This window comes from Mesorhizobium sp. CNPSo 4671 (assembly GCF_057784245.1).
Genome location: NZ_JBWLUW010000004.1, coordinates 171407 through 226808, shown reverse-complemented (window position 1 = coordinate 226808; position 55402 = coordinate 171407). Strand labels below are relative to the sequence as shown.

59 protein-coding genes (2 of these 59 cut by a window edge) are annotated in these 55402 nt (G+C 63.8%); 26 read left to right on the top strand and 33 right to left on the bottom strand.

All coding sequences use genetic code 11. The features are described 5' to 3' along the window. Window positions 1–465 carry the final stretch of a substrate-binding domain-containing protein gene (locus AC04SF_RS13175; protein WP_488478151.1) on the top strand. Its footprint begins 567 nt before the window's first position, so 465 of the gene's 1032 nt are visible here — the last part of the coding sequence; its start codon lies off the left edge, out of view; it ends in the stop codon at window positions 463–465. A gap of 109 nt (window positions 466–574) precedes the next feature. Here AC04SF_RS13175 and AC04SF_RS13170 read toward each other — a convergent pair whose 3' ends face one another. Genes AC04SF_RS13170 through AC04SF_RS13155 form a run of 4 tightly spaced genes read right to left on the bottom strand, consistent with a single transcriptional unit; the run spans window position 575 to window position 4404 of the window. Then, entirely contained in the window at window positions 575–1762 is a 1188-nt protein-coding gene (locus AC04SF_RS13170) for a mandelate racemase/muconate lactonizing enzyme family protein (RefSeq protein WP_488478150.1), read from the bottom strand. A gap of 8 nt (window positions 1763–1770) precedes the next feature. Further along, the gene (locus AC04SF_RS13165; protein ID WP_488478149.1) at window positions 1771–2760 is read right to left on the bottom strand and encodes a transketolase family protein; all 990 of its coding nucleotides are present in this window, start codon (window positions 2758–2760) and stop codon (window positions 1771–1773) included. Next, window positions 2757–3605: a transketolase gene (locus tag AC04SF_RS13160; protein WP_488478148.1), complete on the bottom strand. Its 849-nt coding sequence runs from the start codon at window positions 3603–3605 to the stop codon at window positions 2757–2759. Before AC04SF_RS13160 ends, AC04SF_RS13165 begins: the two co-directional genes overlap by 4 nt. A 4-nt stretch (window positions 3606–3609) precedes the next feature. Continuing rightward, window positions 3610–4404: an SDR family NAD(P)-dependent oxidoreductase gene (locus AC04SF_RS13155; protein ID WP_488478147.1), complete on the bottom strand. Its 795-nt coding sequence runs from the start codon at window positions 4402–4404 to the stop codon at window positions 3610–3612. A gap of 121 nt (window positions 4405–4525) precedes the next feature. On the opposite strand from AC04SF_RS13155, the gene AC04SF_RS13150 reads away from it, so the two are divergent. The 11 genes from AC04SF_RS13150 (at window position 4526) to AC04SF_RS13100 (ending at window position 17936) form a co-directional block, all read left to right on the top strand. Further along, window positions 4526–5746, top strand: coding sequence for a mandelate racemase/muconate lactonizing enzyme family protein (locus tag AC04SF_RS13150; RefSeq protein WP_488478146.1), 1221 nt, complete (start codon window positions 4526–4528; stop codon window positions 5744–5746). Window positions 5747–5883: 137 nt separating this feature from the next. Then, the gene (locus AC04SF_RS13145) at window positions 5884–8277 is read left to right on the top strand and encodes a thiamine pyrophosphate-dependent enzyme (RefSeq protein ID WP_488478145.1); all 2394 of its coding nucleotides are present in this window, start codon (window positions 5884–5886) and stop codon (window positions 8275–8277) included. A gap of 33 nt (window positions 8278–8310) precedes the next feature. Continuing rightward, entirely contained in the window at window positions 8311–9321 is a 1011-nt protein-coding gene (locus AC04SF_RS13140) for a C-terminal binding protein (RefSeq protein WP_488478144.1), read from the top strand. Further along, window positions 9318–10046 carry an E3 binding domain-containing protein gene (locus AC04SF_RS13135; protein ID WP_488478143.1) on the top strand — a complete coding sequence of 243 codons (729 nt, stop codon included), beginning with the start codon at window positions 9318–9320 and terminating at the stop codon, window positions 10044–10046. The genes AC04SF_RS13140 and AC04SF_RS13135 overlap by 4 nt, the downstream gene beginning before the upstream one ends. An 82-nt stretch (window positions 10047–10128) precedes the next feature. Further along, entirely contained in the window at window positions 10129–10893 is a 765-nt protein-coding gene (locus tag AC04SF_RS13130) for a GntR family transcriptional regulator (protein WP_488478142.1), read from the top strand. A 291-nt stretch (window positions 10894–11184) separates the two neighbouring features. Continuing rightward, entirely contained in the window at window positions 11185–12249 is a 1065-nt protein-coding gene (locus tag AC04SF_RS13125) for a sugar ABC transporter substrate-binding protein (protein WP_096452633.1), read from the top strand. A gap of 163 nt (window positions 12250–12412) precedes the next feature. Beyond that, window positions 12413–13480: a substrate-binding domain-containing protein gene (locus AC04SF_RS13120; RefSeq protein WP_488478141.1), complete on the top strand. Its 1068-nt coding sequence runs from the start codon at window positions 12413–12415 to the stop codon at window positions 13478–13480. A gap of 68 nt (window positions 13481–13548) precedes the next feature. After that, entirely contained in the window at window positions 13549–15051 is a 1503-nt protein-coding gene (locus AC04SF_RS13115) for a sugar ABC transporter ATP-binding protein (RefSeq protein WP_488478140.1), read from the top strand. A 36-nt stretch (window positions 15052–15087) separates the two neighbouring features. Continuing rightward, entirely contained in the window at window positions 15088–16086 is a 999-nt protein-coding gene (locus AC04SF_RS13110; protein ID WP_488478139.1) for an ABC transporter permease, read from the top strand. Then, entirely contained in the window at window positions 16083–17051 is a 969-nt protein-coding gene (locus AC04SF_RS13105; RefSeq protein WP_488478138.1) for an ABC transporter permease, read from the top strand. The genes AC04SF_RS13110 and AC04SF_RS13105 overlap by 4 nt, the downstream gene beginning before the upstream one ends. Before the next feature lie 3 nt (window positions 17052–17054). Next, window positions 17055–17936, top strand: a complete 882-nt coding sequence (locus tag AC04SF_RS13100) for an SMP-30/gluconolactonase/LRE family protein (RefSeq protein ID WP_488478137.1) — start codon at window positions 17055–17057, stop codon at window positions 17934–17936. A 102-nt stretch (window positions 17937–18038) separates the two neighbouring features. On the opposite strand, the gene AC04SF_RS13095 is transcribed toward AC04SF_RS13100, so the two are convergent. From AC04SF_RS13095 to AC04SF_RS13045, 11 genes are all read right to left on the bottom strand, one after another. Then, on the bottom strand, window positions 18039–18254 hold the full coding sequence (locus AC04SF_RS13095; protein ID WP_488478136.1) for a hypothetical protein: 216 nt from the start codon (window positions 18252–18254) through the stop codon (window positions 18039–18041). After that, the gene (locus AC04SF_RS13090; RefSeq protein WP_488478135.1) at window positions 18251–19006 is read right to left on the bottom strand and encodes a COG4280 domain-containing protein; all 756 of its coding nucleotides are present in this window, start codon (window positions 19004–19006) and stop codon (window positions 18251–18253) included. Before AC04SF_RS13090 ends, AC04SF_RS13095 begins: the two co-directional genes overlap by 4 nt. Window positions 19007–19191: 185 nt before the next feature. Further along, window positions 19192–19821: a phosphonate metabolism protein/1,5-bisphosphokinase (PRPP-forming) PhnN gene (gene phnN, locus AC04SF_RS13085; protein ID WP_488478134.1), complete on the bottom strand. Its 630-nt coding sequence runs from the start codon at window positions 19819–19821 to the stop codon at window positions 19192–19194. After that, window positions 19818–20957, bottom strand: a complete 1140-nt coding sequence (locus tag AC04SF_RS13080; RefSeq protein ID WP_488478133.1) for an alpha-D-ribose 1-methylphosphonate 5-triphosphate diphosphatase — start codon at window positions 20955–20957, stop codon at window positions 19818–19820. Before AC04SF_RS13080 ends, phnN begins: the two co-directional genes overlap by 4 nt. Window positions 20958–20994: 37 nt before the next feature. Then, a complete protein-coding gene (locus tag AC04SF_RS13075) occupies window positions 20995–21702 on the bottom strand; it encodes a DUF1045 domain-containing protein (RefSeq protein ID WP_488478132.1) in 708 nt (235 codons plus the stop codon). A gap of 152 nt (window positions 21703–21854) precedes the next feature. Further along, window positions 21855–22667, bottom strand: a complete 813-nt coding sequence (iolB, locus tag AC04SF_RS13070; RefSeq protein ID WP_488478131.1) for a 5-deoxy-glucuronate isomerase — start codon at window positions 22665–22667, stop codon at window positions 21855–21857. Window positions 22668–22671: 4 nt separating this feature from the next. Continuing rightward, window positions 22672–22890, bottom strand: coding sequence for a DUF3329 domain-containing protein (locus AC04SF_RS13065; RefSeq protein WP_488478130.1), 219 nt, complete (start codon window positions 22888–22890; stop codon window positions 22672–22674). 61 nt (window positions 22891–22951) lie between these two features. Next, on the bottom strand, window positions 22952–23869 hold the full coding sequence (gene iolE, locus AC04SF_RS13060; protein WP_488478129.1) for a myo-inosose-2 dehydratase: 918 nt from the start codon (window positions 23867–23869) through the stop codon (window positions 22952–22954). A gap of 148 nt (window positions 23870–24017) precedes the next feature. Beyond that, on the bottom strand, window positions 24018–25868 hold the full coding sequence (iolD, locus tag AC04SF_RS13055; protein ID WP_488478128.1) for a 3D-(3,5/4)-trihydroxycyclohexane-1,2-dione acylhydrolase (decyclizing): 1851 nt from the start codon (window positions 25866–25868) through the stop codon (window positions 24018–24020). 32 nt (window positions 25869–25900) lie between these two features. Further along, on the bottom strand, window positions 25901–27835 hold the full coding sequence (locus tag AC04SF_RS13050) for a bifunctional 5-dehydro-2-deoxygluconokinase/5-dehydro-2-deoxyphosphogluconate aldolase (RefSeq protein ID WP_488478127.1): 1935 nt from the start codon (window positions 27833–27835) through the stop codon (window positions 25901–25903). 156 nt (window positions 27836–27991) lie between these two features. Continuing rightward, window positions 27992–28837, bottom strand: a complete 846-nt coding sequence (locus AC04SF_RS13045; protein ID WP_488478126.1) for a MurR/RpiR family transcriptional regulator — start codon at window positions 28835–28837, stop codon at window positions 27992–27994. A 155-nt stretch (window positions 28838–28992) separates the two neighbouring features. Here AC04SF_RS13045 and AC04SF_RS13040 point away from each other — a divergent pair, with 155 nt between their 5' ends. Continuing rightward, on the top strand, window positions 28993–30102 hold the full coding sequence (locus AC04SF_RS13040) for a Gfo/Idh/MocA family protein (RefSeq protein WP_488478125.1): 1110 nt from the start codon (window positions 28993–28995) through the stop codon (window positions 30100–30102). Between the two features lie 12 nt (window positions 30103–30114). On the opposite strand, the gene AC04SF_RS13035 is transcribed toward AC04SF_RS13040, so the two are convergent. Further along, a complete protein-coding gene (locus tag AC04SF_RS13035; protein WP_488478124.1) occupies window positions 30115–30810 on the bottom strand; it encodes a helix-turn-helix transcriptional regulator in 696 nt (231 codons plus the stop codon). Between the two features lie 128 nt (window positions 30811–30938). Between AC04SF_RS13035 and AC04SF_RS13030 the strand changes: the two genes are divergently transcribed. Then, on the top strand, window positions 30939–31574 hold the full coding sequence (locus AC04SF_RS13030; RefSeq protein WP_488478123.1) for a LysE family translocator: 636 nt from the start codon (window positions 30939–30941) through the stop codon (window positions 31572–31574). 37 nt (window positions 31575–31611) lie between these two features. On the opposite strand, the gene AC04SF_RS13025 is transcribed toward AC04SF_RS13030, so the two are convergent. The 10 genes from AC04SF_RS13025 to AC04SF_RS12980 all read right to left on the bottom strand — a co-directional run bounded on the left by AC04SF_RS13025 (window position 31612) and on the right by AC04SF_RS12980 (window position 40341). Further along, window positions 31612–32703 carry a 3-deoxy-7-phosphoheptulonate synthase gene (locus AC04SF_RS13025; protein WP_488478122.1) on the bottom strand — a complete coding sequence of 364 codons (1092 nt, stop codon included), beginning with the start codon at window positions 32701–32703 and terminating at the stop codon, window positions 31612–31614. 207 nt (window positions 32704–32910) lie between these two features. Then, window positions 32911–33222: a hypothetical protein gene (locus AC04SF_RS13020; protein ID WP_488478121.1), complete on the bottom strand. Its 312-nt coding sequence runs from the start codon at window positions 33220–33222 to the stop codon at window positions 32911–32913. Beyond that, on the bottom strand, window positions 33219–33641 hold the full coding sequence (locus AC04SF_RS13015; RefSeq protein ID WP_488478120.1) for a PIN domain-containing protein: 423 nt from the start codon (window positions 33639–33641) through the stop codon (window positions 33219–33221). Before AC04SF_RS13015 ends, AC04SF_RS13020 begins: the two co-directional genes overlap by 4 nt. After that, window positions 33638–33922: a type II toxin-antitoxin system Phd/YefM family antitoxin gene (locus tag AC04SF_RS13010; RefSeq protein WP_488478119.1), complete on the bottom strand. Its 285-nt coding sequence runs from the start codon at window positions 33920–33922 to the stop codon at window positions 33638–33640. The genes AC04SF_RS13015 and AC04SF_RS13010 overlap by 4 nt, the downstream gene beginning before the upstream one ends. A 160-nt stretch (window positions 33923–34082) precedes the next feature. Continuing rightward, window positions 34083–34877, bottom strand: a complete 795-nt coding sequence (locus AC04SF_RS13005; RefSeq protein WP_488478118.1) for an SDR family oxidoreductase — start codon at window positions 34875–34877, stop codon at window positions 34083–34085. Between the two features lie 30 nt (window positions 34878–34907). Further along, entirely contained in the window at window positions 34908–35903 is a 996-nt protein-coding gene (iolG, locus tag AC04SF_RS13000; protein WP_488478117.1) for an inositol 2-dehydrogenase, read from the bottom strand. Between the two features lie 118 nt (window positions 35904–36021). Next, window positions 36022–36789 (bottom strand): ATP-binding cassette domain-containing protein, encoded by a 768-nt coding sequence (locus AC04SF_RS12995; protein ID WP_096452679.1) that lies wholly within the window; start codon window positions 36787–36789, stop codon window positions 36022–36024. A gap of 2 nt (window positions 36790–36791) precedes the next feature. After that, window positions 36792–37868, bottom strand: a complete 1077-nt coding sequence (locus AC04SF_RS12990; RefSeq protein WP_202351881.1) for an ABC transporter permease — start codon at window positions 37866–37868, stop codon at window positions 36792–36794. 101 nt (window positions 37869–37969) lie between these two features. Further along, complete coding sequence (locus tag AC04SF_RS12985) at window positions 37970–38911, bottom strand: sugar ABC transporter substrate-binding protein (protein WP_096452683.1); 942 nt, start codon at window positions 38909–38911, stop codon at window positions 37970–37972. A gap of 398 nt (window positions 38912–39309) precedes the next feature. Beyond that, on the bottom strand, window positions 39310–40341 hold the full coding sequence (locus AC04SF_RS12980; RefSeq protein ID WP_488478116.1) for a LacI family DNA-binding transcriptional regulator: 1032 nt from the start codon (window positions 40339–40341) through the stop codon (window positions 39310–39312). Between the two features lie 166 nt (window positions 40342–40507). On the opposite strand from AC04SF_RS12980, the gene AC04SF_RS12975 reads away from it, so the two are divergent. From AC04SF_RS12975 to AC04SF_RS12965, 3 genes are all read left to right on the top strand, one after another. Continuing rightward, entirely contained in the window at window positions 40508–41599 is a 1092-nt protein-coding gene (locus AC04SF_RS12975; RefSeq protein WP_488478115.1) for a fatty acid desaturase family protein, read from the top strand. Between the two features lie 92 nt (window positions 41600–41691). After that, window positions 41692–42006 (top strand): Rieske (2Fe-2S) protein, encoded by a 315-nt coding sequence (locus tag AC04SF_RS12970; RefSeq protein ID WP_096452689.1) that lies wholly within the window; start codon window positions 41692–41694, stop codon window positions 42004–42006. Beyond that, entirely contained in the window at window positions 42006–43241 is a 1236-nt protein-coding gene (locus tag AC04SF_RS12965; protein WP_488478114.1) for an NAD(P)/FAD-dependent oxidoreductase, read from the top strand. The genes AC04SF_RS12970 and AC04SF_RS12965 overlap by 1 nt, the downstream gene beginning before the upstream one ends. Before the next feature lie 6 nt (window positions 43242–43247). Here the strand turns inward: AC04SF_RS12965 and AC04SF_RS12960 are convergent, their stop codons facing one another. From AC04SF_RS12960 to hslV, 5 genes are all read right to left on the bottom strand, one after another. After that, window positions 43248–44207 carry a DUF1402 family protein gene (locus AC04SF_RS12960; RefSeq protein WP_488478113.1) on the bottom strand — a complete coding sequence of 320 codons (960 nt, stop codon included), beginning with the start codon at window positions 44205–44207 and terminating at the stop codon, window positions 43248–43250. 173 nt (window positions 44208–44380) lie between these two features. Further along, entirely contained in the window at window positions 44381–45691 is a 1311-nt protein-coding gene (hslU, locus tag AC04SF_RS12955; RefSeq protein WP_488478112.1) for an ATP-dependent protease ATPase subunit HslU, read from the bottom strand. A 2-nt stretch (window positions 45692–45693) separates the two neighbouring features. Then, entirely contained in the window at window positions 45694–46293 is a 600-nt protein-coding gene (locus AC04SF_RS12950) for a DUF2585 domain-containing protein (RefSeq protein WP_488478111.1), read from the bottom strand. A 4-nt stretch (window positions 46294–46297) separates the two neighbouring features. Further along, entirely contained in the window at window positions 46298–46816 is a 519-nt protein-coding gene (locus AC04SF_RS12945) for a GNAT family N-acetyltransferase (protein ID WP_488478110.1), read from the bottom strand. Window positions 46817–46866: 50 nt separating this feature from the next. Beyond that, window positions 46867–47418, bottom strand: coding sequence for an ATP-dependent protease subunit HslV (hslV, locus tag AC04SF_RS12940; protein WP_115141365.1), 552 nt, complete (start codon window positions 47416–47418; stop codon window positions 46867–46869). Window positions 47419–47659: 241 nt separating this feature from the next. Between hslV and hisB the strand changes: the two genes are divergently transcribed. Genes hisB through coaA form a run of 9 tightly spaced genes read left to right on the top strand, consistent with a single transcriptional unit; the run spans window position 47660 to window position 53400 of the window. Next, window positions 47660–48259, top strand: a complete 600-nt coding sequence (hisB, locus tag AC04SF_RS12935; RefSeq protein ID WP_010912875.1) for an imidazoleglycerol-phosphate dehydratase HisB — start codon at window positions 47660–47662, stop codon at window positions 48257–48259. Between the two features lie 3 nt (window positions 48260–48262). Further along, window positions 48263–48739: a DUF2628 domain-containing protein gene (locus AC04SF_RS12930; RefSeq protein ID WP_488478109.1), complete on the top strand. Its 477-nt coding sequence runs from the start codon at window positions 48263–48265 to the stop codon at window positions 48737–48739. A 1-nt stretch (window position 48740) separates the two neighbouring features. Beyond that, entirely contained in the window at window positions 48741–49391 is a 651-nt protein-coding gene (hisH, locus tag AC04SF_RS12925; protein ID WP_488478108.1) for an imidazole glycerol phosphate synthase subunit HisH, read from the top strand. A 3-nt stretch (window positions 49392–49394) separates the two neighbouring features. Then, window positions 49395–49685, top strand: a complete 291-nt coding sequence (locus AC04SF_RS12920; protein ID WP_488478107.1) for a DUF1330 domain-containing protein — start codon at window positions 49395–49397, stop codon at window positions 49683–49685. Next, entirely contained in the window at window positions 49686–50435 is a 750-nt protein-coding gene (gene hisA, locus AC04SF_RS12915; protein WP_488478106.1) for a 1-(5-phosphoribosyl)-5-[(5-phosphoribosylamino)methylideneamino]imidazole-4-carboxamide isomerase, read from the top strand. After that, complete coding sequence (locus AC04SF_RS12910; RefSeq protein ID WP_488478105.1) at window positions 50432–51268, top strand: arginase family protein; 837 nt, start codon at window positions 50432–50434, stop codon at window positions 51266–51268. The genes hisA and AC04SF_RS12910 overlap by 4 nt, the downstream gene beginning before the upstream one ends. Beyond that, complete coding sequence (gene hisF / locus AC04SF_RS12905) at window positions 51265–52059, top strand: imidazole glycerol phosphate synthase subunit HisF (RefSeq protein ID WP_488478596.1); 795 nt, start codon at window positions 51265–51267, stop codon at window positions 52057–52059. Before AC04SF_RS12910 ends, hisF begins: the two co-directional genes overlap by 4 nt. A 33-nt stretch (window positions 52060–52092) precedes the next feature. Beyond that, window positions 52093–52416 carry a phosphoribosyl-ATP diphosphatase gene (locus AC04SF_RS12900; protein ID WP_488478104.1) on the top strand — a complete coding sequence of 108 codons (324 nt, stop codon included), beginning with the start codon at window positions 52093–52095 and terminating at the stop codon, window positions 52414–52416. Window positions 52417–52440: 24 nt separating this feature from the next. Then, window positions 52441–53400 carry a type I pantothenate kinase gene (gene coaA, locus AC04SF_RS12895; protein WP_488478103.1) on the top strand — a complete coding sequence of 320 codons (960 nt, stop codon included), beginning with the start codon at window positions 52441–52443 and terminating at the stop codon, window positions 53398–53400. A 38-nt stretch (window positions 53401–53438) separates the two neighbouring features. Here the strand turns inward: coaA and AC04SF_RS12890 are convergent, their stop codons facing one another. After that, the gene (locus AC04SF_RS12890; protein WP_488478102.1) at window positions 53439–54980 is read right to left on the bottom strand and encodes a DegQ family serine endoprotease; all 1542 of its coding nucleotides are present in this window, start codon (window positions 54978–54980) and stop codon (window positions 53439–53441) included. A 197-nt stretch (window positions 54981–55177) separates the two neighbouring features. Next, a protein-coding gene (locus AC04SF_RS12885; protein ID WP_488478595.1) for an MBL fold metallo-hydrolase crosses the window boundary here: on the bottom strand, window positions 55178–55402 show its 3' end. 495 nt of this gene lie beyond the right edge of the window; the window shows 225 of its 720 coding nt (coding positions 496–720); its start codon lies beyond the right edge, outside the window — the gene reads right to left on this strand; the stop codon is at window positions 55178–55180.

Sequence of the window (55402 nt, the reverse complement as noted above, 5' to 3'; positions counted from 1 at the left end):
AAGCGCATCGGCTTCGTCTCGACGCCGATCCACGGCAATGACCGGCTGCAGCAGCGCCGCACCGGCTATCATGCCGCACTCACCGAACTCGGCATCAAGAACCATGCCGATATGGAGGTCGAGGTGCCGATCACCGCTCAGGGCGGCGCCGAGGCGTTGATCACGCTGACCTCCCGCCACAGGGATATCGATGCCATCTTCTTTTCCAGCGACACGCTGGCCGTCGGCGCCGTCCAGGAGTGCCATCGCCGGCGCTGGGCGGTGCCGGGCAAGATCGCCATCGCCGGCTATGGCGACATGGATCTCGCCGCGCAGCTTTTTCCGCCGCTGACCACGGTCAAGGTCAACCGCTACGAAATGGGCCGGCGCGCCGTGCGGCAATTGCTGGCAAGGCTCGGCGGCGACACCAAGGTGCCGACCATTACCAGCCTCGGCTTCGAGATCGTCGACCGCGAGAGTGCTTGACAATCTCCTTGTTGGCCGCAGCCTTCCTCAGCTTCGTCATCCTAGGGTCTGCGCCGCGTCGCTTCGCTCCTTGCTCCGCCCTAGGATGACGACGAAGGGGGAGCATCGGCTAGTTTAAGGACGTCGTCTTCCCCGTCTCTTCCCGCCGCCCGAGCCGCTTTTCCCAACCCTCCGCATGGACGTTGAGATAGGCGTTGGGATCATAGGGGTGTTCCCTGATCGCCTCGATGTTGAGATCGATGCCGAGCCCCGGCGCGTCCGGCAGCGACAGATGGCCGTTGTCCGGGTTGACGGTCGGGTGCCAGGTCACGAGGTCGCGCGTCCAAGAGTCGTTGAAGGCGTCGAAATGCTCCTGGATCAGGAAGTTCGGCACCGCCGCGGCCAGTTGCAGGCACACCGCCGTCGCCACCGGTCCGCCGCTCTGGTGCGGCGCGATGTGGCTGCCATGGGCGAACGCCAGATTGGCCACCTGCATGGACGGTGCAATGCCGCCGAGCGACATCGGCTCGGGCTGGAAGATGTTGACGCCGCCGCCGGCGGCCAGCGTGTAGAACTGGCCGACCGTGTCGTACATTTCGCCGGTCGCCACCGGGATCGGTGAGCGATGCGCCACTTCGTGCACCGTCTCCTGCCGGTCGCGCGAGGTCGGCTCCTCCCACCAGTAGATGTCGAGATCGGCGAATTTTTGCGCTGCCTGCAGGGCGGCGATCTCGGTGAAGCGGGCATGCACATCGATCAGGATCCGCGTGTCCCCAGGCAGTTCATCACGCAGTTTCCGGCAGATCGCATAGGAAAGCTCCAGTTCCTCGCGCGAGATAAAACCTTGCGCCGTGCCGAATGGGTCGAGCTTGAATGCCCTAAAACCTTTGGCCAGCACCGCCTTGGCGGCTTCGAGAAAGGCTTCGGGCGTACGCTCGGTGCGGTACCATCCATTGGCGTAGCCGAGCACGCTGTCGCGCACCTGGCCACCGAGCAGCTGGTGGATCGGCACGCCGAGGCTCTTGCCCAGAATATCCCAGCAGGCGACCTCGACCGCCGCGATGACAGTGCGGTGGATATGGCCGCCATCGAGCGAGACGCTGTCCAGCATGCGCTTGGCCAGCGCATTGATGCGGCACGGATCCTGGCCGATGGCGAGATGCTTGAGCTCGTGCACGCCGGCTTCGGTGGTCTTGATGAAGCCGTTCAACGTGCCTTCGCCGATCCCATGGATGCCCTTGTCGGTATGCACTTTGACGAACAGCCAGTTCTTCCAGCCGGCGCCGACGGCAAAGGTCTCGATTTCGGTGATCTTCATGCGAAACTCTAGCTTAAACCAGTAATTGTCGCGATGACGGCCTCGGCCGTCAGGCCGTATTTCGCTTGCAAGGTCGGCACCGCGCCGCATTCGATATAGCGGTCGGGCAAGCCGATGCGGGTGACTTTCCTGGCGATGCCGGCATCGAACAAGGTCTCGACGACAAGGCTCGCCAGACCGCCCACCACGACGTGGTTTTCCGCCGTGACGATATGGCTGAAGCCGGCGGCAAATTCGGCCACCGCCTCAGCGTCGAACGGTTTTATCGTCGGCACATGCAGCACGCCGGCGGCGATGCCTTGTCTGCGCAACGCGTCCGCCGCGTCCAGCGCGCGTTCGGTCATGAAGCCGGTCGAGATGATGCCGACATCGGAGCCGTCACGAAACTGTCGCGCCTTGCCGATTTCGAAACGATAGCCGGCTTCAAATACCACCGGCACGGAACCGCGCAGCAGCCGCATGTAGACCGGCCCGCGATGCGCGGCGATTGCTTCGGTCGCGGCCTCGATCTCGGTGGCATCGCAAGGATCGATGATGGTCAGGCCGGGGATCATGCGCATCAGCGCAAGGTCCTCGATCGCCTGATGCGTGCCGCCATAGCCGGTGGTCAGGCCCGGCAGGCCGGCGACAATCTTGACGTCGAGGTTGGAGTGGGCGAGCGCGATGGCGACGAAATCATAGGCACGCCGTGTCGCGAACACGCCATAGGTGGTGGCGAACGGCACCTTGCCGATGCGCGCCAGCCCGGCGGCAACAGCGACGAGGTTCTGTTCGGCCATGCCGACATTGAAGAAGCGCTCCGGGAAAGCGTCGCGGAACGGCAATATGTCGGTGTATTTGCCGAGATCGGCGGTCAGCCCGACAATGTCGGGACGGCTCTGGCCAAGCCGCGCCAGTGCCCGGCCGAAAGGCGCCTCCACGCTCCGCCGGCTGCCGCCAACCACTTCGTCCTGGCCCATGGCCAGCGTGCGCCCGGCCTCCGTCGCCGCGCCGCTCATTGGACTGCTCCCACGGTCTTTTCGAACTCGGCGATGATGCCGTCCCACTGCGCCACGTCGATACGGAAGAAGTGCGATTTCTCAGAGGTTTCGATGCGCGGCACGCCTTTGCCCGGCAGCGTGCGCAGCACGATCGCTTTCGGCTTGCCGTTGCGTTCGCGTGCATCGGCCAGCGCATCGATCACCGCTCTCATTTCGTTGCCGTCGATCTCCGATGTCTGCCATCCGAAGGCGCGCCATTTGTCGGCCACCGGTTCCATGTCTAGCACCACCGGCCCATCGGCCTGGATGCCGTTGCAGTCGATCAGCGCCACCAGCCCGTCGAGCTTGAAGTGACTGGCCGACATCGCCGCTTCCCAGGTCGAGCCTTCCTGCATCTCGCCATCGGACAGTTCGACGAAGACGCGCGCGTCGGACTTGTCGAGGCGCAAGCCCAGCGCCTGGCCGACGCCCTGTCCCAGTCCATGGCCGAGCGAGCCGCCGATGACCTCGACGCCGGGCGTGGTGTCGAGCGTCGACATTTCCAGCCGGCTGTTGTCGGCGCCGTAGGTGATCAGTTCCTCGACCGGAACGATGCCGGCCTCGGCCAGCGCTGCCCACAGCGCAATGGAATAGTGTCCGGTCGAGAGCAGGAAGCGGTCTCGGTCGGCCCACGCCAGATTGTGCGGGTCGTAACGCAGTTCGTGGAAATAGAGCGCGGCCAGCGCATCGGCGATGCCGAGGCCTTGGCCGATATAGCCCTGGCCCTGGCCGCGCGCCATGGTCAGCATGTGGCGGCGCAGCCGTATCGCCTTGCGTTCGAGCGCGCCGATATCGGCTGTGCCGGGAGGAGAGTTTCGCAGCATCGGATCAGTCCTTGTCGAGCCCGCCCGACATGTTGAGCCGCTCGGCGGTCATGTATCTTGGCGCGTCGAGGCAGAGCCACACCACGGCCTCGGCAACCTCGGAAATCTCGGCGCGGCGGCCGAGCGGGATGCGGCGCGTGCGCTCGTCGAGGAAGGCCTGGAGGTCGCTGCGGCCATTGGCTCGGGCGAGATCGGCTTCTGTCGAACGCTGCATCTCGGTGTCCATCATGCCGGGAGCCAGGCTGTTGACCAGCACGCCATAGGGCGCCAACGCCACGGCGGCGGCGCGGGTGATGGAATCGACGCCGGCCTTGCTCGCCGTGTAGGCGGTGTAGTCGGGCAGCGCCATGCGCGAGCCGGGCGAGGTGATGTTGACGATGCGCCCCGAACGCTGCTCGCGCATCACCCGGCCGGCCGCCTTGCAGGCCATGGCAAGGGCGGTGACATTGAGCGCCAGCGTGCGTGTCCACGCCTTATAGGTGGCGTCGAGGAACGGCTCGATCACGCCATAGCCGGCATTGTTGACGAGGATGTCGATGCCGCCCCAGCGCGCGACCACTTTTCCCACCGCCGCTTCCGGTGCGCCTTCCCCAGTGAAATCGCCGATGATGCTTTCGCTTTCAGCGTCGGCTTCCCTGATCTGCCTGATGGTCTCGGCCAGTCCGTCACCATTGATATCGGTAACCGCGACGGCACAGCCTCGCCGGGCCAACTGGACCGCCACCTCGCGGCCGAGGCCGCCGGCGGCACCGGTAACCAGGGCTCTCCTTGGCGTCGCGTCTTGTTTTTCGGCAGGCAAGCGAACACCCTCCCAGTGGCCATCTTGACGCACGATTGATACCGGTACCATAAATGGCTGTCAACGGCGATGTGCTATTGTCCCGTCGACTGTGTGGTTGGTTGGAATGGGGAGGAAAAAGATGAAAGTCGTTGCGCTCGAAACGTTGCAGTTGGCGGAGTTCCCCTTCCTGGTCTGGCTGCGCGTCCACACCGATGCCGGCCTCATCGGCACCGGCGAGACATTTTGGGCGCCGGGGCCGGTCGCCGCTTACATCCACGACAATGTCGCGTCCTATCTCCTGGGCAAGGATCCGCGCGACATCGAGCTGCACGACCGCACGCTGGGCAGCGTCTATGTCGGCGCGCGCGATTCCGGCGCCGAGGTGCGCGGCAATTCCGCCGTCAATATCGCGCTGTGGGATATCTACGGCCAGGCGGTTGGCGAGCCGGTTTGGCGGCTGCTCGGCGGACGCACCCACAAGACCGTGCCGATCTACAACACCTGCGCCGGCTACAAACATGTCCGTGCGACACAGAAGAACGCGCTGTTCGAGCGCGGCGAGGACTGGTCGCTCAAGGCCGGCGATTCGAACGAAGGTCCGTATGAGGACCTGCTCGCCTGGCGCTACAATGCCGGCGATCTCGCCAGGAGCCTGAAATCGGAAGGCGTCGGCGCGATGAAGATCTGGCCCTTCGACATTGCCGCCGAGGCGTCGAACGGCACCCGCATTTCGCTCGCCGATCTCGACAAGGCGCTGGAGCCCTTCCAGAAGATCCGCGACGCCGTCGGCCGCGACATGGAGATCATGGTCGAGCTGCACGGCCTGTGGACCTTGCCGCCGGTGCTGCGCATCGCAGAAGCGTTGAAAGCTTACGACGTCGCCTGGCTTGAGGAGCCCATTCGTTACAACGAGTTCGACGCCATGGCCGAGCTGGCCCGCCACACATCGATACCGATTGCCGCCAGCGAGCGGCTGGCCTCGCGGCAGATGTTCAAGCAACTGATCGACAAGCGCGCCGCCTCGGTGATCATGATCGACCTCGCCTGGTGCGGCGGGCTTTCCGAGGCGCGCAAGATCGCCAACATGGCCGAAGCCAGCGAACTGCCGGTCACCTTGCATGACTGCACCGGGCCGATCGTCTATGCCGCCAGTTGCGCGCTGTCGGCGACCTTGCCGAACGTCAATTACCAGGAGGCCGTGCGGGCCTATTTCACCGGCTGGTACACCGAGATCGTCGCCGACATTCCGCCGGTGAGCAACGGCCACGTCGCGCCGCTCGAAGGGCCGGGGCTCGGTCTCAGCCTGCGGCCGGAGCTGTTTCAGCGGCCCGACGCGACCGTGCGGATCACCAAAATCTAGCCGTCGCCCCGCTCCATCCGAAGCCGGTAGACATTATGCTATTATAATCTATGATGCGCCGAAGCGAGTGGCCAACAAGCTCGCCGCCGGCGCCCTGCCGCCCGGCGTCGGACGCATTCAGGGAGGCTTTGGTGGCAATGTCTGCGGCGCGCGCACGCGACGATTTCAAGGGCGCTCCAAACCTGCCCGACCCAAAAATCCTGCTCGACCTGTTCGAACGCATGGTGCTGTTGCGCCGCTTCGAAAGCATCGCCCAGATCGCCTGCCGCAAGGGCGAAACCCCCGGCTTCCTGCATCTCTATATCGGCGAGGAGGCGACCGGCGTCGGCGTCTGCGCGCATCTCAGACCGACAGACTGGGTGACATCGACCCATCGCGGCCATGGCCATGCGCTGGCCAAGGGCGCCAACCCCGGCCGGGTGATGGCCGAACTGTTCGGCAAGGTTGACGGCATTTGCAGCGGCCGTGGCGGCACCATGCATCTCTACGACCGCTCGGTCGGCCTGTTCGGCACCAACGGCATCGTCGCTGCCGGCATCGGCCATGCCGTCGGCATCGGCATGGGCGCCCGCCAGCAGGGTCGTGACGACATCGGCGTCGCCTTCTTCGGCGACGGCGCCGCCAACCATGGCGGCTTCCACGAGGCGCTCAACTTCGCGGCCGTGCAGCGGGCGCCGGCGGTCTTCATCTGCGAGAACAACCTCTACGCCACCGCCACGCCGCTGAAGTCGATCACCCTGAACCCAGAGATCGCCACCAAGGCCGCCTCCTACGGCATGCCTGGGGTTGCGGTGGACGGCAATGACGTCTTCGCCGTCTGGCTGGCCATGAAGGAGGCCACCGAGCGTGCCCGCGCCGGCAAGGGCCCGACGCTGATCGAGGCCAAGACCTACCGCACCGTCGGCCACCACGAGGGCGATCCGGTCATCGGCACCTACCGCACACAGGACGAACTCGACGCCTGGATCAAGCGCGATCCGATCGACATGTTCCGCAAGAAACTGACCGAGGACTATGGCATTGCCGATGCGGAGGCGCTGGCCGCAATAGAGGCGCGGATCGAGAAGGTGGTTGAAGAGGCGCTGGCCTTCGCCCGCAATTCGCCGGAGCCCGATCCGGAGACGGTGCGCTTGCATGTCTTTGCCGATCCGATCAATCCGCCATCTGCGTTGCAGCCGCGTGCCGTCGGAGAGACGAAGACACAAGGCTGGCTCGAGGCCGTGCGCGACGGCATCGCCGAGGAGATGCGCGCCAATCCGGCGATCCTCTACTTCGGCGAGGGCACCGGTGAGCGTGGTGGCAGTTTCGCCCACACCAAGAACCTCTGGCAGGAGTTCGGCGCCGAACGCATGGTCGACACACCGATCTCCGAACAGGGATTCACGGCCGCCGCCGTCGGCGCCTCGGCCACTGGCGCCCGCACCGTGTCGGACCTGATGTTTGCCGACTTCGTCTTCGAGACCGCCGGCCAGATCTTTCTGCAGGCGGCCAAGCTGCGCTACATGACCAGTGGCCTGATGAGCGCGCCGATGGTGGTGCGTGTCGGCGCCGGCGCGCTGCGCAGTTCCGGCCCGCACCACAGCGGCATCTATCACCCGGTCTTTGCCCATATGCCGGGCCTCATCGTCTGCGTGCCTTCCACCCCGGCCGATGCTAAGGGCCTGATGAAGACTGCGCTCAGGGCCGGCGATCCCGTCATCATGCTGGAGCCCAAGGCGCTGTTCGCCTCCAAGGGCGAGGTGCCGGTCGGCGAACACTATGTGCCGTTCGGCGTCGCGCGCATTGCGCGGGCCGGCACCGACATCACCATAGTTGCCGCCGGCCAGATGGTGCAGCGCGCGCTGGAGGCTGCGGAAGCACTCGCCGCCGAAGGCATCGAGGCTGAGGTGATCGATCCGCGCACCATCATGCCGCTCGATATCGACGCGATTGTCGCCAGTGTCAGCAAAACCCATCGCCTGCTCGTCGTCGATGAGGCCTGGGCGATGTGCGGCCTTGGCGGTGAGATCGCTCAGGCCATCAACGAACTCGCCTTCGACGAACTCGATGCGCCACCCGGAAGGCTGCACACCGCGCCGACCTCGCATCCCTTCGCGCCAGTGCTGGAGCGCGCCATGCTGGTCGACACCGTCCGCATTGTCCAAGGCGCTCGCGATGTCATTGCCGGCAAGCCGCCGGTGCCGGATCACTGGTATACGGTCGGTCTGAAAAATGCCGCGCCGGCTAAGTCGGTACCTGCTCCGGTGAAGCCGCAGCCCGCCGCGCCACTAGTTGCCGCCTCGGCTACTACCGGCGACGACGAGCCGATAACGATGCCGTTCGGCGATCTCACCGTCAGCGAAGGTACGGTCATCAAATGGCTGAAGGCGGTTGGCGACGCCGTCAAGGAAGGCGAACTGATCGCCGAGATCGAGACCGACAAGGCCGTGGTCGAGATCGAGGCGCCGGTCAGCGGGACGCTCAGCGCCATCGATCAGCCGGTCGGCGCCGTGGTGCCTATGGGCGGCCGCATCGGCGGCATCAAAAAGTAACCACTTGTTACACGTGAAGTCCAAAGGATTGGCATGAAGATCCTGTGCGCCAACTGGCAAGCCGCCGACGAGGCCGAACTCGAGCGACAGCATTATCCCGACATCGAGTTCATCCTCGCCCGCTCGACCAACGACAAGGCCGCGACGCTGGATCCGGCCATCTGCGCGGCGGTCGACGCCGTCATCAACTATTCGCCCACCCACAATGTCGCCGCCGCTCCGTCGGCCTTTCCCAAGGCACGGATCGCCGTGCGCTCCGGCGTCGGCTTCGACAACATCGACACAGCAGGCTGGGGGGTGCGGAAAATTCCGGCCTGCAACGTGCCGGACTATGGCACCACCGAGGTCGCCGACCACGCCATCGGCCTGATGCTGGCGCTGACGCGCGGCACCTCGGCCTATGGCGCGGAGCTTTCCGGCCATGGCACCGAGGGCTGGCATTTCTCCAAAGCGCCGCTGGTGCGCCGGCACAAGGGCGCCACCTTCGGCATTGTCGGGCTTGGCCGCATCGGCCTCGCCACCGCCCGCCGCGCCGCCGCCTTCGACATGAAGGTGGTGTTTTATGACCCGCATCTTCTCTCCGGTGTCGATTTGTCGACCGGCTACGAACGCGTTCATTCGCTGGCCGACTTGATGGCGCGCGCGGATGTGTTGAGCATCCACACGCCGCTCAGTGAGGAGACCCGCAGGCTGCTTGGCGCCGCCGCCTTCGCCGCTGCCAAGCCGGGCCTCGTCCTGATCAACACCGCACGCGGCCCGATCGTCGATCTCGACGCGCTCGAAGCGGCGATGCGCAACGGCACCGTCGCCGGCGCTGGCCTCGACGTCTTGCCGAACGAGCCCGGCGATCTCGATCATCCGCTGCTCGCCGCATGGCGCGCCCGAGAAGCTTGGATCGCCAACCGGCTGATCGTCACCCCGCACGCCGCCTTCTACAGCCCGGCATCGATGCGCGACCTCCGGCTGAAATCGATCGAGGTGGTGCATGCCTATCTTACGGAGGGGCGGCTGACCAACTGCGTGAATTCAGAGTTCCTGAAATGAATGCCGCTGTCGCACAGGCAAGCCGTCTTGCGGTTTCCCCCTATGCCCGCCGCCTGGCGCGCGAGCGTTCGCTGCCGCTCGAAGCACTTCGCGGAAGCGGCCCTGGCGGCCGCATCCTGGCCGCCGATGTGCAGGCTTTCGTTGCGGTTGCCGCTACGGTCGTTTCGCCTGATAACGTCGTCCCTGCGGTGTCGCCCTCTCCGGCCGCGCCCCGCATCGCCGCCTTTGCCACGTCCGTCGCCCTCAATGCGCTGCAAGACCTGCTGGCGGCGCTTGAGAGCGCGGGACATGTGTTCGCTGTCGACGACGTGCTGCTGCGCGCTGCTGGTCGAGCATTTGCCGAGATGCCTGATACCGCCGCGCTCGGCGACGCTTCCGTGGCGCTGGAACTGGCGGGCCGGCAAATCGTGTTCACGGTGGTTCCCGAAATGTCCCTGACATCGCTGCGCGCAACGCGGCTTGCGGCATTGGCCGACAATCGCGACGAGGCGGGCAAACCGGCGGCGCTGTCCCTGCGGCGGCTGCCCACCACCGACATCCGGCCGGTCGTGATGCCGCTGCTGCCTGGCCGCGCGATGCGGCTGGCCGTCTCGCTCAACACGGCCGGCGATCATGCCGAATGCCTGCTGGTTGTGGATGCGTCCAGCATGGATGAGTCCGCCGCTGCCGAATGGCTGGCGACCCTGAAATCGGCGATCGAACAGCCGCTTCGGCTCTTCGTCTGAGACGGTTGATCGTCAGCAGCCTTGCCTAGCCTCTTGCGAAAGAAGCTATTATAAAAGCTTCGATACAGGCGTGACGAGGCCCATGGACCACCCCACCATCGACAGTCTTCCCAGGCGCACGCTCGGCCGCGCCAACGGCCCGCTCTATCGCCAGCTCGCCGACATATTGCGTGAGCCGATCGGCAACGGCACCTTCCCCGTCGGCGGCGAACTGCCGAAGGAAGCGACCATTGCCGAGCATTTCGGCGTCAGCCTGATCACCGTGCGCCAGGCGCTGCGCGATCTCGAGGCCGACGGGCTGATCAAAAAGCGCTCGGCCAAGCCGGCCGTGGTGGCGGCGCGCAGCCCATCGGTCAATCTGAGCTGGAAGTTCAAGAACTTTGCCGACATGGCGGCCTTCACCAAGGACGCCGAGCTGACGGTGAAATCCTACCGCAAGGAGGTTTCGCCGGTGCTCCAGCGCCATTTCGGCATGGGCAAGGACGAGGCTGGCTATTGTCTGCGCAGCGTGCTGTCGATCGGCGAACAGCGCAAGGCGCAGATCACCACCTATTTCCCGCCCGACATCGGCGCGCGTCTGAAGCGCGAGGACTTTTCCGACGTGCTGATCTTCCGCTCGGTACAGAAACATCTCGGCCTGCGGCTCGACGTGGCGCATGTCACGGTGCGCGCCGAGATTGCCGACGAGGCGGTTGCCGCCGATCTCGGCATCACGCTCGGCAGTGCGGTGCTGACGGTGGAGATGCTCTACCAGTCGGCGGACCAGCGCAGCATCGAATTCTCCGTTGCCCGCCACCCCGCCGACATTTTCAGCATCACCTACGACGCGCCCAACGACCTGTCCTGAACCCGGTCGGCGGCATTGGTGTCCGCCGATTTCCTGGTCTCGGCCATGGACAGCCTTATAAAATTATAATAGCATCATAGCTAGGATGAAAGCTGCGCGGAGGACCACGATCCAACGTGGATGCGAAGCCTCATCCGACGCTGAGCATTTGCCTGGTGCATGTCACTCAGGACGCGCTGCGGCTCCGGGGCATGCACAGGAACAAGGTCTGTCGATTGGGGGTGTGCCTGGAAGGCACTTGAAAGGCGGCGGCGTTCGCGCGGCCGACACCAAACATGGGAGGAGGAAATCATGAGAGCAGGCGCATTTTTCGCCGGGCTTGCGGTGGTCGCGGCGACTTGGCTGTCGATCGATGCCGCGCCGGCCAACGCACAGGACAAGAAGCCCTACACCATCTATCTCTCAAACAATTTCGTCGGCAACGATTGGCGCCAGCAGATGCTGCGCAGCGCCGACATCGCGGTCAAGAAACCGCCGCTTGCCGGTCGCGTCGACCTCAAGGTCGAGGTGGTCGAAACGACGGTCCAGGCGCAGATCAATTCCCTCAACAACATCATTCGCAACAAGCCCGACGCCATCGTCATCGACGCGGGCTCCGGCGAGGCCCTCAACCCGACGATCCAGAAGGCTTGCGATGCCGGCATTTTGATCATCGCCTTCGATCAGATCGTCAGCGCGCCTTGCGCTTATACGATGGAGTCCGACTGGGGCCGGGCGCCGCGGGTCGAGGCCGAGTGGCTGGTCAAGAAGCTCGGCGGCAAGGGCAAGATCCTCGTTGACCGCGGACTTGCCGGCGCGCCGATCTCCGCCCAGTTGCAAGGTGGTTTTGAGGAAGTCATCAAGAAATATCCCGGCATTGAAGTCGTCGGCTATTTCAACGGCGACTATGCGCTGGGGCCGGAACAGGCCGGCGTCGCCAGCCTGCTGGCGGCGCACCCGCAAGTCGACGCCATCTTCGTCCAGGGCTACGGCGCCGGAGCGATCAAGGCGCTGCAGGATGCCGGGCGTCCGATCGTGCCCATCACCGGCAGTCCTTTCAACCTGACGACGACGACCTGTGTTCAGACCCAGGGCGCCCAGTGCATCCTTGCACCCAACCCTGCCTATCTGTCGGCCGAAGCCTTGAAGCTCGCGGTGGAGATCCTCGACGGCAAGAAGCCGGCGGAGAAGAAGATACTGCTGCGCAATGCCTTCCTCACCACCGATCCGGTTCCGTCGGAATTGTATCCCGATGCGACCATGCAGAAGATCGAGGTCGGCAAGAATGCCTTTCCGGAGATGGCACCGGGCCTGTTTCTTCCGGTTAGCCCGGATTGGGTCGAAATCACCCCGGCCGAGGCCGCCGGCTCGAAATGACGATGCCTGCGAAGGGTGATGAAATGGTCGCTCCAGGCCTCTCCAATACGACTTGGCTCAAATTGACAAGGTTTATTGGTACCGGTATCATTTACACGCAGCACCCACCAAGATGGCAAAGTCCGTCACCGGCTGATGCAGGAAACACGAAGGAGGAGAGACCATGAAACTGAAGACAGTTTGCGCCGGATTGGCAGCGCTTGCCATCTCCGCGATCGCCGTCGGCACAGCGCCGAGCCGTGCCGAGGACAAGAAGCCCTACACCATCTATCTCTCGAACAATTTCGTCGGCAATGACTGGCGCCAGCAGATGGAGCGTGTCGCCACCGTGTCGGTCAACAAGGGGCCGCTCAAGGGCCGCGTCGACCTCAAGATCGAGAATGTCGAGAACACCGTCCAGGCGCAGATCAACTCGCTGAACAACATCATCCGCCAGAAGCCCGACGCCATCCTCGTCGATGCTGGTTCGGACTCGGCGCTCAACCCAACCATCAAGAAGGCCTGCGACGCCGGCATCGTCGTCATCTCCTTCGACCAGGTGGTGACCGAGCCTTGCGCCTTTGCCGTCGCTTCCGACTGGGATCGCATTCCTTCCGTCATGGCGGAGTGGATGGCCACGCAGCTTGGCGGCAAGGGCAACATCATCCTTGACCGCGGCCTCGCCGGTGCGCCGATCTCGGCGCAGCTGCAGGGAGGCTATGAGAAGGTGCTGGCCAAATATCCCGACATCAAGGTCGTCGGCTACTACAACGGCAACTATGCGCTCGGGCCGGAACAGTCGGGTGTCGCGGCCCTGCTTGCCGCCAATCCGAAGATCGACGGCATCATGACGCAGGGCTATGGCTCCGGCGCCATCCAGGCGCTGAAGGATGCCGGCCGGCCGATCGTCCCGGTCGTCGGCTTCTCCTACAATGTCGCCGCCGTTACCTGCGCGCAGACACAAGGCGCCAAGTGCATCCTTGGCTCCAACCCGGCCTATCTCTCTTCGGAGGCGATCAAGCTGGCGGTCGACATTCTCGACACCGGCAAGAAGCCGGCCGAGCGTTCCGTCTCGGTCAAGGGCGACTTCGTCACCACCGATCCGTTCGAGTCCAAGCTCTATCCCGGCACCAAGATGATCAAGATCGCGATTGGCGAGAATGCCTTCCCGGACCAGGCGCCCGGCCTGACGCTGCCGATCACGCCCGACTGGGTCGAGATCACCGCTGCGGAAGCTGCCGGTACCAAGTAACATCCAGTGACCACGACCCTGTCTCCCGGCATCGCAAGATGTCGGGAGAGCTTTTCGAAGGCGCAAGCATGGACCTCGTCACCGTCAAAGGCCTGTCCAAACGCTATGGCGGCATCATCGCGCTGAGCGAGGCGACATTCAGCGCCCGCGCCGGCGAGGTGCATGCGCTGCTCGGCGAGAATGGCGCGGGCAAGAGCACCTTCATCCAGATCCTCTCGGGCGCGGTACAGCACGATGGTGGCTCGATCCTGGTCGATGGCCAGGATTATCGCCCGGCCAATCCGGACGCGGCGCAGGCGCGCGGTATTGCCGCCGTCTTCCAGGAACTGTCGTTGATCCCCGACCTCAGCGTCGAACAGAACATCTGGTTCCGCCATGAGCCGCGCACGCTGTTGTGTACCGTTAATCGCGGCGAAATGCGCCGCAAGACGCTGGCGCTGCTCGAAAAATACAATTTCCCGGCGCTGCGCCCCGACCAGGAATTGCGGCGGTTGACATTGGCCGAACGGCAGATCGTCGAGATCGCCAAGGGGCTGGCCAAGGACCCGCGCATCCTGATCCTCGACGAGGCGACGTCGGCGCTGCCGGCGCGGGAAGCCGAATGGCTGCTGAAGCTCACCCGGCAACTGGCCGCCGAAGGCAGGCTGGTCATCTTCATCTCGCACCGCATGGCCGAGGTGCGCGCCATTGCCGACCGGCTGACAATTTTCCGCAATGGCAGCACCGTCGCCGCGCATGAGGCCAACGCCGTCTCCGACAACGAGATCGTCACCCAGATGATCGGCCGGCATCTCGATCGGCTCTATCCGGAGCGCGTGGCAACCGCGACCGATCGCATTGCTCTAGGGGTAAGAGGGTTTTCGAGCGGCAGTCGCCTTTCCGGTGTCGACTTCGCCTTGCGTGAGGGTGAAGTGCTGGGCGTCGGCGGCTTGCAGGGCCACGGCCAGCGTGAATTGTTTCAGGCGCTGTTCGGCGCCACCAGAGCGAGCGGCACGATGGAACTTTGGGGCAAACCTGCCACGATCGGCAATCCCCGCCAGGCGCTGACCGGCAAGGACGGCATCGCCCTGGTGCCGGAGGACCGGCGTGGGCAGGGCCTGCTGCTGACCAAGAGCGTGCGCGAGAATTTGACGCTGTCGGTGATCAAGCGTTTCACCGAAAACGGCTTGCTGAGCCGGCAAAGGGAAACTGCGCTGGTCAAGGAGATGGTCGATTTCCTGCGCATCAAGGCCGGTACACCGGAACAGCTTGCCGGCACGCTGTCGGGCGGCAACCAGCAGAAGGTGATCTTCGGCAAGATGCTGCTCACACAGGCGCGCGTGCTGCTGCTCTACGATCCGACGCGCGGCGTCGATGTCGGCACCAAGGGCGAGATTTTTCAGCTGATGCGCGATCTCGCCGCCAAGGGCTACGCGATCCTGTTCCATTCCAGCGACATGCCGGAGCTTGTCCATGTCGCTGACCGCGTGCTGGTGATGCGCAACGGCCGCATTGCCGCGACGCTGGAGGGAGATCACATTTCGGAGGAGGAAATCCTGCGTGCGGCCATGCTTGAAACCAGGGCGGCGTGAGGCATGGTGATGTCCGCTGCGGAGAGACCATTGGAGATGGTGCAAAGGCCAGCCAAAGAGAAACAAGCAAGGCCAGGCATCGATTGGCGCGGCCGCGCGCTCGACCGTGCGCCGTTCCTGGTCGCTTGCCTGATGCTGGCGTTGATCATCGGCATTTATGGCAGCCTGCAATCCGGCGTCTTCACGCTGGACGAGCTCAACCTCGACACGGCGGCGGCGATGACGCTGATGCTGGCGGCGACCGGGCAGACCATCGTGCTGCTGCGCGGCGGCATCGACCTGTCGATCGGCGGCATGATCAGCCTCGGCACGGTGATCGCCGCGACGCGTTTCACCGACGATCCGTCGGCCACGGCGTTTTGGGCGTTGATCATTCTCGCACTCGGCTTCCTCATCGGCGCGCTCAACGGCCTGCTGATCTCGCTGCTCAAGCTGCAGCCCTTCCTGGTGACGCTCGCCACCTGGTCGATCCTGAACGGCGTCGCCATGATCATCCTGCCGACCGATGGCGGCAGCGTTCCCGGCTGGTGGGTCGGCTTTGCCTCGGCGCAGCTCATCGGCCTGACCAGCCCGGTCTGGATGCTGCTGGCGCTGCTGATATTCTGGTGGTGGTTCCGCGCCACTCGGGTGGGCATCGCCATCCAGGCGACCGGCTCCAACGAAAAGTCGGCCTTCCTGTCCGGTGTTTCGATCACAAGGGTCAACCTCGTCACCTATGGCCTGTCCGGCCTGTTCGCGGCGGGTGCTGCGCTGTTCCTGGTGACGCAGACCGGCGCCGGCTCGCCGACCATCGGCAAGGATTACATCCTGCCTTCGGTCGCGGCTGCGGTCATCGGCGGCGTCAGCCTGTTCGGCGGCCGTGGCCATCTCGCTGGCACGCTGATCGGCGCCTTCGTGCTGACCCTGATCGGCAATCTGGTCTTCGTCCTGCATGTGTCGAGCTACTGGCAGCCGGTCGCGTCCGGCGTTATCTTGCTGCTCTCGGTGCTGGCCAGTTCCGTCGCCGAGAAAGCCGCAAGGAACCGCGTCCAATGAGCGCCTTCCTCGCCCGCAATCGCCTCATCGTGCTCGCCTATGCCGGCATGGTCGTGCTGCTCCTGGTCACGGCCTTGTTCTCGCCGGGCTTCCTGTCGGTCTCCAACATGCGCTCGACCGTCGTGCTCGCCGCCTTCGTCGGCATCGTCGCGCTCGGCCAGACCTTCGTTATCATCGGCGGCGGCATCGATCTGTCGGTGCCCTGGGTGCTGAATTCGGCGGCCATCATCATGGCGCTGCTGTGCGGCGGCCAGGATCTGCCGCTGGTCTGGGTCATGCCGCTGCTGCTTGCCGGCGGCGCCTTCATCGGCCTCATCAATGGCGTCGGCGTCGCCCAGTTCGGCGTGCCGCCGATCATCATGACACTAGCCACCAATGTCATCCTGCAAGGCCTGATCCTGGTGCTGACCGGCGGCTCGCCGACCCCGTCGGCGCCGGCGCTGATCCAGTTCCTGTCGGTCGGGCGGCTCAATGGCTTCCCGGTTATCGCACTGATCTGGCTGGCGCTGACCCTGGTGGCGACGCTGCTGCTCTCCAAGGCGGCGTTCGGCCGCCATCTCTACGCGCTCGGCACCAGCGCCACGGTCGCCGAATTCTCCGGCGTGCCGACGGCGCGCACCACCATCCTGACCTATGTCATCTCAGGCCTCACCGCCGCCTTCGCCGGCATGCTTTTGACCGGCTATTCCGGCCAGGCCTATCTCGGCATGGGCGACGCCTATCTGTTCACCTCAATCGCGGCGGTGGCGATCGGAGGCGCCTCTATCCTCGGCGGCAGCGGGCATTATCTCGGCACTGTCGCAGGCGCCATGGTGCTCACCATCCTCACCGGTCTTTTGCCGGCGCTGAACCTGTCGAGCGGCGCGCTGCTCATCGTCTATGGCGCGGTGATCCTGCTCACCGTGTCGATCGGCAGCGAGACCTTTGCCGGACTCGGTGGCAGGCTGCGCAGGAAGGAGAGCTGACCCATGGTCGAAATCACGTGCGTCGTCGATGCCCGGGCCGAACTCGGCGAAGGCACGCTTTGGGACCCCAAAGCCGGTGTGCTCTGGTGGATCGACATCTGGAAGAAACTGATCCACCGCTACGACCCCGCGACCGGCAAGGATGAGACCTTCGAGACACCGGAATATCTCGGCTGCCTCGGCCTGCGCGAAAAGGGCGGCTTGGTGCTGACCATGACCAACGGCTTCCATTTTTTTGACCCAGCGACCGGCACCTTCGAGGCGATCGTCGATCCGGAATCCCACATGCCGAAAACCCGCTTCAACGACGGCAAGCCGGACCGCCAGGGCCGCTTCTGGTCGGGTTCGATGTTCGAGGTGCCTGGCCAGCCGATCGAATTCATCGGCGCGCTCTACCGGCTCGACCCCGATCTGTCGGTGCATAAGATGATCGACGGCATCGGCTGCTCCAATGGTTTGGCCTGGAGCCCGGATTCGAAGACCATGTACTTCTCCGACAGCCATGCCGGCGCGGTGTGGGCCTATGATTTCGACCCCACCACCGGCGACATCGAGAACCGCCGCACCTTTATCGACATGACTATGACCGGCGGCGTTGCCGATGGCGCCACGGTCGATGCCGAGGGCTGTTACTGGGTCACCATCCCGGTGACCAGCAAGGTCTGCCGCTATGATCCTGATGGCGAATTGATGCAGACCGTGGTTCTGCCGACCGACCTGCCGACCTGCTGCGAATTCGGCGGCAAGAACCTCGACATCCTCTATGTCACCTCGGCCGTGCTCAAGCGCCCGGCCAGCCACTTCGTCCGCCAGAAAAACCCCGGCGGATTGTTCTCGCTCGACGTCGGCGTCAAGGGCCTGACCCTGCCGGCTTTCAAGGGCTGACGCGTCGCTTGGGACGCCGGCATAACGAGCCCCTTCTCGACCTTGAGAGGCGTCGTTCCGGTGACGAAACGATGCCCGCGATAGCAACTATTCCGGCTGTCTTTACCGATTGATCGCGCGTGTGGCGCGGCGAACGCTTTGCAGCAGGATGGCGAGGCAGCCGACCAGCAGCAGGGCGCCGCCGAGCAGCGGCGGCAGGGCGAGTTGCTTGACCGCCGCGGTGTCGACAGCCACCAGCACCAGCGCCAGCAGCGCCAGACTACCGTCATCGACGAACATGCCGAAGAATTCCTTGACCACAAGACGAATGGCGTTCATCGGGCGAGCCCTCCGGCGGCTGTGGGGTAGGTGCTGCGCAGCCAGCGCACCATGGCAAAGGACGCCAGCCCGACGATGGCGAAGATGGCAAGCAAAGCGAGATCGGCACCCGGCCAGTCGGCACCGATGCCTTCGCCGGTCCAGAAAATGCCGAAGCTGGTCAGCATCAGCCCGACCACGAATTTCAGCGCATTCTCCGGCACGCGCGCCAGCGGCCGGTGGACCGCCAGGCCGACGAGCATCACCAGGATAAAGGCCGCCAGCGCGCCCAGGCTGGCATACAGCGTCTGCCCGTGCGCCGCGCCGACGGCAATAACGATGAACACCACCTCGACACCCTCGAGCAGCACCGCCTTGAACGAGGCCAGCCCGGCGAGGTAATCGGCACGGCGGTCGTTGGCCTGCTGGCGCAAGACAGCGGTTTCCTCGGAGAAGGCAGCCTCCTCGTCATGCAGGGCGATGACGCCGACGCTGCGCAGGATGGCCTTTCGCAGCCAGCGCATGCCGAACAGGATCAGCAGCACGCCAACGACGAATTGCAGCGTGGTGATGGGTACGAGCGCCAGCAGCGGTCCGAATGCCAGGACCAGGGTCGCCAGCACCGCCAGCGCCAAGGCGGCACCGGTCAATGCCGGGCGCCAGCCGCGCGTCACGCCGACCGCAAGCACGATGGTGAAGGCTTCGACGACCTCGACGAACGAGGCGAGAAAGGCCGCCGTGACCGTCGAGAGGATGGGCGTCAGCGTCTGCATCGAGGTTCCTGTCTTGTCTCGTTCGACCTGGGCTTTATGAGTCCGGAAAGCGTAGCCGGAATCCCTTGTGTGGTCAGCACCACATAGCGCTCCGGAGGCAACGGGAAAGCAAATGAAGCACCAACGTGCGGCGCTTGGGGCCAAGTCGAGCCGGAGGCGACGCGGCAGCAGGATGTAGGCTTAGATCAGATCAGCCCTGACATGTCGGAGAAGGCCATCGCCTTGCGCAGCAACTCGGCAAAGCGCTCGCCGGCCACTTCGCGCGGGCCGCTATTGTCGATCGTGGTGACGCCGGGGCCGGTCAGGGTCACGTTGGCGCTGCGCGCCAGGCGCGCCAGCACTTCGCCGCGCGACTCGCGGCCGCGCATTGCCAGCCGCTCGGCCAGCACATCGGGCGAAGCGGTGATCTCGACGATGGCCAGATTGGCATAGCGCTCACGCAAGGTGGGGATGATCGCACGCGACACATTCGCAACCGCGACATGGCCATTGGCGACCGACCAGTCGACATCGGCCGGCAGGCCGTAGCGCAAGCCATGCGCTTCCCACGAAATCGCGAAGGCGCCGTCGGCCTCGGCCTCGACGAAGGCGGCATCGGCCAGCGTGTCGTGATCCTCGCTCGCGGCATCGCTCGGCCGGGTGATGACGCGGCGCACGAACTCCAGCCGGCTCTCGTCGGCGAACAGCGCGCGGGCGTAGCCGATCACCGTGTCCTTGCCGGCGCCGCTGGGCCCCACGACGGCGACAAAGACGCCATGGCGGATTGGAAACGTTTCAGCGGACAGTTCACGCTCGATCAAGGCCGACACCATCACGCGACCCGGCGTCCCTGCCGCCAGACGGTGCGCACCACCGGAACATGGTCGTCGACGCGCACGCGCACCAGATCGGCGCGGCGGCCCTGTTCGACGATGCCGCGGTCGGTCAGGCCAACGGCTTCGGCCGGGTTCTTCGACACCATGGCGACCGCCTGCGGCAGCGAAATGCCTTCGACCATATCACCGAGGAAGAAGGCCGACTGGATCAGGCTGAAGGGAATATAGTCAGAAGACAAGATGTCGAGCAGGCCGTCGCTGGCCAGCGTACGTGCCGAGACATTACCCGAATGCGAGGCGCCGCGCATGACGTTGGGCGCGCCCATCAGCACCCCGAGACCCGCGGCCTTCGAGGCCCGCGCTGCTTCCTCGGTGGTCGGGAACTCGGCGACGCGCACGCCTTGCTCGATCGCCTCGTCGACATGGCCTGATGTGGCGTCGTCATGGCTTGCAAGCACGATGCCGCGCTCATGGCAGGCGGCGGCGATCACCGCCCGGTTCGGCGCCGAATTGCGCGCCGAGTCCGCCATACGCTTCTCGCAGAACAGTTTGAAGTCGCGGTCGGTCAGCTTCAGCTTGCGCTGGTAGTAATAGGCATAGGTTTCGAGGTTGACGAACTGGCGCTGGCCCGGCGCATGGTCCATCAGCGAGGCCAGCTTGACCCGGTCGTCCCCGTCGAAATTGGCGAAGGCCTGCAGGCAGTCCGGCGCCGAAACCTCGCAGCGCAGATGCAGGAAGTGATCGGCCCGCAAACGATCCTGCGCGACGCTGTCCTCGATCGCGTCGGCCAGCTTGCGGATATCGGCCAAGGTGAGATCGGCGTCCTCGTCCATGCCGACGCGCAAGGCGTCGAGGACGGTGGTGATGCCGGCCGTTGCCACCTGCGCGTCATGGGCAAGCACGGCGGCAATCGGGTTCCAGCGCACCTTCGGCCGCGGTGCGTAATGGCCTTCGAGATGGTCGGTGTGCAGTTCGACCAGCCCGGGAATGACATAGTCGCCGCCCATGTCCTCGCCGGTCCGGCCAGAGCCTGCATCGATGCCGGCGATAAAGCCGTCACGCAGCACCAGCGACCCCTCGACGATCTCGTCGGCAAGTACGATGCGGGCGTTGGAAAGAACGGTTTCGGCGGTCATTTCAGGCAGTCCTTGATTTGTCCAGGGCAGGGCTTGTTCAGGCGATTCTTCTGGCAGGGCGGCGTCCCAGCGCGTGCTGCGAAAGCACCATGAACGGCGCGCCCGGTTCGGGTTCGACAAACAGCGTCAGCGCATCCACCAGCACCGGCTGCCGCAGCACGTCCGCGAACAGGCTGTCGATTGCTAGGCGAAGACGAGGGCTTTCCTGTGGCCCGGCCCGGCCGGACAGTGTCATGTGGAAGCGGAAGGTCTCGAAGACATAGGGGTAACCCCACTGGCAGAGATTGCGGAACTCGGCCGGCTTCAGCGAATCCGGGCTGCGCCGTTCGATCTCGGCCTCGGTCAGCGGCGCGCGAAAGCGGTCGAAATCGCGCACGACGTCGTCGGCGAAGCGGTTGAGCGGCGGGAACGGTCCCTCGGGCACCAGCGCGAAGAAGCTGTCGATCTGGCTGACGACGAGGCGCGGGATCGTCACAACAGGCGTCGCTTCGGCAAAATGGTCGATTGCGGCGCGCAGCGAGGTTTCCGTCTCGTTGGCCGCCAGGCGGAAGGGGGCTTTCAGCGTCGCGTGGAAGCCATAGCGGCGCGCCGAGGCGGTGTGGAAGGCAACTTCCGCCGCCGATAAATCGGCCACGGCCTCGACCGGCCTTGTCGCCGCGCCGAACGGGTCGCGGCCCAGCCAGTTGGCGGCGATCCGCGCCAGCGGTTCGTCCTGCCGGGGGGTGAAGTAGATGGCATAACGCATGGGAAGTCCTCGTCAGTCTCGCTGCCATAGGTGATTTCCATGACGGATTGACGAAGCTTTGACGGGTTTTCGATGGCAAATCGACCTGAGAAGTCCTTAGCCGACGATTTTTCCCAGCTGGACCAATGGCTTCACTCGAGAGACATCGGCGCTCAGGCCTTCATCAACCATTCGTGCTCGGGTGCATTGTGGAATTTCCACGTCCGCTTCGGCCCGGCCATGACGTTGAGATAGTAGAGATCGTACCCATGGCAGGCGGCGCAGGGGTGATAGCCCCTGGGCACCAGCACGACATCGCCATCCTCGATCGCCATGGCTTCGTCGAGCGCGCGATGGCCATCCGTGTCGGCGTCGGTATAGACGCGCTGGAAGGCAAAGCCCTGCGGCGGGTTGAGGCGATGGTAATAGGTCTCCTCTAGATAGGATTCGGCGGGCAGATTATCCTGGTCGTGCTTGTGCGGCGGATAGCTCGACGTGTTGCCGCCGGGCGTGATGACCTCGACCACCAGCAAGGAATCGGCCGGCTTGCCTTCCGGCAGGATGTTGGTGACGTAGCGCGTGTTGGTACCCTTGCCGCGCACTTCCTGGCCAAGATCGTCGGGTCCGATCACCCGGACCGGCAGTCCACCACCGAGGCCAGGCGCCGAGCAGACCGCGAGTTCGAGCTCGGTATCGGCCGTCACCGACCAGTCCGATCCCTCGGGAACATAGACCGACCACGGCTTGCCCTCGAAGGGCGACATACGCTCGCCGAGCAGGCCGAGGTCCTTGCCGCCGGCCTTCGCGGTGCCCTTGCCGGTCACGAACACCAGGCAGATTTCGCGATCGTCGGTCTTGCCTGAGGCGCTCTCGCCGGGCTTCAGCCGATGCAGGTCGAAACCGACATAGGTCCAGCCGGCGCTTTTCGGCGTCACATGGGCAACGCGACCATGGCCCTTGTCGGCCTTCACCAGCAGCTTGGACATCGGCTTACTCCTTCGGTTCGGCCTCGGCCGTTGCCTTGCTCTCATCGGCCGGCCTGTAGAGATAGAAAAACTGCCAGACGGCATAACCGGCAAAGCCGAGCGCGATGACGCCCCAGAACGGCGTGCCGGTGGCGAATTCGATGATCGACCAGATAATGCAGACAGCGACGACGGCGACACGCCGCCATAGCGGGCGGAAGAAGGGGTGCTCGTAATCTTTCATCGGGCCAATCTACAGCAACCTGGCTCGCCGTGAACCCATCGCATCAGGCATTCGGGAAACCCTAGGCATTGGGAAAGCCCTGGGTTTCGACCGTGTAGCCGGCGGCGGTCATCACACGCATCAATTCCTTGTGGCCGACCTGCGCCATTTTGAGCGGCGGGTTCTTCTTCGGATCCTGCTCTGCCTCGACCACGAACCAGCCTTCATAGCCATGGTCGGCGAAGCGTTGCACGATGGCGCCGAAATCCAGCGAACCATCGCCCGGCACGGTGAAGGCGCCGAGTGCCACGGCGTCGAGGAAGGATTGTTTTGTGCGGTCGAGCCCGTCGATCACGCCCATCCGCACATCCTTCACATGGACATGGCTGATGCGCTTGTGGTGGTTGTCGATGGCGCGCAGCACATCGCCGCCGGCGAAGGCCAGGTGACCGGCATCGAGCAGCAGCGGAATCCCCGCCCCGGAATGGCGCATGAAGGCATCGAGCTCCGGCTCGGTCTCGACCACGGCCGCCATATGGTGGTGGTAGGACAGCGGCATGCCTTGTTCGGCGCACCATTCGCCGAACTCGGTCAGCCGCCTTGCATAGGCCTTCATCTCGTCACCAGAAAGTTTCGGCTTGGTGGCGAGCGGCTTCGAACGGTCGCCCTGGATCGAACGGCCGACCTCGCCATAGACGATGCAAGGCGCGCTGACCGCCTTGAACAGGTCGATCATCGGCTGGATGCGATCCTTGTTCTTGCTCATCTCTTCATCGACCAGCGTGCCGGAAAACCAGCCGCCGCACAGCGTGACGTCGGCCGCCTTGAGGATCGGCAGCATGACCGCAGGATCGTTGGGAAAACGTCGGCCCATTTCCATGCCGGTGAAGCCAGCCGAACGCGATTGGCGCAGGCACTCCTCCAGCGACACGTCATCGCTGAGTTCGGCAAGATCGTCGTTCCACCACGCAATGGGGGACATGCCCAGTTTGGCTTTCAAGTCGTCACTCCGGTTTCTTGTTTACCCTCCCCCTTGTGGAGAGGGTCGCTGCGAAGCAGCGGGGTGGGGGTGCGGCGCCAGACCCCACCCGGACCTTCGGTCCGACCTCCCCACAAAGGGGGAGGTAGGGGGCGGCGCTGACTTAGCATCAATCGCCGATGGTCTGCATCTGCCGCTTCTCGTCATAGGCCTTGCGTGCCGCGTTGACCTGCGGGCGCGCCGAGACTTCCGGCACCGCCACATCCCACCAATGGCCACCGGCATCGGTGGAAACCAGCGGATCGGTGTCGATGACCAGCACGGTGGTGCGGTCGTTCTTCTTTGCCTTTTGCAGGGCGTTTTCCAGCCCGGCGATCGACGGCACCTTCTCGGCGATCGCGCCCATGCTCGCCGCATGCGCGGCAAAGTCGACATCGGGCAGGACCTCGTGGCGCGAGTCCTTCAACAGGTTGTTGAAGTTGGCGCCGCCGGTCGCCATCTGCAGCCGGTTGATGCAGCCATAGCCGCGGTTGTCGAGCAGCACGATGGTCAGCTTCAAGCCGAGCATCACCGAGGTGGCGATCTCGGAATTCAGCATCAGATAGGAACCGTCGCCGATCATCACGACGACCTCTTCGCCGGGCTTCGCCATCTTGGTGCCGAGCCCGCCGGCAATCTCGTAACCCATGGTCGAGAAGCCGTATTCGGCATGGTAGGAGCCGGGTGCACCTGCCTGCCAAAGCTTGTGCAATTCGCCCGGCAGGCCGCCTGCGGCATGCAGCAGCGTCACGCCGGAGCCCATGGCCCGCTGTACGGCACCAATCACCTGCGCGTCGGACGGGAAAGCGGCATTGGTCGAGGCGGTCACCTTGGCCGCGTCGGTCTGCCATTCCTTCTTGCCGGTGGCCGCATTGTCGGTCCAGACGGCAGGTGCCTTCCAGCCTTTCAGCGCGGCACCGAGCTCGGCGAGCCCCTCGGCCGCATCGGCGACCAGCGGCAGCGCACGGTGCTTGCCGGCATCGAAAGGCTGGACGTTGAGCCCGATGATGGTCTTGCCGGAATTCTTGAACAGCGCCCACGAGCCCGTGGTGAAATCCTGCAGGCGCGTGCCGATGGCCAGCACGACATCGGCCTCTTCCGCCAGCCGGTTGGCGGCCGAGGTTCCGGTGACGCCGACCGCCGCCATGTTGAGCGGATGATCGTCCGGCAGCGAGGATTTGCCGCCTTGCGTCTCGCAGACCGGAATGCCGGCGCTTTCGACGAATTTCGCCAGCGCATCGGAGGCCTGCGAATACAGCACGCCGCCGCCGGCGATCACCAGCGGCTTCTTCGCACCCTTGAGCGCCGCCGCAGCGGCGGCAAGTTCGTGGCGGTCCGGGCGTGGCCGGCGCTGGTGCCAGGTCCGTTCGGCGAAAAAGCTCTCGGGGTAGTCATAGGCCTCGGCCTGCACGTCCTGGCAGAGCGACAGCGTCACCGGACCGCAATCGGCTGGATCGGTCAGCACGGCCATGGCGCGGTTGAGCGCCGGGATGATCTGCTCGGGCCGCGTGATGCGGTCGAAATAGCGCGACACCGGACGGAAGCAGTCATTGACCGTCGCCGTGCCGTCGGAAAAATCCTCGGCCTGCTGCAGCACCGGGTCGGGGATGCGGTTGGCGAAGACATCGCCGGGCAGAAACAGCACAGGCAGCCGGTTTACATGCGCAAGTGCCGCCGCCGTCACCATGTTGAGCGCACCTGGTCCAATCGACGAGGTTGCCGCCATGAAGCGGCGGCGGAAATTGGCCTTGGCATAGGCGATCGCCGCATGCGCCATCGCCTGTTCGTTGTGGGCGCGGAAGGTCGGCAATTCGTCGCGCACCTGGTAGAGCGCCTCGCCGATGCCGGCGACATTGCCATGGCCGAAGATCGCCCAGACACCGCCGAAAATCGGTACTTTTGTGCCGTGCATCTCGGCCATCTGACGGGATAGGAAGCGGGTCAGCGCCTGCGCCATCGTCAGGCGGATTGTCTTGCTCATGGTGGTTTCCTCCGCAGTCTTATGCCGCGCCTTTATGCTGCTTTACGGCCACGCGCGGCAAGCCACGCCTCGGTCAACTGTTCGAAGCGCGAGGCCATGTCGGCGACGGCCTCGTCATCAGACATCCTGCCGGCCAGCCACTCTTCGGCCGCGTGGACGAAGATGGTGCGGCCGACGGCAAAACCCTTGACGATCGGCGCCTTGGCGGTGGCGGCGAAAGCCGCTTCCAACTCGTGCTGCGGCGCTTCCAGGCCAAGCAGCACGATGCCACGGCACCAGGGATCGTGTTTCAGGATGACCGCTTCAATCTTGGCCCAGGCGCCGCTCGACGCCTGCGGTTCGAGCTTCCACCAGTCGGGCTTGATGCCGAGCGCATAGAGTTCCTCCAGCGCGCGCGGAATGGTCGTGTCGTCGAGCTTGCCGTGCTTGCCGGCGATGATCTCGACGAGCAATTCGCGGCCGACCTTGCGTGCGGCCTCGAACAGCGCGCGCAGCTTCTGCTGCTGTTCTTCCTTGAGCGCTTGGGGATCGTCGGGATGGTAGAAGCACAGGCATTTGATGCAATGGTCGACCGGCCATTCGGTGAGCTGCGAGCCGATATCCTGCGAGAACTCGAAGCGCAGCGGCCGCGAGCCCGGCAGTTCGACCGGCCGTCCAAGCCAGGCGAAGGGATGCCTGGCGAATTCGAACATCGCCTCGCGGCCATGTTTCTCGTCGATCAGCATGCCGTAGCCGTCGCGGCCGGCGGCAACCTTGGCTGCCGCCTTGACCGCCAGCACCTTGAAATCGCGGATGCGCGCCGGATCGGCGCCGGCCTTCGCCGCGACATCCTCGAGCTGGATGCGATGATCACAGGCGAGCGCCATCATCGAGGGAATGTCGCGCCGGCGGGTCGTTGCCCAATGGATGTGGTTGATCGCCTCGTCCTTGCGCAAAGCGAGATGCTTGCTGCCGTTCTTGAGGAAGAATTGCAACTCCTCGAAGGTCGGATATTCCGGTGCGCAGAGCAGCCGCGACACGGCGAAGGCGCCGCAGGCGTTGGCCCAGGTCGCCGCCGTCGCATGGTCTTCACCGCCCAGCCAGCCGCGCAGGAAGCCGGACATGAAGGCGTCGCCGGCGCCCAGCACATTGTAGATCTCGATCGGAAAACCCTTGCCGACGACACCGTCCTCGAGATCGTCGCTGATCGGTCCGTCATAGACGATGCAGCCCATGGCGCCGCGCTTCAAGACGATGGTGGCCGCCGACAGCGCGCGGATCGTCTTCAGCGCGCTCAGGCAGTCGTCGGCGCCCGAGGCGATCATGATCTCTTCCTCGGTGCCGACGATGAGATCGCAATCGGGCAGCACGGTCTTCAGCTGGGACGAGACCCGGTCGGATTTGACGTAACGCTCGAAGCCCTCGGCATGGCCGGCGAGGCCCCACAGATTGGGCCGATAGTCGATGTCGAAGACCACCTTGCCGCCCTTGGCCTTCATGATGCGGATCGCCTTGCGCTGGGCGGCGTCGCTGTTGGGGCGAGAAAAATGCGTGCCGGTGACGACGATCGAACGCGCCGAAGCGATGAAGGCCTCGTCGATGTCTTCCGGCGCCAGCGCCATGTCGGCGCAGTCTGAGCGGTAAAAGATCATCGGCGAAACGCCTTCGCTTTCGACCGAAAGCAGCACCAGGGCGGTCAGTCGTTCCTTGTCGGTCTTCAGCCCGTCGGTGTTGACGCCTTCGCGCTTGAGCTGCTCGCGGATGAAGCGGCCCATCTGCTCGTCGCCGACGCGCGTCAGCAGCGCCGAGCGCAGGCCAAGCCTCGCGGTGCCGACCGAAATGTTGGCCGGGCAGCCGCCGACCGACTTGGCGAAAGACGTAATGTCCTCCAGCCGCGAGCCGATCTGCTGGCCGTAGAGGTCGACGGAAGCACGACCGATGGTGATGACGTCGAGCGGCGCCTGTTTGGCGTCCACGGCTTCGCTCATTGGAACCTCCCGTCAGTCTTGTTGTCAGGAACAACATTGTTTGGGTAACACGCGCGAGCGGCGGCGTGGTGCCGGGAATATGAAATAATAATTCCAATCCATAGTCAATATGGAATGAGCATTCCCCGATCTAAAATTGCCTTTTGGGATAGCCGATCAGGCCCTGCGCTTGCGGGTGGAGTCGCGCCGTTTCTCGCCGACGCCGACGGTCAGAGCCATGGCCAGCGCCATCGTCGCCGACAGCGAACGGAAGCCGGCGAAATCCGCCTCGGCAACCTCGAACCAGACCCTGGCGAACTGGGCAAGCGGCGAAAACGAGCTGTCGGTGATGGCGACGATCGGCACGCCCTGTTCCGAAATGGTGCGGGCTTCCTCGATGGTGGCCGGCGCATAGGGGGAGAAGGAGATGGCGATGACGGCGTCCGCCGGCGTGGCGAAGCTGACCATCTCGGCGTTCAGCCCGGCGGCCGATTCGATCAGCTGGTTGCGGATCTTCAGCTTGCCGAGCGCATAGGCAATGTAGGACGCCACTGGGTAGGAGCGCCGCTTGGCCAAGACATAGATGGTCTGCGCCTTTGCCAACAGCGAAATCGCATCTTCCAGATGCGCATCGTCCAGCGTGCGGGAAATGTCGTTGAGCGAGGTGCTGGCGGCGGCGACGAAGCCGTCGAAGATGGCACGATGACCGGCGCCGCCCTCGGCCTTGACGCGCAGCGCCTGCAACCGTTCGTCATAGGACGAGTTGCGTTCGCGCAGCCGCTCGCGAAACACCTGCTGCAGGCTGGTGAAGCCGTCGAAGCCAAGCTGCTGAGCAAAGCGGATCAGGGTCGAAGGCTGCACGCCGGCCGAGGCGGCGATGCTGGCGGCGGTGCCGAAGGCGATGTCGTCGGGATTGTCGAGTGCGTAGGCCGCGATCTGGGCGATACGCTTGGGCAGGCTTTCGCGCCGATCGAGGATTGTGGCGCGCAGCGTCTCGAAGTCGCGAGGTACCCGTTCGTCCATCGTCGGCCCGTCCAAGCTCATCCGTGAAACGCCCTCTCTGCCCCATCATAGCGAGCCTGCGCAAGAACGCCATAAAAAATGAGGCAGACATTCCATTTCAGGAAGAAATGGACTAATTCATCCACCCAGCGCTTCATGTGGTGGAGAAACGGAAAATGGTCGGCGTAGGTCTTATCGGCACGGGCTTCATGGGCAAATGCCATGCCATCGCGTGGAGTGCCGTCGGCGCCGTCTTTCCAGATGTCGCCAAGCCGAAACTCGTCCATCTCGGTGAGGTCAACGAGGAGTTGGCCCAGCGCAAGGCCGGCGAGTTCGGTTTCGCCAAGGCGTCCGGCGACTGGCGCGCCGTCGTCAACGATCCCGAGGTCGACATCGTGTCGCTGACCACGCCCAACCAGTTCCATCCCGAGATGGCCATCGCTATCCTGGAGGCCGGCAAGCATCTGTGGTGCGAAAAGCCGATGGCGCCGAGCTTTGCCGAAGCCGAGGCGATGGCGGAAGCGGCGAAGACATCCGGCAAGGTCGCGGCGCTTGGCTACAACTACATCCAGAGCCCGGCCATCCGTCACATCGGCGCGCTGCTCGACGAGAAGATCATCGGCGAGGTCAACCATCTGCGCATCGAGATGGATGAGGATTTCATGGCCGATCCCGAAGCGCTGTTCTTCTGGAAGCACGAGGCGGCTTCCGGCTATGGCGCGCTCGACGATTTCGCCGTCCATCCGCTGTCGCTGGTCTCGGCCCTGTTCGGCCGCGTCGCCAGCGTCATCTGCGACATGGCCAAGCCTTATGCCGACCGCAAGCTGGCAACAGGCGGACGCCGCGCGGTCGAGACCTATGATATCGCCAGCGTTTTGATGCATCTGGAAAACGGCATTGCCGGCACGCTTCAGGTCAACCGCTCGGCCTGGGGCCGCAAGGGCCGCATCGCCATTCAGATTTTCGGCTCGAAAGGGTCGATCCTGTTCGACCAGGAGCGGATGAACGAAATCCAGCTCTACCTCACATCGGATCGCCCGACCGAACAGGGTTACCGCACCATATTGGTGGCGCCGCATCACAAGCCCTATGACGCCTTCCTGCCGGCACCCGGGCACGGCCTCGGTTTCAACGATCTCAAGATCATCGAGTGCCATGAATTGCTGACGCGGCTCGATGGCAGACCGGCACGGCTCATCGAATTCGCCGAAGGGCTGGAGATCGAGCGCACCGTGCACGCCATGGCGCGCTCCTTCCAGGAAAAGCGCTGGGTGGAGGTGCGGTAATATCCGCTCGCCTCAACCGCCGACGGCCGGGGTCTCCCAGCCGTCCACCCAGATCTGCCGCAAGCGGTCGCCTTCTCCCTTGAAGCGCAGTCCGGTCGGTTGGCAATCCTCGATGCGGTCGCTGCGGAAATTGCGGATCGCCTGGCGCAACTCGCACCAGGCGACGATGTTGGCGGTCTCGGCGTAGTAGATGAGCGCGATCGGGCGGATGAGGCGCTCGGAGGCGCGGCCCATTTCGTCGCGATAGGAAAGGTCGAGCTTCTCCTCGTCGCGGATGGCGCGGCGCACCAGCGCCAGATCGATCGTGCCGGCCGAGGGCGCGGCGAAACCCCAGGCATGCAGTGCATTGGCTTCGAATGTCTGGCGCAGCGGCGGCGGCACCGCGCCGGCAATCTTGGCGCTGACACGTTTGGCTGCCTGCTTGAGCTCGTCGTCTCCGGTGCGCTCCAGCAGCGCCAGCGACAGGACGATCGCCTCCATCTCCTCGATCGAAAACATCAGCGGCGGCAGGTCGAATCCGGGACGCAGGATGTAGCCGATGCCGCGCCCGCCTTCGATCGGCACGCGCATCGCCTGCAGCGCCGCGATGTCGCGATAGATCGAACGTACAGTCACTTCCAGCCGCTCGGCAATCATTGCCGCCGTCACCGGCTGCCGCGCCAGCCGCAGGATCTGGATGATCTCGAACAGGCGTGACGCCTTGCGCATTTCCTCACCCGGCTCCCATCGCAACTGACACACCATTGTCAGTTGGGTCGACCTATAGAACTGCCTATCGAATTGAAAATCAACAGGTTCCGCGGCGAATTGGTGGGACGAGAGGGCAGGCAACTGACATGGGTTACGCGGAAAATCTCTGGCTGTTCTTTATCCTGCTGTTCGGCATCATCGCCGTTCCGGGTATGGACATGCTATTCGTGCTGGCCAATGCGCTGACCGGTGGCCGCGACAGAGGCCTCGCCGCGACCGGCGGCATCATGGTCGGCGGCATGGTGCACACGCTGAACGGTGCCATCGGCGTTGGCTTGCTCATGCATTTCGTGCCGATCCTGTTCACGCCGCTGCTGCTCGCCGGCGCCGCCTACATGGCCTTCATCGGCATCACGCTGATGCGCAGCTCCATCACCGTCGGCCATGATGGGCCAGCCGGCAGCCGCTCCTCATGGAAGGCATTTCGCCAGGGGCTGGTGACCTGCTTGATCAATCCGAAGGCTTATCTGTTCGTGCTCGCCGTCTATCCGCAGTTCCTGAAGCCGGACTACGGCCCGATCTGGATGCAGGCAACGGTCATGGGCCTGCTGACGGTCCTGACCCAGGCCGCGATCTATGGCGGGTTGGCGATATCGGCCGGCCGCAGCCGCAACCTTTTGATCGCCAATCCGCGGGCAACCATTCTTGCCGGCCGGGCGGCCGGGTTGCTGCTCTTTGCGGTCTCCGTATTCACCGCCTGGGAAGGGCTGAGGGCGGCGTAATTCCCGTTAACGCCGCCCTTCCGACATCGTCGTGGTATCAGGCAGCGCCCTGCCGGCTTTCCAGCATGGCGCGGCGGGTCGACCGGCGCCATTCGACAGCACCGGCAAGGCCGTGCAGCACGGTCTCGGTGGTGGCCCAGTCGATGCAGCCATCGGTGATGCTCTGGCCGTAGACGAGCGGCTTGCCGGGCACCACATCCTGCCGGCCGGCGACGAGATTGCTTTCGATCATCAGGCCAATGATGCGCTCGTCGCCCGCCGCCACCTGGCCGGCCACGTCGGCCGCGACCTTGGGCTGGTTCTCCGGCTTCTTGGCCGAGTTGGCGTGACTGACATCGATCATCAGCCGGGGTGCGACACCGATGCGGGCGAGTTCGACCGAGGCCGCCTCGACGCTTGCCGCGTCGTAGTTGGGCTGAACGCCGCCGCGCAGGATGACATGGCAGTCCTCATTGCCCGTGGTCGTCGCGATGCCGCTACGCCCGCCCTTGGTCACCGCCATGAAATGATGCGGTTGGGCGGCCGACTTCACCGCCTCGCCGGCGATCCTGAGATTGCCGTCGGTACCGTTCTTGAAGCCGACCGGGCAGGACAGGCCCGACGCCAGCTCGCGGTGGATCTGACTCTCGGTCGTGCGCGCGCCGATGGCGCCCCAGGCGACCAGGTCGGCAATGTATTGCGGGGTGGTCATGTCGAGGAATTCGGTCGCCGCCGGCAGGCCGAGATTGTTGACGGCCGACAGCACGTTGCGCGCCATCCGCAGCCCCTTGTCGATGTTGAAGCTGCCGTCGAGGTCGGGATCGTTGATCAGGCCTTTCCAGCCGACCGTGGTGCGCGGCTTCTCGAAATAGACCCGCATGACGATCTCGAGCCGGTCGGACAAGGTCTCGCGCAGCGCCGCCAGACGGCTGGCATAGTCAACGGCCGCGACCGGATCGTGGATCGAACAGGGGCCGACGACGACGAGCAATCGGTCGTCGGTGCCGTTCAAGATGGCGTGGATCGCATTGCGTGAGGCGCTCACGGTGCGCGTCGCCGTCAACGTGCGCGGGATTTCCCGCATCACCTGGTCCGGCGTGCTCAGTTCTCGGATTTCCTTGACCCGAAGGTCGTCTGTGGTGGTCAACACGGCTTTCTGCTCCTGATTTAGGAGACCTGCCGGCTGAAACAAAAAAGCCGCCAGGTCTGGCGGCTGTTCGGATCTTGTTGCTGCAATCTTCAGATCGAGCGCAATCCTCCCGCCGCCAGCGAGCTGCTAAAGTACCAATACGTGGCGGACAGGTTGATCATGAGGCTCATATAATCGAAGCGGAGGCGTTTGTCACGTCCCCGCGTTTCAGTTTGAAATGTGCTCGTGGCCCTGGGGAAACCAGATGCCGCGCCGGAGCCAGTTGGCTCCACCCAAATTGGGCACGACGTGATTTTGGTCGAGATCGTTCATGTCCTTGATGATCTCGATGCGGATGATTTTCTCGGGGGATCTGAAGGCAAGTTCGAAGAGTTGCAAGGCGTCGGCTTCCGACCGCGCGGTGATGCCGACACCAAGATGACCGTTAATCGTGATTCCAATATGGATGCATCGAGACGTTCTCTTGTGGCACAGGCGTATGAGCCCTTGAGTTCCGACATGCTGCGCCGGGCGGCTCATGCCGTCCAGGGATCGAAGAGTTCTATTCCGAAGTCTTCGAAATCCCTGGTATTGCGCGTTGCCAAGGTGAGCTGCCGCGCAATCGCCGTGGCTGCGATCAGGCCGTCCATCGATGACAGGCCGCGACCACGGCGCTTGGCAAGGCCCATCAGGTCGCCCCAGGCCAAGGCAACCGGTTCGTCCACCGGCAAAACCCTTTGCTCGAAGCGCTGCGGCAGGTCCCGAGCGAGCCATTCGGCCAGTGCGTCGCGTTTCCGGCCCTCATCCATCAGGGCGACGCCGCGCCTGATCTCAGCGATCGATATGACGCTGATGAATGAGCGGTCCTCATCAAGCCTGTCCAGCCAGTCCAGAACGCGTGCGTCCGGCGCCGGCCTTGTCACCTCAGACAGGACATTCGTATCGAGCAGCAGCCTCACAGCAGCAGGTTACGCGGCTCGTCGGGCTGACGTTCAAGGTCGAGATCGGCGCCGCGCAGCGGTGACTCCAGCAAGAACTGCGCAAGTGTACCTTTGCGCACGGTCTTCCGCTGCCATTCCTCGGCCGAGACGACAACCACGCTTGGCTTGCCGTTCTTGGTGATCGTCTGCGGCGAAGACTGCGCGCGCTCGATAACCTCCGAGAGCCGGGCCTTTGCTCCGGCGACCGTCCAGTTGGTATCCTCTTTGGTCTCAGGACGCATTTCAACCTCCGTGACCATTCTGACTATCTTGACTATATAAGAGTGGCGATGAGGCGGCAACAGGGAGCGAGCGTGCCTTTGACTGGTCCGCAACCAGTCACGCAGTCGTTGATATTTTCGGCTATCTCGGCCAACAGATGGCCGAGATGCTTCTGGACGTAGGGCTGCTCGATCGCTTCTACTCGCCAATCACTCCGGCAATGTTCTGGTCGTAGTCGACCAGCGACCCGGTCATGACGCCGGCCTGCGGGCTGATCATGTAGGTGATCAGCCGGGCGAGTTGTGCCGGCTTCACCAACTGGCCCATCGGCTGCGCGGCTTCGGCCTTTTCCAGCCAGTCATCCGGCGCGTCATGCCACTTCTTCTGCACGATCGCCTCGCCCTCGGTGTCCATCCAGCCGGGCAGCACGGCGTTGCAGCGGATGCGGTTTTTTCGGTACGAGCTGGCGACGTTCTTGGTCAGCGTCATCAGCGCGCCCTTGCTGGTCGAATAGGGCGTCAGGAAGGACTGGCCGGCATGTGCCGACATTGACAGCACGTTGACGATCGAGCCCGGTGCCTTGCGCTCCAGGAGATGCGCGACCAGCCCCTGCATCAGGAAGAACGGGCCACGCACATTGGTGTCGAAGATCTGGTCGAAGAGCTCTTCCGAGGTTTCAACCAGTGAGCCGCGTGCCGAGGTGGCGGCTGCGTTGACCAGCGCGTTCAGCGTACCGAAATGCGAGAGCGCGGTCGCCACCGCGCGCTTGCAATCGGCAACCTTGGCGACATCGGCGCTGATGAAGATCGCGTCGACGCCAGCCTTCTTGAAGTGGGCGACCGCCTTGTCGCCCTTCTCTTGCGAGCGGCCGATAAGCGCCAGCGCCCGGCAGCCTTCGTCGGCCAGCGCCTCGGCGACGGCGAAGCCGATGCCCTGCGCGCCGCCGGTGACAATGGCGCGTGTTGTCGAATTGCGATCGGCTGATGCGCTCATCGCTTTGCTCCTGTGGCTTGGGTCCGGTTCTTACTTGTCGAGGCGGACGGTCTTGCCCGTCGTCGCCGACTTCAGCGCCGCATCCGCCAGCTTCAGCGCCACCAGGCCGTCGGCGCCGCTCGGAGCCGCTTTCTTGCCTGAGGTCGCGGCGGCGATGAACGAGGCGATCTCGATGGCATAGGCGTCGAGATAGCGGGTCATGAAGAAGTCGTGCAGCGGCGGGCGCGTATAGCCCTTGTCGTTTGCCACTTCGATCGACACCGGCCGCTGGTTTTCGGCAGCCACCATGCCTTTCGAGCCATGCACCTCGATGCGCTGGTCATAGCCATAGGTGGCGCGGCGCGAGTTGGAGATGACCGCCTGTTTGCCGGAAGCGGTTTCGAGGATGACGCTGACCGAGTCGAAATCGCCGGCAGCACCGATCTTCTTGTCGACCAGCACAGACGCATGCGCGCTGACCGCCACCGGCTCTTCGCCGAGCAGGAAGCGCGCCATGTCGAAATCATGGATGGTCATATCGCGAAAAATGCCGCCCGAGCGGGCGATATAGTCCAGCGGCGGCGGGCCGGGATCGCGCGAAGTGATGGTGACCATCTCGACGGTGCCGATGGCGCCGTCGTCGATCGCCTTGCGCACGGCGGCGAAATGCGGATCGAAACGCCTGTTGAAGCCGACCATCAGCGTTGCCTTGGCCTTCTCGACCACGGCCAGGCATTTTTCCACGCGCTTCACGCTCAGGTCGATCGGCTTCTCGCAGAAGATCGCCTTGCCGGCCTTGGCAAAGCGTTCGATCAGATCGGCATGGGTGTCGGTCGGCGTGCAGATGACGACGGCGTCGATGTCTTTAGATTTTTCGATGGCGTCGATGGTGCGCACCTCGGCGCCATAGGCTGTCGCCAGTTCCTTTGCCGCCTTCTCGAAGGCATCGGCCACCGCCACTAGTTTTGCATCGGGATTGGAGCCGACGGCGCGGGCGTGGACCTTGCCGATGCGGCCGGCACCGAGGAGGGCGAAACGAACAGTCATGGATATTTCCTCTAGGGGATGGGTTCGAGGGCGTTGTGTCCGCACCTTCCCGTACGGGAAAGGTGGCTGGGTATTTTCTGGGCGCGGCAGATCGTCCCGGAACGGGCAACCACCCGCCTTAGGCCGCGAGTTCCGCCTCTCCGGTCTTGGCGCCGGTGATGTAGGAGACGATATCCTGGCCGTCGGTGTTCTCCTTGCGCAGATTGGCGACGATGCGGCCGCGCCGGAAGACGACGATGCGGTCGCACAGGTCGAACACCTGGCGCATATTGTGGCTGATCAGGATCAGCGGCTCGCCATTGGCCTTCAGCGTGCGGATGATGTTTTCGACCTGCGCCGTTTCTTGCACGCCGAGAGCCGCCGTCGGCTCGTCCATGATGATCAGCTTGGAGGCGAAAGTGGCGGTCCTAGCGATCGCCACGCACTGCCGCTGGCCGCCCGACATGTGGCGGATGGTGTTGGAGAGATTGGGGATTTTCACCGCCGTGCGCACCAGCGCCGCCTCGGTCGCCTTGCGCATGTATTTGCGGTCGAGGATCGAGAATGGCCCCAGATTGAACAGCACCTTTTCGCGGCCGAGGAACAGGTTCGACGGCACGTCGAGATCATCGGCCAACGCCAGGTTCTGAAACACCGTCTCGATGCCCGCCGTGCGGGCCTCGATCGGGCCGGTGAAATTCACTTCCTTGCCGTCGAACCAGACCTTGCCGCTGGTGCGTTGCTCGACAGCCGTGATCTGGCGCACGAAGGTCGACTTGCCGGCACCATTGTCGCCCATGATGGCGACATGTTCGCCCTTGCGCAGCTCGAAGTTCGCGCCTTCCAGCGCATGCACGCCGCCATAGCGCTTGGTCAGGTTTTCAGTCTTCAGGACGATGTCTGACATGGTTAAGCCCTCAATGCCCGCAGGCGTTGGCGCCACTGGTCGAGAACGACAGCCCCGACGATGATCACGCCCTTGACCATCTCCTGGTAATAGGCGTCGAGGCGCAGGAAGGTGAAGCCGGAGATGATGACGCCGAAGATCAGCGAGCCGATCACCGTACCGACGATCGAGCCGCGGCCGCCCGACAGCGAGACGCCGCCGATGACCGCCATGGCGATCGCGTCGAGTTCGTACATCACGCCCATGCCGGATTGCGCAGTGAGGTTCTTGGAGGAGAGCACCACCGCGGCGAGCGAGGCGAGAATGCCAGCGATAACGTAGACCAGGATCTTGTGGTTGGCGATCTTGATGCCGGACATGCGCGCGGCATCCTCGTTGGAGCCGATCGCGTAACAATGCTTGCCGTAGCGGGTGTAGGTCATGATGAGCTGGAAAAGGATCGCCAGCGACAGGAAGATGATGACAGGCATCAGGCCCTTGCCGATCGCCGCGAAACCGTCGGTCGGGAACGAGATCGGCTGCCCCTTGGACCACCATTTGGCGATGCCGCGCGCGGTGACCATCATGCCGAGCGTGGCGATGAACGGTGGAATGCGCGTGTAAGCGATCAATGAGCCATTGACGAGGCCGGCGAACAAGCCGCAGCCGATCGCCACCAGCACCGGCACGATGACCGGCAGGTCGGTCCAGCCTTGTGCCAGGAACATCGCCTTCGGGTTGGGGTTGCCGTTGACCGTCGCCACCTGGGCGAAACTCATGGCGATCATCGCCGTCGCGCCGACGATAGAGCCGGAAGACAGGTCGATGCCGCCGCAGATGATGACTTGCGTCACGCCGATGGCGATGATGCCGACGATCGACACCTGCAGGATGATGATCTGCAGGCGCGCCTCATTGAAGATCCCCGAGACATCGCTGCGGGTGTTGAACAGGAAGCTGTCGCCGAGAAAGATGCGGCCGATCGCTTCGAAGATGACAACGAGGATGACGAGCGCCAGGAAAACGTTGAATTCGGCTGGCCATGCGCGCTTCTTCGCATCGTAGGTGAGCCCTCCGACGCCATGAGATGTCTGTGCCAATCTTCTATCCTCCGTCAGCCGCGGTCGTTCCTCGCGCCTTTAGGCGCTGAGGGAAAGGGGAGCGGCGCTGTCTTTTGCGCGCCGCTCCGTATGTCCGTGGCTCAGTTCTTCTTCAGGAACTTGTCGATGTTGGCCGGGGTGACGAGCTGGAACGGCACGTAGACCTTGTGCTCGACCTTCTCGCCCTTGGACAGCTTGAGCGCCGCATCCAGCGCACCGGCACCCTGGCCGGCCGCGTCCTGGAACACAGTTGCGTCGAGGTCGCCGGCCTGCATGGCGGCAAGCGCGTCCTGCGTGGCATCGACACCGCCCACGACAACCGACTTCATGTCGATGTTGGCTGCCTTCATCGCCTGGATGGCGCCGATGGCGCTTTCGTCATTGTTGGCGATGACGCCGTCGAACTTCTTGCCGGTCGACAGCCAGTTGGTCATCAGGTTCTGCGCTTCGTCACGGTTCCAGTTCGACGTCTGCTTGTCGATGATCTTGATGAAGCTGCAATCCGGCGTGGCGATCACCTCTTCGATGTCCTTGGTGCGTTGCACGGCGGCTTGGTTGGAAAGCTCACCCATGATCACATAGACATTGGCTTCCTTCTTGCCGGCTTCCTTGAACAGGCGGCAGACTTCCTTGGTTTCGAGCGTGCCGGAATCGGCCTCGTTCGAGGCGACGAAGGCCTGGTTGTCCGGCAGCGTGTTCACGTTGACCGGCTCGCGGTTGACATAGACAAGCGGAATCTTGGCAGCCGCGGCGGCGTCCGACATCGCTTGGGTGGCCGAGGTGTCAACCGGGTTGACGATGATCGCGTCGACGCCCGAAGCGGCGAAGTTCTTGATCTGGTCGAGTTGCTTGGCGACGTCGTTCTGTGCGTCTTCGACCTGCAGTTCGACGCCGCTCATGCCCTTGGCCTGCGCGATCATGCCGTTGCGCAGCACGGTGAGGAAGTTGTCGTCGAACTTGGCCATCGATACGCCGATCTTGGCGGCCATGGCCGATGAACTCATCAGCGCCGCGAAGGCGACGCCCAAAAGCAGTTTCTTCATTGTATCTCTCCTCCACTTTTGGTGTCCGGTTGCACCGATCTATCCGGAATCCCCGATCTCCCCGGGGAATCTCTCCCTGATATCGTTTCGTCCCGCGCGGCATTCCCTGCCTTGGCTGGAACGCCGAGCCCTCTGTTTGAAACAGACGTTCCGGAACGAAAGAACCAAAATGTCCAGCTAGTGAAATATTTATTCCATTTCGTCACAAGACGTCAAGGGCGATTCCAAGACCGGATGCGCGATTCTGATGTCGACGCAGACAAGCCATGCGCGAAGCCGCCGGTCGCACGCCGGCTGCGCAGCCAATTCCGCGGTGGATCGCCAGGCGATGCGGCACCTATCAGCCGTGATGGGTTCTTTCATCCGCCGACGAAACACGGCTGGAGTACTGGAGATCGCTAGATATTTTCGGGCAGGTAGATCTCGAACGGCAGAAAAGTCTGTCCCGGCGCGTTCGCGGCACCGGTCTCGATGGCATGCGCCATCAGATCCAGCAGTTCGCGGCAAAGCGCCGGCAGCGGCGTCGAGATCACCATCGTCAGGATGCCGTCCGCCAACGCCGAACGCGAGACCGCCGTGATCTCGTTGCAGACGACTGCCGGCATCTCGGCTGGCCTCGCCTGCCTTAGTGCGGCGACCGCGCCTTCCATGCCGCCGCCGGCGACATAGCAGCCGACCAGATCGGGGTGGCGGCCGAGAAGCTCGAGCAACGTGTCCTGCGTGATCTGGTTGGCCTCGAGATTGACCAGCGTTTCCAGCAAGGTGAAGTCGGGCGCCTGTTCGCGGAAGAAAGAGCGGAAGCCGATCTCGCGCAATTCATGCCCGTGGAAACGGTGGCTGCCGACGAACAGCGCCACCTTGCCCGGCCGCCTCGCCGCCTTCGAGATCATCCAGGCCGCGGTTCTGCCCACCTTGCGGTTGTCGAGGCCGACATAGCCCTCGCGGATGCCGGCGGCGAAGTCGGACAGCAACGAAAACACCGGCAGGCCTTTCGCTTTCATCTCCTCGACGGTGACCGTCAGTGTCGGGTGATCCGGCCCGACCAGCGCGACCGCCCTGCATTTGGCGGCCAGCTTGCGCGTGTGCTCGACGATTTCGTCCGGCGTCAGCGAACTGGCGAAATCGATGATCGCGACACCGCGGAAACGCTGCGACTGCGCCACCGCAAGTTCGAGCTGCCGCGCGAACTCCGTGTAGAACACATCATTGCCTCTCAAGAGCAGGAAGCCGAGCCGGTACTCCGGCAGTTCATGGCGCATCCGCTGCTTGATCAGCCCGGCCGCGTGATAGCCGATCTCGGTCGCGGTCTCGTAGACGCGGCGCGCGGTCTCTTCGCGCACCGGCAGACGGTTGTTGAGCACCCGGTCCACCGTGGCAACGCTGACGCCGGAGATGCGCGCCAGATCGGTTATGGTCGGCCGTTTCGCCATGATCGCCCTCGTTCGATTGCGGGACAAGGGTACATCATTCTGATAGGAAATGATAGAAACTATCTTTGTGATATTGAGTCTATCATGGCTCAGCGGTATTTTCACGCTCGAAGCCAATGGGCAAGCGGCATTCGCTTGGGCGGGTGCCTTGCCGAGGGAGGCAATCATGACCGCAGCGCCGTCCCGGCGTGACTACAGCCTGATCGGCCGCGACGCCAAGCTCGCCGTGGAAAACGGCCTGTCGGCGGCCGAGTGGTATCACACCGACATTCCCCGCAAGCAGATGAAGGAGCTGATGCAGCGCTCCGACGGCCCGGCGATCCGCGACACCGCCATCTGGCTCGCCGCCCTCCTCGTCAGCGGCGCCGGCGGCGCCTGGTTCTGGGGTACGTGGTGGTGCGTGCCGTTCTTCTTCGTTTATGGCGTCCTCTACGGCTCGTCGACGGATTCACGCTGGCACGAATGCGGCCACGGCACGGCGTTCCGGACGCAGTGGATGAATGATGCGGTCTATCAGATCGCCTGTTTCATGATCATGCGCAACCCGGTGACCTGGCGCTGGAGCCACACGCGCCATCACACCGACACCATCATCGTCGGCCGCGACCCGGAAATCTCGGTCATGCGGCCGCCGGACCTGGTGCGCGCGCTCCTCGGCTTTGTCGGTGTAACAGATGCCTGGCATGCTATGTCGGACATGCTGCGAAACGCCGCCGGCAACATCAGCGCGGCCGAAAAGACTTTCATTCCCGAGCAGGAGCAGCCCAAGGCGATGCGCATTGCCCGCATCTGGACCGCGATCTATGCCGCAACCATCGCGCTGGCGCTCTACACCAGCTCGTTCCTGCCCTTGATGCTGGTTGGCCTGCCCAGGCTCTATGGTGCCTGGCATCACGTCATGGTCGGCCTGCTGCAGCATGGCGGCCTCGCCGACAATGTCATCGACCATCGGCTGAACAGCCGTACCGTCTACATGAACCCGGTCAGCCGCTTCATCTACTGGAACATGAACTATCACGTCGAGCATCACATGTTCCCGATGGTGCCCTACCATGCGCTGCCGAAGCTGCATGAACTGATCAAGCATGATTTGCCGGCGCCGACGCCGTCGATCCTGGCAGGCTACCGCGAGATGATCCCGGTTTTCCTCCGCCAGCTGCGCAACGAGGACTATTTCCTCAAGCGCGAACTGCCGCCGACCGCCAGGCCGTACCGCGAGGAATTCCACAGCGATGCCGTCGCCGTCGCGGCGGAATGATCGCGGCGATCCGATCTGGATCCTTTGTTTCAACGAAATTCCGGACGGAAAGCTGCTCGCACTTTTCCTGGAATTGCTTTTGGGAGGACTGAATGAGCGACTGGGTCGAGGCGTGTGCTGCCGATGACATCGATGAAGAGGATGTGATGCGCTTCGATCATGGCGGGCGCACCTTCGCCATCTATCGCAGCCCGGACGACGAATATTTCGCCACCGACGGGCTTTGCACGCATGAGAAGGTGCATCTCGCCGACGGGCTGGTGATGGACGACATCATCGAATGCCCCAAGCACAATGGCCGCTTCAACTACAAGACCGGCGCGGCCAGGGGCGCGCCGGTCTGCGTCAACCTGAAAACCTATCCGGTCAAGGTCGACGCCGGCAAAGTCCTCGTTCAGATCGGGTGATGGATATGGCGCGGGGAATGGTCATCATCGGCGCCGGCGAATGCGGCGGGCGGGCAGCCCTTGCGCTGCGCGATCTCGGCTATGACGGGCCGGTGACGCTGGTCGGCGACGAGCCGCATCTGCCCTACGAACGGCCGCCTCTGTCCAAGGAGGCGATGGCCAGCGACGCGCCGGAAATCAAGGCGATCGCCAGCGACGCGATCCTGACCGAGAAATCGATCCGGCATATCCGTTCCGTCCAGGCCGTTGCGATCGATCGTGCGGCGCATACGGTGCGCCTGTCGGACAGTTCGGTGCTGCCCTACGACAAGCTCCTGCTGGCCACCGGCTCGACCCCGCGCAAACTGCCGATGCCTGGCCTAGGCGCGCGCTGCGTCTACCTCAGAACTTTCGCCGATGCGCTGGCCATTCGCGCCCATCTCAGCGCCGGCAGCCGCATCGCCGTCATCGGCGGCGGTTTCATCGGCCTCGAACTTGCCGCCTCTGCCCGCAAGCTCGGCGCTACAGCTACCGTCATAGAGGCGCAGCCGCGCATCCTTATGCGCGGCGTTCCTGCCGAGATCGCTGAAATCATCCATCAAGCGCATGTCGCTGAAGGCGTCCACATACTATGCGGTGACGGCATCGCATCCATCGCCGATGACGGCAACGAGGTGCGCATAAGACTTGCCGGCGGGCGCGAAATATCAGCCGATCTCGCCATCATCGGCATTGGCGCCGTGCCGGTGACTGGGCTCGCCGCCGAAGCCGGCCTGACGATCGACAACGGCATTGCGGTCGATGCCGAACTGCGCAGCAGCGATCCCGACATCTTTGCCGCAGGCGACTGCTGTTCGTTCCCGCTTGCCGTCTATGGCGGCCGCCGTGTGCGGCTCGAAGCCTGGCGCAATGCGCAGGAACAGGGCGCGCTGGCCGCGAAAAACATGCTCGGCGCCGGCGAGACGCATGCGGCGGTGCCCTGGTTCTGGTCGGATCAGTATGGCCTGTCGCTGCAGATCGCAGGCCTTTCGGATGAAGGCAAAAGCACGGTTCGTCGCGATCTCGGTGACGGCGCCTTCATCCTCTTCCATCTGGCCGGGGACGGCAGGCTGGTGGCGGCCAGCGGCATTGGTCCCGGCAATGCGGTCGCCCGCGACATCAGGCTGGCCGAAATGCTGATCGGCAAGCATGCCAGGCCAGCACCGGAGGCACTGGGATCGCAGGCCGTCAAGCTGAAGTCGTTGCTGGCGGCCTGAAGCGCCCTAGAACAGCGCCTTCAGCTCCGGCAGCTTGTCGTTGACCAGCCAGCCGTAATAATTCTCCTCCGGCAATTTTTCCGGCTCGCCGGCGGCGCGGCGCTTGTCGTTTTCCGCCTTCAGCGCGTAGGCGCGCTGCTCCGGATTGCCGACATTGTAGAGCGTGGCAGTCAGCCCCGGATTGCCCGAAATGTCGAAGCCGGCAATGCTCTTATAGGCATCGATCGACTTCCTGATCGTCGCGGCGACGTAAGGAAGCGTCAGGTCGGGATCCATGATGGTTTTGTAGACCGAATTGGGGTCGCCGACGTCGAGCTTCGGCAGGCCCGACACCTTGTGCACGAGATCGCTCATCTGCAAGGCGGTCAAAGGGTTCAGCTGGCCGAGCCCAAAAGTCTGGCCGGCATAGTAGGGCTGGAAGAAGGTGGCGCCGAAGCGGTCGTCGGGAAAGTCCTCGCCGCCAACGCTCTTGCCGCGAAACGCATGGTTCCACACCTGTTCGCGGCATTCCCACAGATCATAGCTGTCGGACATCCCTGCGCACTTCTTGAATTCCGGTCGCTGCACGAAATCGGTGATGTCCTCGCCCTCATAGGCGAAGGACAGCTTGCTGGAGAGATAAGAGATCGCCTTGACGTAGTAGGTCTGCAGCCGGTCATAGGCGTCGACATTGTAGGTGTGCTCGCCGACGATGGCGCCGACGATGTGCATCGGATCGATGCCATAGGCGGACGCGGCCTTCTTGATCTTGCCGCGCAGATCGGGGTCGTTCTGCAGCAAGGCATAGACCTTGCGGTATTTCGCCTGGAAGGTGGTATTGGTCGCCTGCGTGCGCCGGCTCGAGGCGCCGGGGATGTCGGGCTGCTCAGCATTACGGTTTCCCGGCGGCACCAATGTCGCGGCATCGGCGGCGAACAGCGTCGCCGCCAGCGTCAAGCCGAGAAGGACCAGGATGAGTTTTTTCATGCGCCGCCGCCTGCAAATCTTGCGGGCAAACTAGGGTAATGCTCCGGGTTGAGTCGAGAGCGCCCCTTCACCCGGCAAGACGAAAGGTGGCCGGATGGTACCATCTGGCCACACATGGTTCTGTTCGCCGGAATATTGCCTAAGCCGGCGCCGGAATGACCCGCTACCGTCGTTTAAAGGATGAAACGCGACAAATCTGTGTTTCGCGACAGGTCGCCGACATGCTTTTCCACATAGGCGGCGTCGATGGTGACCGACGTGCCGTTGCGGTCGGGCGCGTCATACGAAATCTCGTCCAGCACCCGTTCCATCACCGTCTGCAGTCGCCTGGCGCCGATATTCTCGACGCTGTCATTGAGGTCGACAGCGATGCCGGCGAGCGAATCGATGGCGTCGTCGGTGAAAGTCAGATCGACGCCCTCGGTCTTCATCAGCGCGATATACTGTTTGATCAGGCTCGCTTCCGTCTCGGTCAGGATGCGGACGAAATCCTCCTTCTCCAAAGCGCGGAGCTCGACGCGGATCGGCAGGCGGCCCTGCAATTCCGGCAGCAGGTCGGACGGCTTCGAGACGTGGAACGCACCCGACGCGATGAACAGGATATGGTCCGTCTTCAACGGCCCGTATTTGGTCGCCACCGTCGTGCCTTCGACCAGCGGCAGCAGGTCACGCTGCACGCCTTCGCGCGAAGGCCCGCCGGAGATGTCGGATCTGGCCGCAATCTTGTCGATCTCGTCGAGGAAGACGATGCCGTCATTTTCCGTCGCGTCGAGCGCCCGGCGCACCACCTCGTCCTGGTCAAGCAGCTTGTCGGACTCGTCGCTGACCAGCAGATCGTAGGATTCCTTCACCGTCGTCTTGCGCGACTTGGTCTTCTTGCCGCCCATCGCCTTCGACAGCATGTCGTTGATGTTGAGCACGCCGATATTGGCGCCCGGCATGCCGGGGATCTCGAAGCCAGGCATGCCGCCATTGCCGGTGTCGGCCACTTCGATCTCGATTTCCTTGTCGTCGAGTTCGCCGTCGCGCAGCTTCTTGCGGAAAGAGTCACGCGTCGCCGGGCTGGCGGTCTTGCCGACCAACGCTTCCAGCACGCGTTCCTCGGCATTGATGTGGGCCCGCGCCTTCACATCCTCGCGCATCTTTTCGCGCACCAGGCCGATGGCGATCTCGACGAGGTCGCGGATGATCTGCTCGACATCGCGGCCGACATAGCCGACCTCGGTGAACTTGGTCGCCTCGACCTTGACGAAAGGCGCACCGGCCAGCCGCGCCAGGCGGCGCGAAATCTCGGTCTTGCCGACGCCGGTCGGCCCGATCATCAGGATGTTCTTCGGCATCACCTCTTCGCGCATCTGACCTACCAGCTGCTGGCGGCGCCAGCGGTTGCGCAAGGCGATGGCCACGGCGCGCTTGGCGTCCTTCTGGCCGATGATGAAGCGGTCGAGTTCGGAAACGATTTCGCGGGGAGAAAATGTCGTCATAGCTAAATTCCACTTTGCCACTGCTTGATGGCCTCGAACGGATGCAGCAGCATGATCACGTTGAGTGTCAGATTGTCCCGGATGAGATAGCCGGTACCCAGTTCGAAAAGGATGGCGAGGCTGACGATCACCCATATAGGTAGCCTTCGCGCCATCACAAATCCCAACACCATGGCCAGTGTGTCGGACACCGAATTGATGATGCTGTCGCCGTAATAATCGAGCGACATGGTGCCGGCGCGGTAGCGGTCGATGATGAACGGGCTGTTCTCCAGCAATTCCCAGCCGCCCTCGATGAGGACGGCGAAGGCCAGCCGCAAGCCGACCGGCGACCGCGGGAACAGGAACTTCGCCAGCGCGTAGAACAGGAAGCCGTGGATGATGTGCGAGAAGGTGTACCAGTCGGCAATGTGCTGGGAATTCTCCGAACTGTTCACCACGCCATGCCACAGTTTCACATAGCCGCAGGTGCAGATCGGTGTCCGGCCCATGCCATAGAGAGCCCCGGCCTGGAAGATGAGCAGGCCAAGGACGAGCAGAAGACCCATGCGCCAGCTGTCTTCATAGGCCGAATAGCCATCGTCCACGCCGGGTTTGCTCATCTGGTTATTCCCCCTCTTCATCATCGTCGGCATCGATCGCCATCAGCACGACGTCGCCATAGACCGATTGCCTGCGGTCTATGGCCCGGAATCCGGCCTTTTCATAGGCGCGGATGGCCCTGAGATTGGCCGGATCGGGGTCAATGATGACGCGGGGCACACCTTCCTCGAACAGATCTTCGACGAACTGGCGCACGATCGCCGAACCATGGCCGATGCCGACCAGCTCCGGCCGGCCGATCGACAAATCGATGCCGAGCGTGCCGAACGGTTGGTCGGCATAGGGATGGTCGTCTTCCAGATGCGGGTCGTAGCTCTGCAGATAGGCGATCGGCTTGCCGTCGAGTTCGACGATCAGCGGCTCGACCGAAATCGAGTCGATATGATCGCGAATCTCTGCGATTTCCATCTCCGGATCGTTCCACCACTCGGCGACATGCGGCTCGGCCAGCCAGCCGGCGATCATCGGCAGGTCTTTTTCAGTCACCGGCCGAAAATCGTAGCTAGCTTCCTGTTTGGCCATGATCTCTTCCGAAAACCGGGCGCCACTTTTCGGGATCATGACCGGCTTGCTCAGGCGGCATCGAGCGTTTCGACAATAAAATTGTTGTTGGTGTAGACGCAGATGTCGGAGGCGATCTGCATTGCCTTGCGGGCGATCTCCTCGGCGTCCTTGTCGGTGTCCATCAGCGCGCGCGCTGCCGCCAGAGCGTAATTGCCGCCTGAACCGATGGCCATGACGCCAAATTCGGGTTCGAGCACGTCGCCCGTGCCGGTCAGCGCCAGCGAGACCGACTTGTCGGCCACCAGCATCATCGCTTCCAGCCGGCGCAGATAGCGGTCGGTGCGCCAGTCCTTGGCGAGCTCGACGCAAGCGCGCGTCAACTGGTCGGGATATTGTTCAAGCTTGGCTTCCAGCCGCTCCAGCAGCGTGAAGGCGTCGGCGGTGGCGCCGGCGAAACCGGCAATCACATTACCGCCCTTGCCGATGCGGCGAACCTTGCGGGCATTGCCCTTCATGATGGTCTGGCCAAGGCTGACCTGGCCGTCGCCGGCGATCACCACCTTGTTGCCCTTGCGCACCGTCACGATGGTCGTGGCGTGCATGGTCAGATTATCAGACATTTATTGGCTCCGATTCGCGCGATCCCAAAAGGCGATTGGCGCGGTACGAGTGATTTTATCGGCCATATGTATGCATGGGACCCATGATTGCAAATCGCCTCTCCGGCAAGGCCGATACCTATGTGCGAGGCAACTGGCAATCGCCGGATCATGCTGATAGAAGGCATTCGTTTTCAAGCCCGCGAGCGCTTGAAGCCTGTGAACCGGTCACCATGTGAACCGCTGGGACAAGGATAGAGTGATGGCGCCCCGATCCGCCGAAGCCAGCCGCAAGACCAAGGAAACCGACATCTCGGTGTCGGTCCATGTCGACGGCTCGGGCAAATCCGATATCGCCACGGGCGTCGGCTTCTTCGATCATATGCTGGACCAGCTTTCGCGCCATTCGCTGATCGACATGACGGTCAGGGCCAAGGGCGACCTGCACATAGACGACCATCACACGGTCGAGGACACCGGCATCGCGCTTGGCCAGGCCTTGACCAAGGCGCTCGGCGAGCGGCGCGGCATCATGCGCTATGCCTCGATCGACCTTGCCATGGACGAGACGCTGACGCGCGCCGCGATCGACGTGTCCGGCCGGCCTTTCCTGGTCTGGAACGTGTCCTTTTCGTCGCCCAAGATCGGCACCTTCGACACCGAACTGGTGCGGGAATTCTTCCAGGCGCTGGCCCAGAATGCCGGCATCACGCTGCATGTCACCAACCACTATGGCGCCAACAACCACCACATCGCCGAAACCTGTTTCAAGGCGGTGGCGCGCGCGCTACGCGCGGCACTCGAGCCCGACCCGCGCCAGCCGGACGCGGTTCCCTCCACCAAGGGATCGTTGAAGGGATAGGCCATGGCCACCTATGTCGTGATGGAACCGCCCGGCCGCAGTGAGAAGGTCGACACAACGGCCTTTATCCGTGACGGCTTCACCTGGCTCGGCCTGCTGGTGCCGCCGCTGTGGCTCGCCTGGCACCGGCTGTGGATCGAAGCAGGACTTGCCTTCATCGTCATGAGCCTGCTCTCGATGGCTGGCCAGGAACTTGGGCTCGGATTGGCCAGTTCGCTGCTGTCGCTGCTGGTATCGCTCTATGTCGGCCTCGAAGGGCAGGGGTTGCGTATCGCGGCGCTACGCCGGCGCGGCTGGCATGAATGGGGCGTGGTTCAGGCCGGCCGGCTCGACGATGCCGACATCCGCTATGCGCTGGAGGTCGAGGGGCATGCCGAGGAGAACACTCCCGCGCCGCGCATCGTTCCGGATGCTGCCCTGGCGCGCCCGGCGCAGCCGGGCATGGCGCTGGGCCTGACCCACATACCGGGACGGCGCTGACATGCGGGTAGCAATCATCGACTACGGTTCGGGCAATCTACGCTCGGCCACCAAGGCCTTCGAGCGCGCCGCGCGCGAAGCCAGCATATCGGCTGAAATCGACCTGACCGCCGATGCCGACCGGGTGCGCAGCGCCGACCGCATCGTCCTGCCGGGCGTCGGCGCCTATGCCGACTGCGCGGCAGGCCTGCGCGCCGTCGACGGCATGTGGGAAGCGGTCGAGGATGTCGCCATCGCCAAGGGCCGGCCCTTCCTTGGCATCTGCGTCGGCATGCAACTGATGTCGCAGCGCGGCCTGGAAAAGACTGTCACCCATGGCTTTGGCTGGATATCCGGCGACGTCAAGGAGATCACGCCGGCCGATCCGGCGCTGAAGATCCCGCAGATCGGCTGGAACACGATCGAACTCAGGCGCCAGCACCCGCTGTTTGCCGGCATCCCGACCGGCCCGGCGGGGCTGCACGCCTATTTCGTCCATTCCTACCATCTCGATGCGACGAAGCCGGACGAGGTTCTGGCTGAAGCCGACTATGGCGGCCCGGTAACGGCCACCGTCGCCCGCGACAATCTGGTCGGCACGCAGTTCCATCCAGAGAAGAGCCAGGCGCTGGGGCTGGCGCTGATCACCAATTTTCTGCGTTGGAGGCCCTAGATCATGAGCAAGAAGGGCTACTGGGTGGTTATGCTGACAGTGACCGACGTAGAGGGTTACCAGCACTATCGTGACGCCATCGGCGATGCCATTTCGAACTTTGGCGGTCGCTACCTAGTGCGCGGCGGACAGGTCACGAACCCCGAAGGATCCGATTTTGGCAGGCATGTGGTGGTCGAGTTCGACTCCTATGAAACGGCCCTCAACTGCTACCGGTCGAAGGCTTACCAGACGGCGTTGCAGCATCGATTGGCGGCTTCAACCGGTCATTTCGCGATCGTCGAGGGTGCCTAGATGATCCTGTTTCCTGCCATCGACCTCAAGGACGGCCAATGCGTGCGCCTGAAGCACGGCGACATGGCGACCGCGACCATCTACAACGATGACCCCGCCGCGCAGGCAAAAGCCTTCGAGGATCAGGGCTTCGAATGGCTGCACGTCGTCGACCTCAACGGCGCCTTCAAGGGCCAGAGCGTCAACAGTGCTGCCGTCGGCGCCATCCTCAAGGCGACGAAGAACCCGGTGCAGCTCGGCGGCGGCATCCGCACGCTGGAGCAGATCGAGGACTGGCTCGACCGCGGCCTCGCCCGGGTCATCCTTGGCACGGTGGCGGTGCGCGATCCCGATCTGGTCAGGCAGGCCTGCAAGGCTTTCCCGGGCAAGGTGGCCGTCGGCATCGACGCCAAGGGCGGCAAGGTGGCGGTCGAGGGCTGGGCCGAGGCGTCGAGCCTCGGCGTCATCGAACTGGCGAGGAAATTCGAGGGCGCCGGCGTCGCCGCCATCATTTACACCGACATCGACCGCGACGGCGTGCTGACCGGCATCAACTGGGACGCCACCATCGACCTCGCCGAGGCGGTGTCGATCCCGGTCATCGCTTCGGGCGGCCTCGCCTCTATCGCCGACATCGTGCGCATGACCATGCCCGACGCGCAAAAGCTCGAAGGCGCCATCTCGGGCCGCGCGCTCTATGACGGCCGCATCGACCCGGCCGAGGCGCTGGCGATCCTGCAGGGCCGGCCGGCGGCGGAGGCGAAAACGTGAAGATTACCATCATCCTGGCCTCCTATGACAGCGGCCACTATCATGGCGGCATGGGCCAGGGCCCGGATGCGCTGATTGCAGGCGGTCTGGTCGACGCCCTGACCATCGCCGGCCACGACGTCGCGGTCGAGGATATCGGCAGGGTCGGCCCCGACCAGGAGCGCGAGATCGCCACCGGTTTTGCCGTCTGCAACGCCGTCTCGGGCGAGGTCCGCATTGCCATCGACAGGGGGCGTTTTCCCATTGTGCTGGCCGGAAACTGCCTGACATCGGCCGGCGCGGTCGCCGGTGCGGGCGCCGATGCGATCATCTGGGCCGACCAGCATGGCGACCTCAACACGCCCGAGACCTCCATATATGGCTTTCTCGACGGCATGGCGCTCGCGACCGTGCTTGGCCTGTGCTGGCGCCCGATGGCATCAGCCATTCCCGGCTTCAAGCCCATCGATCCGTCGCGCTGTGTGCTCCTAAACGCCCGCGATCTCGATCCGGCCGAGACAAAACTCCTCGAGACCTTGCCGGTGATCCGTACCGAATGCCCCGGCGTGGGACCGGCAACCGCAAAGCTGAGGGCCGCCGGCGCCAAGAACGTGCACATGCATCTCGATCTCGACGTGCACGACCCCAAGGAGCTGCAGGCCAACCGCTACGTCACGTCAGGGGGGCCGAGCCCCGAACAGTTGCGCGACGCGGCCTGTGCCATGGCGCTTGCGGTGCCGGTCGTCGGCATCACCGTTTCCGCTTACGATCCGGCTTTCGACGCGCAGGCCGAGGTGCCGCCGCGGGTCGGCCAACTGCTCAACGATCTCATCGCCACGATAGAGGGCCGCTGATGCTGAAAGCCCGCGTCATCCCTTGCCTCGACGTCAAGGACGGCCGTGTCGTCAAGGGCGTCAATTTCGTCGACCTCATCGACGCCGGCGACCCGGTCGAGGCTGCCAAGGCCTATGACGCCGCCGGAGCCGACGAGCTCTGCTTTCTCGACATCACCGCCTCGTCCGACAACCGTGAAACCATTTTCGATGTCATCGCCCGCACCGCCGAACAGTGCTTCATGCCGCTGACCGTCGGCGGCGGCGTGCGCCAGGTCGCCGACATCAGGAAGCTGCTTTTGGCCGGCGCCGACAAGGTGTCGATCAACACGGCGGCGGTGAAGAACCCGGATTTCGTCGCCGAAGCCGCCGACAAGTTCGGCAACCAGTGCATCGTCGTCGCCATCGACGCCAAGAAGGTCTCCGGTGCCGGCGAGGCTGATCGCTGGGAGATCTTCACCCATGGCGGGCGCGAGAAGACTGGCATCGACGCGGTCGAATTCGCCCGCAAGATGGTCGATCGCGGCGCCGGCGAGATCCTGCTGACTTCGATGGACCGCGACGGCACCAAGGCCGGCTACGACATCGCGCTGACGCGTGCGATCGCTGATGCGGTGCGCGCTCCGGTCATCGCTTCGGGCGGCGTCGGCACGCTGGATCACCTGGTCGAAGGCATTCGCGACGGCCATGCCGGCGCGGTGCTGGCGGCCTCGATCTTCCATTTCGGCACCTACACCATAGCACAGGCCAAGGCGCACATGGCCGCCGCGGGGCTGCCGATGCGGCTGGACTCCTCGGGCGATCGGCCCTAGAGCCTGTCCGGCTAAGAAAAGGGCCCAGGCGCCATGGCTGAATTTTCGTTCTCCGATCTGGAGACAATCATCAGGGACCGCGCCCATTCCGGCGACCCGGACTCCTGGACCGCGAAGCTGTTCGCGCGCGGCATCGACAAGGCGGCCCAGAAGCTTGGCGAGGAGGCGGTCGAGACGGTGATTGCCGCCGTCAAGGGCGACAGACAGGGCCTCGTTTCCGAAAGTGCCGATCTTATATATCATTGGCTTGTCGTTCTCGGCCTCTCGGGTGTTCCGTTGAGCGACGTGCTCAACGAGCTCGAAGGCCGCACCGGGCGTTCGGGCATCGCCGAGAAGGCGTCACGGCCCAAGGGCTGACCGCGAGGGAGGGCAGGTATCTCGATGGATCAGCTCGCGCCAACCGAGAAATATTCCCCCTTTCGTTTCTTCTCCGCCGAGCAATGGTCGCGATTCCGCGCCGACACGCCGCTGACGCTGAGCGAGGACGAGTTCCGCCGGCTGCGATCGCTCAACGATCCGGTCGACCTCGAGGAGGTCAAGCGCATCTACCTGTCGCTGTCGCGGCTGCTGTCCGCCCATGTCGAGGCGAGCCAGCTTCTGTTTCGGCAGCGCCAGGCCTTCTTCAACGCCGTCGATATCGTCAAAACGCCGTTCATCATCGGCATTGCAGGCTCCGTCGCGGTCGGCAAATCGACCACCGCGCGCGTGCTGAAGGAGCTTCTGGCTCGTTGGCCGTCGAGCCCCAAGGTCGATCTCATCACCACCGACGGTTTTCTGCTGCCCAATGAGGTTCTGCGCCGTGAAAACCTGATGGAGCGCAAGGGTTTTCCCGACAGCTATGATGTCGGCGCGCTGCTGCGCTTCCTCTCGGGCATCAAGTCGGCGCTGCCCGATGTCCGCGCGCCGGTCTATTCGCACCTCACCTATGACGTCATTCCCGGCGAGTTCGTCACTATCGACCGACCTGATATCCTGATCTTCGAAGGCATCAATGTCCTGCAGCCGGGCAAGCTGCCGCAGGACGGCAAGATCGTGCCCTTCCTGTCCGACTTTTTCGACTTCGCGATCTATATCGATGCCGACGAGAAGCTGATCCACGAATGGTACATTTCGCGCTTCATGCGGCTGCGCGAGACCGCCTTCCGGAATCCGGACTCGTTCTTCCACCGCTACTCGCAGCTCTCGGAGGAAGCGGCGCGCGCCATCGCCGAAGGCCTGTGGACCAACATCAATCTGAAGAATTTGCGCGAAAACATCCTGCCGACGCGCGCCCGCGCCGACCTCATCCTGCGCAAGGGCGCCGACCATCTGGTCGAAGAAGTGGCGCTGCGCAAGCTCTAGCCCCGTCACCGGCAGGCTCGCCACATCGGCACAGCGCCTCAGCTATTGGCGAATGGTACGGCGACATAGATCTGGCCGCCGTCGCGTTCGACAAGCAGCAGCACCGACTTGCGGCCCGACTTGCTGGCTTGCGCGATCGCCTGCGTGACCTGCTTGGCGCTCTTTACCGGAGCCTGGTTGACGGCAACGATGATATCGCCGGGCTGGATGCCGGCAGCGGCCGCCGCCTTGTCGGGATTGACGCGCGCAACCAACGCGCCATGCTCGTTCTCGGCGAGGTTCATTTGCTGGCGAATGTCTGATGTGAGGTCCATCAAGCCAAGGCCGATCGCCGGCGCGCGGGAGCCCTGTTCGGTGCTCGGCGTGCCGGAATTATCGGTCGATGCCGTCTTCACATCGTCGCTGTTTTGCCCGACGTCGACGGAAATCTGCATCGCCTTGCCCTTGCGCCAGACATCCAACGTCTCCTTGGCGCCAGGCGCGACATCGGCGACGGCGCGCGACAGATCCTTGGGATCCTTCACGTCCTGTCCGGCGAAGCCGGTGATGACGTCGCCGGTTTCGACGCCGGCACTCGCCGCCGGCGAGCTGTCATTGACCTTGGAAACCAGTGCGCCACCGGCATGATCGAGCCCGATGGCGCTTGCCACGTCAGGCGTCACCGGCTGGATTTCGACGCCGAGATAACCGTACTGGATCGAACCGTCCTTCATCAGCTTGGCGACGACCTTTTGCGCCTGGTCGGACGGAATGGCGAAGCCGACGCCGACACTGCCGCCATTGGGCGAATAGATCGCCGTGTTGATGCCGACGACATTGCCGTTCACATCCACCAGCGGGCCGCCGGAATTGCCGTGGTTGATCGGCGCGTCGATCTGGATGAAATCGTCAAACGGCCCGCTATGCAGGTCGCGGCCGCGCGCCGAAACGATGCCGGCCGTCACCGTGGTGCCGATGCCGAACGGATTGCCGATCGCCAGCACCTGGTCGCCGGTCATAAGCTTGTCGGAATCGCCCCATTTGACCGTCGGCAATGACTTGTCGGTCTTGACCTTGAGCACGGCAAGGTCATTCTTGGCGTCGCGGCCGACAAGTTTGGCTGGAAGTTCGGTGCCGTCGTCGAGCGTCACCTTGATCGAGGAAGCGCCGTCGACAACGTGGTTGTTGGTGACGATGGTGCCGTCAGCATTGACTATGAAGCCGGAACCGAGTGCCTCGGCGCGTTGCGCCTGTTGCGGTGGCGTCTGCGGTGCCGGCATGCCCTGGTCACCGAAGAACTGACGGAAATATTGGTCGAACGGCGAGTTGCCGAGAGGCATCCCGTCATCGGCGCCTGCCGACTGTGCTTTCATGACGGTGGTAATCGTCACCACCGCAGGCTTGTCGGCCGCCACGATCGGCGCAAAGGAGCCGTTGGGGGCGGTGATACCGGCGACAGGGGTCTGGGTCGTCGCGACAATTTTGCTGACGCCGGTGCTGTTCGCGCTCTGGGCGAACGAGACGACGACGGGGGAGATGATCAGCGCAGCGCCCAGCAGGGCGGCGACGCGATGCCTACGAAGAATACCAAGAGGTGACATGGTCGTTCTGTCCGGGCGAGGGTTGATCTGGCGCCGCGGGCATCTTGGGAGGAAGCACCCGTCGGCGTGTCGACGACCGGATTGCCTGTCTCGCCGTACATGGCGGCCGGCCGGATCGACACCAGGGTATCTAGGGTGCCGATCGGCCCGAATTAGGGTTTTTGGGCGACCTTACGAAGATTTAATTCAGGGAACGCTTACGGATCGTCATGCCGGCGCAGATAATCCGTCGCGATCTCACGCATGCGCTTGCCGTCGAAACTCGGCCCGTGGCCGCCATGGCCGATGCGGATTGGCAGCTCGAGCAAGCGTCGCATGGTGCTGATATAGGCGGCACGGTCGGAATCCGGCAGGGAGTCGATCAACGTGTCGTCGTAGATGGCGTCGCCGCTGAAAAACAGCCCGTCGGTCTCGTCGAACAG

Bases quoted from the DNA above. Each gene is read 5' to 3' on its own strand.
- iolB (WP_488478131.1), bottom strand. From the start codon at position 22,667: ATGTCCAAGCTGCTGGTGAAGGCCGACAAGGGCCATGGTCGCGTTGCC.
- AC04SF_RS12930 (WP_488478109.1), top strand. From the start codon at position 48,263: ATGGCCACCTATGTCGTGATGGAACCGCCCGGCCGCAGTGAGAAGGTC.
- AC04SF_RS13080 (WP_488478133.1), bottom strand. From the start codon at position 20,957: ATGACCGCCGAAACCGTTCTTTCCAACGCCCGCATCGTACTTGCCGAC.
- AC04SF_RS13075 (WP_488478132.1), bottom strand. From the start codon at position 21,702: ATGCGTTATGCCATCTACTTCACCCCCCGGCAGGACGAACCGCTGGCG.
- AC04SF_RS13105 (WP_488478138.1), top strand. From the start codon at position 16,083: ATGAGCGCCTTCCTCGCCCGCAATCGCCTCATCGTGCTCGCCTATGCC.
- AC04SF_RS13065 (WP_488478130.1), bottom strand. From the start codon at position 22,890: ATGAAAGATTACGAGCACCCCTTCTTCCGCCCGCTATGGCGGCGTGTC.
- AC04SF_RS12995 (WP_096452679.1), bottom strand. From the start codon at position 36,789: ATGTCAGACATCGTCCTGAAGACTGAAAACCTGACCAAGCGCTATGGC.
- AC04SF_RS13170 (WP_488478150.1), bottom strand. From the start codon at position 1,762: ATGAAGATCACCGAAATCGAGACCTTTGCCGTCGGCGCCGGCTGGAAG.
- AC04SF_RS12890 (WP_488478102.1), bottom strand. From the start codon at position 54,980: ATGTCACCTCTTGGTATTCTTCGTAGGCATCGCGTCGCCGCCCTGCTG.
- AC04SF_RS13150 (WP_488478146.1), top strand. From the start codon at position 4,526: ATGAAAGTCGTTGCGCTCGAAACGTTGCAGTTGGCGGAGTTCCCCTTC.
- iolD (WP_488478128.1), bottom strand. From the start codon at position 25,868: ATGAGCAAGACAATCCGCCTGACGATGGCGCAGGCGCTGACCCGCTTC.
- AC04SF_RS13145 (WP_488478145.1), top strand. From the start codon at position 5,884: ATGTCTGCGGCGCGCGCACGCGACGATTTCAAGGGCGCTCCAAACCTG.
- AC04SF_RS13045 (WP_488478126.1), bottom strand. From the start codon at position 28,837: ATGGACGAACGGGTACCTCGCGACTTCGAGACGCTGCGCGCCACAATC.
- AC04SF_RS13005 (WP_488478118.1), bottom strand. From the start codon at position 34,877: ATGAGCGCATCAGCCGATCGCAATTCGACAACACGCGCCATTGTCACC.
- AC04SF_RS12960 (WP_488478113.1), bottom strand. From the start codon at position 44,207: ATGAAAAAACTCATCCTGGTCCTTCTCGGCTTGACGCTGGCGGCGACG.
- iolG (WP_488478117.1), bottom strand. From the start codon at position 35,903: ATGACTGTTCGTTTCGCCCTCCTCGGTGCCGGCCGCATCGGCAAGGTC.
- AC04SF_RS13120 (WP_488478141.1), top strand. From the start codon at position 12,413: ATGAAACTGAAGACAGTTTGCGCCGGATTGGCAGCGCTTGCCATCTCC.
- AC04SF_RS13095 (WP_488478136.1), bottom strand. From the start codon at position 18,254: ATGAACGCCATTCGTCTTGTGGTCAAGGAATTCTTCGGCATGTTCGTC.
- AC04SF_RS13125 (WP_096452633.1), top strand. From the start codon at position 11,185: ATGAGAGCAGGCGCATTTTTCGCCGGGCTTGCGGTGGTCGCGGCGACT.
- AC04SF_RS13010 (WP_488478119.1), bottom strand. From the start codon at position 33,922: ATGGTCACGGAGGTTGAAATGCGTCCTGAGACCAAAGAGGATACCAAC.
- hisA (WP_488478106.1), top strand. From the start codon at position 49,686: ATGATCCTGTTTCCTGCCATCGACCTCAAGGACGGCCAATGCGTGCGC.
- AC04SF_RS12950 (WP_488478111.1), bottom strand. From the start codon at position 46,293: ATGAGCAAACCCGGCGTGGACGATGGCTATTCGGCCTATGAAGACAGC.
- AC04SF_RS12920 (WP_488478107.1), top strand. From the start codon at position 49,395: ATGAGCAAGAAGGGCTACTGGGTGGTTATGCTGACAGTGACCGACGTA.
- AC04SF_RS13040 (WP_488478125.1), top strand. From the start codon at position 28,993: ATGGTCGGCGTAGGTCTTATCGGCACGGGCTTCATGGGCAAATGCCAT.
- coaA (WP_488478103.1), top strand. From the start codon at position 52,441: ATGGATCAGCTCGCGCCAACCGAGAAATATTCCCCCTTTCGTTTCTTC.
- AC04SF_RS13135 (WP_488478143.1), top strand. From the start codon at position 9,318: ATGAATGCCGCTGTCGCACAGGCAAGCCGTCTTGCGGTTTCCCCCTAT.
- AC04SF_RS13165 (WP_488478149.1), bottom strand. From the start codon at position 2,760: ATGAGCGGCGCGGCGACGGAGGCCGGGCGCACGCTGGCCATGGGCCAG.
- AC04SF_RS12975 (WP_488478115.1), top strand. From the start codon at position 40,508: ATGACCGCAGCGCCGTCCCGGCGTGACTACAGCCTGATCGGCCGCGAC.
- AC04SF_RS13115 (WP_488478140.1), top strand. From the start codon at position 13,549: ATGGACCTCGTCACCGTCAAAGGCCTGTCCAAACGCTATGGCGGCATC.
- hisH (WP_488478108.1), top strand. From the start codon at position 48,741: ATGCGGGTAGCAATCATCGACTACGGTTCGGGCAATCTACGCTCGGCC.
- AC04SF_RS13160 (WP_488478148.1), bottom strand. From the start codon at position 3,605: ATGCTGCGAAACTCTCCTCCCGGCACAGCCGATATCGGCGCGCTCGAA.
- AC04SF_RS13035 (WP_488478124.1), bottom strand. From the start codon at position 30,810: ATGCGCAAGGCGTCACGCCTGTTCGAGATCATCCAGATCCTGCGGCTG.
- AC04SF_RS12970 (WP_096452689.1), top strand. From the start codon at position 41,692: ATGAGCGACTGGGTCGAGGCGTGTGCTGCCGATGACATCGATGAAGAG.
- hisB (WP_010912875.1), top strand. From the start codon at position 47,660: ATGGCGCCCCGATCCGCCGAAGCCAGCCGCAAGACCAAGGAAACCGAC.
- AC04SF_RS13050 (WP_488478127.1), bottom strand. From the start codon at position 27,835: ATGAGCGAAGCCGTGGACGCCAAACAGGCGCCGCTCGACGTCATCACC.
- AC04SF_RS12945 (WP_488478110.1), bottom strand. From the start codon at position 46,816: ATGGCCAAACAGGAAGCTAGCTACGATTTTCGGCCGGTGACTGAAAAA.
- AC04SF_RS13110 (WP_488478139.1), top strand. From the start codon at position 15,088: ATGGTGCAAAGGCCAGCCAAAGAGAAACAAGCAAGGCCAGGCATCGAT.
- AC04SF_RS13030 (WP_488478123.1), top strand. From the start codon at position 30,939: ATGGGTTACGCGGAAAATCTCTGGCTGTTCTTTATCCTGCTGTTCGGC.
- AC04SF_RS13130 (WP_488478142.1), top strand. From the start codon at position 10,129: ATGGACCACCCCACCATCGACAGTCTTCCCAGGCGCACGCTCGGCCGC.
- AC04SF_RS12985 (WP_096452683.1), bottom strand. From the start codon at position 38,911: ATGAAGAAACTGCTTTTGGGCGTCGCCTTCGCGGCGCTGATGAGTTCA.
- AC04SF_RS12980 (WP_488478116.1), bottom strand. From the start codon at position 40,341: ATGGCGAAACGGCCGACCATAACCGATCTGGCGCGCATCTCCGGCGTC.
- AC04SF_RS13090 (WP_488478135.1), bottom strand. From the start codon at position 19,006: ATGCAGACGCTGACGCCCATCCTCTCGACGGTCACGGCGGCCTTTCTC.
- AC04SF_RS13100 (WP_488478137.1), top strand. From the start codon at position 17,055: ATGGTCGAAATCACGTGCGTCGTCGATGCCCGGGCCGAACTCGGCGAA.
- AC04SF_RS13140 (WP_488478144.1), top strand. From the start codon at position 8,311: ATGAAGATCCTGTGCGCCAACTGGCAAGCCGCCGACGAGGCCGAACTC.
- AC04SF_RS12900 (WP_488478104.1), top strand. From the start codon at position 52,093: ATGGCTGAATTTTCGTTCTCCGATCTGGAGACAATCATCAGGGACCGC.
- AC04SF_RS13020 (WP_488478121.1), bottom strand. From the start codon at position 33,222: ATGAGCCGCCCGGCGCAGCATGTCGGAACTCAAGGGCTCATACGCCTG.
- hslV (WP_115141365.1), bottom strand. From the start codon at position 47,418: ATGTCTGATAATCTGACCATGCACGCCACGACCATCGTGACGGTGCGC.
- AC04SF_RS12965 (WP_488478114.1), top strand. From the start codon at position 42,006: ATGGATATGGCGCGGGGAATGGTCATCATCGGCGCCGGCGAATGCGGC.
- hslU (WP_488478112.1), bottom strand. From the start codon at position 45,691: ATGACGACATTTTCTCCCCGCGAAATCGTTTCCGAACTCGACCGCTTC.